53 protein-coding genes, 2 tRNA genes and 1 pseudogene are annotated in these 54,717 nt (G+C 66.8%); 19 read left to right on the top strand and 37 right to left on the bottom strand.

The window, feature by feature from the left end:
• The 5 genes from PMES_RS01215 to PMES_RS01195 all read right to left on the bottom strand — a co-directional run.
• The coding region (locus PMES_RS01215) for a hypothetical protein (RefSeq protein ID WP_159963708.1) at positions 1–855 on the bottom strand (855 nt) is incomplete at its 3' end.
• Positions 855–1,115: a spike base protein, RCAP_Rcc01079 family gene (locus tag PMES_RS01210; protein ID WP_159963707.1), complete on the bottom strand. Its 261-nt coding sequence runs from the start codon at positions 1,113–1,115 to the stop codon at positions 855–857. The genes PMES_RS01210 and PMES_RS01215, both read right to left, overlap by 1 nt.
• A 224-nt stretch (positions 1,116–1,339) precedes the next feature.
• Positions 1,340–1,415, bottom strand: a tRNA-Val gene (locus tag PMES_RS01205).
• 51 nt (positions 1,416–1,466) lie between these two features.
• A tRNA-Val gene (locus PMES_RS01200) sits at positions 1,467–1,541 on the bottom strand.
• Between the two features lie 189 nt (positions 1,542–1,730).
• On the bottom strand, positions 1,731–2,504 hold the full coding sequence (locus PMES_RS01195) for a helix-turn-helix domain-containing protein (RefSeq protein ID WP_236549653.1): 774 nt from the start codon (positions 2,502–2,504) through the stop codon (positions 1,731–1,733).
• Positions 2,505–2,685: 181 nt separating this feature from the next.
• Between PMES_RS01195 and PMES_RS01190 the strand changes: the two genes are divergently transcribed.
• Positions 2,686–3,546, top strand: coding sequence for a DMT family transporter (locus PMES_RS01190; RefSeq protein WP_159963705.1), 861 nt, complete (start codon positions 2,686–2,688; stop codon positions 3,544–3,546).
• A gap of 215 nt (positions 3,547–3,761) precedes the next feature.
• Here the strand turns inward: PMES_RS01190 and lon are convergent, their stop codons facing one another.
• Positions 3,762–6,170: an endopeptidase La gene (lon, locus tag PMES_RS01185; protein WP_159963704.1), complete on the bottom strand. Its 2,409-nt coding sequence runs from the start codon at positions 6,168–6,170 to the stop codon at positions 3,762–3,764.
• Positions 6,171–6,484: 314 nt separating this feature from the next.
• Between lon and PMES_RS01180 the strand changes: the two genes are divergently transcribed.
• Positions 6,485–7,126 (top strand): hypothetical protein, encoded by a 642-nt coding sequence (locus PMES_RS01180; protein WP_159963703.1) that lies wholly within the window; start codon positions 6,485–6,487, stop codon positions 7,124–7,126.
• Positions 7,127–7,221: 95 nt separating this feature from the next.
• Here the strand turns inward: PMES_RS01180 and PMES_RS01175 are convergent, their stop codons facing one another.
• Positions 7,222–8,325, bottom strand: coding sequence for an alkene reductase (locus tag PMES_RS01175; RefSeq protein ID WP_159963702.1), 1,104 nt, complete (start codon positions 8,323–8,325; stop codon positions 7,222–7,224).
• Positions 8,326–8,641: 316 nt separating this feature from the next.
• Between PMES_RS01175 and PMES_RS01170 the strand changes: the two genes are divergently transcribed.
• Positions 8,642–9,316, top strand: coding sequence for a hypothetical protein (locus PMES_RS01170; protein WP_159963701.1), 675 nt, complete (start codon positions 8,642–8,644; stop codon positions 9,314–9,316).
• A 42-nt stretch (positions 9,317–9,358) separates the two neighbouring features.
• Here the strand turns inward: PMES_RS01170 and tgt are convergent, their stop codons facing one another.
• Positions 9,359–10,486 (bottom strand): tRNA guanosine(34) transglycosylase Tgt, encoded by a 1,128-nt coding sequence (tgt, locus tag PMES_RS01165; protein WP_159963700.1) that lies wholly within the window; start codon positions 10,484–10,486, stop codon positions 9,359–9,361.
• Between the two features lie 273 nt (positions 10,487–10,759).
• Here tgt and rimK point away from each other — a divergent pair, with 273 nt between their 5' ends.
• The 4 genes from rimK (at position 10,760) to PMES_RS01145 (ending at position 14,954) form a co-directional block, all read left to right on the top strand.
• Positions 10,760–12,151, top strand: coding sequence for a 30S ribosomal protein S6--L-glutamate ligase (gene rimK, locus PMES_RS01160; protein WP_159963699.1), 1,392 nt, complete (start codon positions 10,760–10,762; stop codon positions 12,149–12,151).
• Between the two features lie 101 nt (positions 12,152–12,252).
• A complete protein-coding gene (locus PMES_RS01155; protein WP_159963698.1) occupies positions 12,253–13,974 on the top strand; it encodes a mechanosensitive ion channel family protein in 1,722 nt (573 codons plus the stop codon).
• Between the two features lie 87 nt (positions 13,975–14,061).
• Positions 14,062–14,442 carry an SUF system Fe-S cluster assembly protein gene (locus PMES_RS01150; RefSeq protein ID WP_201288934.1) on the top strand — a complete coding sequence of 127 codons (381 nt, stop codon included), beginning with the start codon at positions 14,062–14,064 and terminating at the stop codon, positions 14,440–14,442.
• Positions 14,443–14,576: 134 nt separating this feature from the next.
• Entirely contained in the window at positions 14,577–14,954 is a 378-nt protein-coding gene (locus PMES_RS01145) for a HesB/IscA family protein (RefSeq protein ID WP_159963697.1), read from the top strand.
• Positions 14,955–14,997: 43 nt separating this feature from the next.
• On the opposite strand, the gene ispG is transcribed toward PMES_RS01145, so the two are convergent.
• The 3 genes from ispG to hemA all read right to left on the bottom strand — a co-directional run bounded on the left by ispG (position 14,998) and on the right by hemA (position 19,004).
• Positions 14,998–16,131, bottom strand: coding sequence for a flavodoxin-dependent (E)-4-hydroxy-3-methylbut-2-enyl-diphosphate synthase (gene ispG, locus PMES_RS01140; RefSeq protein ID WP_159963696.1), 1,134 nt, complete (start codon positions 16,129–16,131; stop codon positions 14,998–15,000).
• Positions 16,132–16,280: 149 nt separating this feature from the next.
• Positions 16,281–17,615, bottom strand: a complete 1,335-nt coding sequence (locus PMES_RS01135) for a helix-turn-helix domain-containing protein (protein WP_159963695.1) — start codon at positions 17,613–17,615, stop codon at positions 16,281–16,283.
• A gap of 114 nt (positions 17,616–17,729) precedes the next feature.
• The gene (hemA, locus tag PMES_RS01130; RefSeq protein ID WP_159963694.1) at positions 17,730–19,004 is read right to left on the bottom strand and encodes a 5-aminolevulinate synthase; all 1,275 of its coding nucleotides are present in this window, start codon (positions 19,002–19,004) and stop codon (positions 17,730–17,732) included.
• Positions 19,005–19,215: 211 nt separating this feature from the next.
• Between hemA and PMES_RS01125 the strand changes: the two genes are divergently transcribed.
• The 4 genes from PMES_RS01125 (at position 19,216) to PMES_RS01110 (ending at position 23,888) form a co-directional block, all read left to right on the top strand.
• Positions 19,216–20,586: a M20/M25/M40 family metallo-hydrolase gene (locus PMES_RS01125; RefSeq protein ID WP_159963693.1), complete on the top strand. Its 1,371-nt coding sequence runs from the start codon at positions 19,216–19,218 to the stop codon at positions 20,584–20,586.
• A 212-nt stretch (positions 20,587–20,798) separates the two neighbouring features.
• A complete protein-coding gene (locus PMES_RS01120; protein WP_159963692.1) occupies positions 20,799–21,794 on the top strand; it encodes a nucleoside hydrolase in 996 nt (331 codons plus the stop codon).
• Positions 21,791–22,240: a GNAT family N-acetyltransferase gene (locus PMES_RS01115; protein ID WP_159963691.1), complete on the top strand. Its 450-nt coding sequence runs from the start codon at positions 21,791–21,793 to the stop codon at positions 22,238–22,240. The genes PMES_RS01120 and PMES_RS01115 overlap by 4 nt, the downstream gene beginning before the upstream one ends.
• Before the next feature lie 220 nt (positions 22,241–22,460).
• Positions 22,461–23,888, top strand: coding sequence for a protein adenylyltransferase SelO (locus PMES_RS01110; protein ID WP_159963690.1), 1,428 nt, complete (start codon positions 22,461–22,463; stop codon positions 23,886–23,888).
• Positions 23,889–23,992: 104 nt separating this feature from the next.
• Here the strand turns inward: PMES_RS01110 and PMES_RS01105 are convergent, their stop codons facing one another.
• From PMES_RS01105 to PMES_RS01095, 3 genes are all read right to left on the bottom strand, one after another.
• Positions 23,993–25,030 (bottom strand): DUF3179 domain-containing protein, encoded by a 1,038-nt coding sequence (locus tag PMES_RS01105; RefSeq protein WP_236549652.1) that lies wholly within the window; start codon positions 25,028–25,030, stop codon positions 23,993–23,995.
• Positions 25,031–25,176: 146 nt separating this feature from the next.
• The gene (locus tag PMES_RS01100; protein WP_159963689.1) at positions 25,177–25,737 is read right to left on the bottom strand and encodes a peptidylprolyl isomerase; all 561 of its coding nucleotides are present in this window, start codon (positions 25,735–25,737) and stop codon (positions 25,177–25,179) included.
• Positions 25,730–26,236 carry a peptidylprolyl isomerase gene (locus tag PMES_RS01095; RefSeq protein ID WP_159963688.1) on the bottom strand — a complete coding sequence of 169 codons (507 nt, stop codon included), beginning with the start codon at positions 26,234–26,236 and terminating at the stop codon, positions 25,730–25,732. The genes PMES_RS01100 and PMES_RS01095 overlap by 8 nt, the downstream gene beginning before the upstream one ends.
• A gap of 139 nt (positions 26,237–26,375) precedes the next feature.
• Here PMES_RS01095 and PMES_RS01090 point away from each other — a divergent pair, with 139 nt between their 5' ends.
• The 7 genes from PMES_RS01090 to PMES_RS01060 all read left to right on the top strand — a co-directional run bounded on the left by PMES_RS01090 (position 26,376) and on the right by PMES_RS01060 (position 33,513).
• Positions 26,376–27,566 (top strand): phosphoglycerate kinase, encoded by a 1,191-nt coding sequence (locus PMES_RS01090; RefSeq protein ID WP_159963687.1) that lies wholly within the window; start codon positions 26,376–26,378, stop codon positions 27,564–27,566.
• A 103-nt stretch (positions 27,567–27,669) separates the two neighbouring features.
• On the top strand, positions 27,670–28,452 hold the full coding sequence (locus tag PMES_RS01085; protein ID WP_159963686.1) for an SDR family NAD(P)-dependent oxidoreductase: 783 nt from the start codon (positions 27,670–27,672) through the stop codon (positions 28,450–28,452).
• Positions 28,453–28,661: 209 nt separating this feature from the next.
• Positions 28,662–29,591 carry a class I fructose-bisphosphate aldolase gene (locus PMES_RS01080; RefSeq protein WP_159963685.1) on the top strand — a complete coding sequence of 310 codons (930 nt, stop codon included), beginning with the start codon at positions 28,662–28,664 and terminating at the stop codon, positions 29,589–29,591.
• A 200-nt stretch (positions 29,592–29,791) separates the two neighbouring features.
• Positions 29,792–30,094: an FtsB family cell division protein gene (locus tag PMES_RS01075; protein WP_159963684.1), complete on the top strand. Its 303-nt coding sequence runs from the start codon at positions 29,792–29,794 to the stop codon at positions 30,092–30,094.
• A 153-nt stretch (positions 30,095–30,247) separates the two neighbouring features.
• Complete coding sequence (locus PMES_RS01070; protein ID WP_159963683.1) at positions 30,248–31,228, top strand: thiamine pyrophosphate-dependent enzyme; 981 nt, start codon at positions 30,248–30,250, stop codon at positions 31,226–31,228.
• Entirely contained in the window at positions 31,225–32,604 is a 1,380-nt protein-coding gene (locus PMES_RS01065; protein ID WP_159963682.1) for a pyruvate dehydrogenase complex E1 component subunit beta, read from the top strand. Before PMES_RS01070 ends, PMES_RS01065 begins: the two co-directional genes overlap by 4 nt.
• Positions 32,605–32,619: 15 nt before the next feature.
• Positions 32,620–33,513 (top strand): biotin/lipoyl-containing protein, encoded by an 894-nt coding sequence (locus PMES_RS01060; protein WP_159963681.1) that lies wholly within the window; start codon positions 32,620–32,622, stop codon positions 33,511–33,513.
• A 9-nt stretch (positions 33,514–33,522) separates the two neighbouring features.
• Here PMES_RS01060 and cysE read toward each other — a convergent pair whose 3' ends face one another.
• From cysE to fabD, 23 genes and pseudogenes are all read right to left on the bottom strand, one after another.
• Entirely contained in the window at positions 33,523–34,338 is an 816-nt protein-coding gene (gene cysE, locus PMES_RS01055; protein ID WP_159963710.1) for a serine O-acetyltransferase, read from the bottom strand.
• A 147-nt stretch (positions 34,339–34,485) separates the two neighbouring features.
• Positions 34,486–34,722 (bottom strand): annotated as a pseudogene (locus PMES_RS16975) (DUF7742 family protein); the annotation flags it as partial.
• An 11-nt stretch (positions 34,723–34,733) separates the two neighbouring features.
• Positions 34,734–38,636 (bottom strand): baseplate multidomain protein megatron, encoded by a 3,903-nt coding sequence (locus PMES_RS01050; RefSeq protein WP_159963680.1) that lies wholly within the window; start codon positions 38,634–38,636, stop codon positions 34,734–34,736.
• Positions 38,636–39,079, bottom strand: a complete 444-nt coding sequence (locus tag PMES_RS01045) for a C40 family peptidase (protein ID WP_159963679.1) — start codon at positions 39,077–39,079, stop codon at positions 38,636–38,638. The genes PMES_RS01050 and PMES_RS01045 overlap by 1 nt, the downstream gene beginning before the upstream one ends.
• Entirely contained in the window at positions 39,076–39,975 is a 900-nt protein-coding gene (locus PMES_RS01040; RefSeq protein WP_236549651.1) for a phage/gene transfer agent baseplate hub protein, read from the bottom strand. Before PMES_RS01040 ends, PMES_RS01045 begins: the two co-directional genes overlap by 4 nt.
• Positions 39,972–40,604, bottom strand: a complete 633-nt coding sequence (locus PMES_RS01035; RefSeq protein WP_159963678.1) for a DUF2460 domain-containing protein — start codon at positions 40,602–40,604, stop codon at positions 39,972–39,974. Before PMES_RS01035 ends, PMES_RS01040 begins: the two co-directional genes overlap by 4 nt.
• Before the next feature lie 15 nt (positions 40,605–40,619).
• Complete coding sequence (locus tag PMES_RS01030) at positions 40,620–41,273, bottom strand: RcGTA-type gene transfer agent tail tape measure protein (protein WP_159963677.1); 654 nt, start codon at positions 41,271–41,273, stop codon at positions 40,620–40,622.
• Positions 41,270–41,476, bottom strand: coding sequence for a phage tail assembly chaperone (locus PMES_RS01025; RefSeq protein ID WP_159963676.1), 207 nt, complete (start codon positions 41,474–41,476; stop codon positions 41,270–41,272). The genes PMES_RS01030 and PMES_RS01025 overlap by 4 nt, the downstream gene beginning before the upstream one ends.
• A gap of 3 nt (positions 41,477–41,479) precedes the next feature.
• Positions 41,480–41,797 (bottom strand): gene transfer agent family protein, encoded by a 318-nt coding sequence (locus PMES_RS01020; RefSeq protein ID WP_159963675.1) that lies wholly within the window; start codon positions 41,795–41,797, stop codon positions 41,480–41,482.
• Positions 41,797–42,210 carry a phage major tail protein, TP901-1 family gene (locus PMES_RS01015; protein ID WP_159963674.1) on the bottom strand — a complete coding sequence of 138 codons (414 nt, stop codon included), beginning with the start codon at positions 42,208–42,210 and terminating at the stop codon, positions 41,797–41,799. The genes PMES_RS01020 and PMES_RS01015 overlap by 1 nt, the downstream gene beginning before the upstream one ends.
• A 21-nt stretch (positions 42,211–42,231) precedes the next feature.
• Entirely contained in the window at positions 42,232–42,654 is a 423-nt protein-coding gene (locus PMES_RS01010; RefSeq protein ID WP_159963673.1) for a DUF3168 domain-containing protein, read from the bottom strand.
• Complete coding sequence (locus PMES_RS01005) at positions 42,651–42,989, bottom strand: head-tail adaptor protein (protein ID WP_159963672.1); 339 nt, start codon at positions 42,987–42,989, stop codon at positions 42,651–42,653. Before PMES_RS01005 ends, PMES_RS01010 begins: the two co-directional genes overlap by 4 nt.
• Positions 42,986–43,579: a head-tail connector protein gene (locus tag PMES_RS01000; RefSeq protein ID WP_159963671.1), complete on the bottom strand. Its 594-nt coding sequence runs from the start codon at positions 43,577–43,579 to the stop codon at positions 42,986–42,988. Before PMES_RS01000 ends, PMES_RS01005 begins: the two co-directional genes overlap by 4 nt.
• 76 nt (positions 43,580–43,655) lie before the next feature.
• Positions 43,656–44,828: a phage major capsid protein gene (locus PMES_RS00995; protein WP_159963670.1), complete on the bottom strand. Its 1,173-nt coding sequence runs from the start codon at positions 44,826–44,828 to the stop codon at positions 43,656–43,658.
• Entirely contained in the window at positions 44,825–45,406 is a 582-nt protein-coding gene (locus tag PMES_RS00990; RefSeq protein WP_159963669.1) for an HK97 family phage prohead protease, read from the bottom strand. Before PMES_RS00990 ends, PMES_RS00995 begins: the two co-directional genes overlap by 4 nt.
• Before the next feature lie 14 nt (positions 45,407–45,420).
• Positions 45,421–46,599 carry a phage portal protein gene (locus PMES_RS00985; RefSeq protein ID WP_159963668.1) on the bottom strand — a complete coding sequence of 393 codons (1,179 nt, stop codon included), beginning with the start codon at positions 46,597–46,599 and terminating at the stop codon, positions 45,421–45,423.
• A 123-nt stretch (positions 46,600–46,722) separates the two neighbouring features.
• A complete protein-coding gene (locus tag PMES_RS00980; protein ID WP_159963667.1) occupies positions 46,723–48,096 on the bottom strand; it encodes a DNA-packaging protein in 1,374 nt (457 codons plus the stop codon).
• Complete coding sequence (locus PMES_RS00975) at positions 48,005–48,346, bottom strand: hypothetical protein (protein ID WP_159963666.1); 342 nt, start codon at positions 48,344–48,346, stop codon at positions 48,005–48,007. The genes PMES_RS00980 and PMES_RS00975 overlap by 92 nt, the downstream gene beginning before the upstream one ends.
• A gap of 190 nt (positions 48,347–48,536) precedes the next feature.
• Positions 48,537–49,694, bottom strand: coding sequence for an endolytic transglycosylase MltG (mltG, locus tag PMES_RS00970; protein ID WP_159963665.1), 1,158 nt, complete (start codon positions 49,692–49,694; stop codon positions 48,537–48,539).
• Entirely contained in the window at positions 49,694–50,965 is a 1,272-nt protein-coding gene (fabF, locus tag PMES_RS00965) for a beta-ketoacyl-ACP synthase II (RefSeq protein ID WP_159963664.1), read from the bottom strand. The genes mltG and fabF overlap by 1 nt, the downstream gene beginning before the upstream one ends.
• A 181-nt stretch (positions 50,966–51,146) precedes the next feature.
• Positions 51,147–51,383 (bottom strand): acyl carrier protein, encoded by a 237-nt coding sequence (locus PMES_RS00960; RefSeq protein WP_159963663.1) that lies wholly within the window; start codon positions 51,381–51,383, stop codon positions 51,147–51,149.
• 171 nt (positions 51,384–51,554) lie between these two features.
• The gene (gene fabG, locus PMES_RS00955) at positions 51,555–52,292 is read right to left on the bottom strand and encodes a 3-oxoacyl-[acyl-carrier-protein] reductase (protein ID WP_159963662.1); all 738 of its coding nucleotides are present in this window, start codon (positions 52,290–52,292) and stop codon (positions 51,555–51,557) included.
• 134 nt (positions 52,293–52,426) lie between these two features.
• Positions 52,427–53,359: an ACP S-malonyltransferase gene (gene fabD, locus PMES_RS00950; protein ID WP_159963661.1), complete on the bottom strand. Its 933-nt coding sequence runs from the start codon at positions 53,357–53,359 to the stop codon at positions 52,427–52,429.
• A gap of 297 nt (positions 53,360–53,656) precedes the next feature.
• Between fabD and PMES_RS00945 the strand changes: the two genes are divergently transcribed.
• A complete protein-coding gene (locus PMES_RS00945; RefSeq protein WP_159963660.1) occupies positions 53,657–54,415 on the top strand; it encodes a hypothetical protein in 759 nt (252 codons plus the stop codon).
• The last annotated feature ends 302 nt before the right edge of the window (positions 54,416–54,717 follow it).

Genomic DNA, 54,717 nt, shown 5'->3' with positions numbered 1-54,717 from the left:
GGGGATGGCGCCGTCGAAGCTCATCACCCACGGCGCATCGTTGCGCTTGTAGGCCGCCCGCGCGGCGTTGGCGGTGCCTGTGTCGATCTCGAGGAGGATACCGACCCTGTCCCCCGCCGACAGGGCACCGGGCGGAACGACCGAGATGTTGTGGATGTTGCCCCCCTCGCGCGCGAGACGCTGAACGCTGACGCTGCCGTCGGTCTTGTAGATCACCCGCATGTCGCCGTTGAACAGGTCGATGAAGCTGGCGTTGGACGTCGGCAGGGTGGGGAGCGAAATGTTCGCGTGGTAGAGCAGGTTCGTCGACGTCGAGAATGGCCAGACCTTTTTCAAGAAGGTGCCGGCGGCGAGCGTGACCGCAGGCTGAACAGCCGCGACGACCTCTTGCTGCGCCACGATGCTTCGCTCTTCGGTCCCCGCAACATTCGCCGCGATCTCGACATAGCGCAGCTCGAGGCCGTCATCCTCCGGCGGCAGGGTGTAGGTGCTGCCGGAGGCGCGCGCGACCGTGTCGGTGCCCACGAACCATTGCCGGGTGATCTCGGGCGGGTCATCGGACGGCGCGATGACGAGCCCGGCATCGACGACATGGTCGGGTCCCGTGCCCCGGCTCACCGGCGCCCGCAGGAAGACCGGCCAACCTTCGGCAAGCGCGGCCTTCGCCACGAGGTAATCGCCGTCATACTGCGCGACGGGATGCCCGGTGAGCCTGAAGGAGAGATGGTCGGACTGCTCCTCGATCCGGGTGACGGTGCCGCCGCTGGCAGTGATGGCATAGGCCGGCGCCGCCTGTGCAAGAAGCTCGGCCACGGGCTGCGGCGCGCCGATGGCGATCGCGAGACCGACCTCCATCACGCCAGTCCCGTGATACCTGTCGCATCCGTGCCGGTCGCATGGATGCGGCGCGCGCGCACCGGGAACGCCATTCCCGCCGCGACATGGATCGTGCCCGTCGTCCCGTCGATGGTGGTCAGGGTGACCGCGCCGCCCTGTGCCACGTTGATGGCGCGTGTCGCCTGCGCCAGATCGGCCCCGTCATCGGGGACGATCGCGAAAATCTGGCTCGCTGGCCCGGTGAGGCCCGATGTGAATTCCGAAAAACGATCGCTCATCTGCGTGATTCCCCTCGTTGCCATCCGTCACGCCGCCGCCGGTGCGCCCGTCCGAGACGCCCCACGGCGAGCATGCCGCAATGGTATGTGATGAGAGGCGAACCCTGCCGGTCAGGTCTTGAGGAAAGCCGATCGTACCGGCCGCCCTGCCCGCACCTCACGCAACGCGATGAGGCAGACCGGTCGGTCCTGAAAGGCACGGCAGGGGATGAGGGATGCAAGGCTGGTGGGTGGTGAGGGGCTCGAACCCCCGACATTTTCGGTGTAAACGAAACGCTCTACCAACTGAGCTAACCACCCGGCCCGGCCGGCGCCATCATCGCGGCGAAAGACTGCCGCGTGACGGGAAAATGGTGGGTGATAAGGGATTTGAACCCCTGACATCTTCGATGTGAACGAAGCGCTCTACCACTGAGCTAATCACCCGTTGGCGCGCTCATTACCTTGGGCACATTCCGCGTGCAAGCCTTGATTGCCCCGCCCCGCCAGCGTGCGCCCTGCAGATGCCGCGCCCGAATGCGGCGGGGCCGGCCCCTTTCAAAGTCTCGGGATCGAGCCGGCCAGGATCGGCGCCATCCTGAAGAAAATCGACCCCGGGCGCGCGCCCGATGATGACTACGGCCCGCGCCGCACCGCACGATAGGCGCTGGGCGTCATGGATGTCTGCTCCTTGAAGACCCTCGAGAAATGGCTCTGGCTAGAAAAGCCGCAGGCATGCGCGATCTCGATGAGGGGGGATGATCCTTCGAGCATTTTCTTCGCCCGCGTGATCCGCCGGTTCGTCACCCAGCCATGCAACGCAATCCCGCGCGTCATCCGGAACATCCGATGCAGGTGGAACGGGGAGAGATCGGCCAGGTGCGCGATATCGGCAAGGCGGATCCGATCCTCGAGATGGGCATCGATCCATTCGTCGATCCGTCGCAACTGACGCACGGGAAGCCCGCCCTTCACGGCAATCGCGCGCTTGCCCAACCGCCCCACCAGGTCCGAGAGCGCGGCATCCGCCAGCAGGATGTCCTGGCACCGGGCCGCCTGCGACAACTGCACGAGGGGCAAGGCGAGTTCTCGCCCTTCGTCGAAGGTCAGCTCCGGCAGGTCCATCCGGCGTGCATCGCAATCATGCACCTGCGCGAATGCAGCTCTCAACCGGTTATCCGGTATGTAGAGGTGCACGAATCGGAAAGGTGTCGTGATTTCCCATTCCGAGGTCTGGCCCTCGGGCATGATGCAGACCACGCCGGGCCGCCCCGTTCTCGGGCTCACATCAAGCCGGCGCGTGCCCGTGCCGCCTTCGAGATAATAGCTGAAGGCGTGACCGCGCGGGGCGGTATAGCTGATCCGATCATGGCTGTTCTCCCATATCGCGGCACTGGTCTCCGCGCCCATGGCGAGTGAGGCCGTGGCCCGGGCAGCGGGAGAAGACCCGAGAAAGTCGCGAATGGTCCTAGTCATGCCATCCCGTAGCCTGCGCCGGGAAGCCGCGCCATGCCGCCGCACAATTTCACCGCAAGATCCTGCAATGGCCTTCATGGGACGTCGGCTACAAGGTCCCAGAGGGAGCTATCGCATGAATACGCCGTTCTTGTTCGTCGCCACCGTCCTGATCTGGGGAACGACCTGGATCGCCATTGCCGCACAGGTTGGAGAGGTGGCCGTTACCGTCTCGATCTTCTACCGCTTCGCTCTTGCCAGTGTTGTCATGCTGGCAGGATTGGCGGCTCTCGGCCGGCTGCGGTGGCCCGCCCGCTGGCGGTTCGTCGTCGTGCAGGCGCTATGCCTTTTCTGCTTCAACTTCATCGGCATCTACATGGCCACGTCGTTGATCCCGTCAGGCCTGGTCTCGGTCATCTTCTCCCTGGCCTCGATCTTGAACGCCATCAACGCACGGCTCTTCTTCGGCGATCCCGTCGATGGACGGACTATCCTGGCGGGGAGCCTGGGTGTCGGCGGCCTGGTCCTGCTCTTCTGGAACGATGTCGCGGTGGCGGTCGACCCTGCCACCCTGCGCGGCATCGCCTGGGCGTTTCTGGGGACCATGCTGTTCTCCCTTGGCAACATGGCATCGCGGCGCAACAGCATGCTGGGCGTTGCGCCCGTCACGGCCAATGCGTGGGGTATGGCGATCGGCGCGCTGTGCCTGCTGCTCATCGTCACGATGACAGGGCAGCCTCTCGGCTTGCCAATGCGGGAGAGCTACTGGATCGCGCTCGCATATCTTGGCGTGATCGGGTCGGTCATCGGCTTCACGACCTACCTGATGCTCATAAGCCGAATCGGATCGGCAAGGGCCGGCTATGCGACGGTCCTCTTCCCCATCGTCGCGCTTACCGCTTCGACCATGCTCGAGGATTACCAATGGACGGCGCCGGCGATCCTCGGCGTGGCGCTCGCCTGCGCCGGCAACGTCGTCATGTTCCGAAAGGGGTGACGCCCCCGATAGCAGAGCCGGCCCAGAGCGGACGCCGCCCTTGCTTCTCCCGGGCCCTAGGGACCGTGGATCGGTCTTCTCCGCAGACGGCAATCGAAATGCCAGCGCGGCAATGGCAATCCTCGCAATCCTGCGCCGGGCCCGCATCAAGGCCGCGCAAACGGCAAGGGGCCGGCCATGGCGGCCGGCCCCTTCGATCACATGCTCAAGAGGGCTCAGTGCGCGGTTGCGCCGGTGCCCGCCTCCGACGACTTGGCCGCCGCGGCCGCCGCGGCCTCTTCCGCCTCGGCATCCCACTCGATCGGCTCGGGCTTGCGCACCAGCGCATGCTCGAGAACCTCCGAGACGTGCTTGACCGGGATGATCGTCATGCCCTTCTTCACGTTGTCAGGAATGTCCGCGAGGTCCTTCTCGTTCTCCACCGGGATGAGCACCGTCTTGATGCCGCCCCTCAGGGCCGCGAGCAGCTTCTCCTTGAGGCCGCCGATCGGCATCGCATTGCCGCGCAAGCTGACCTCGCCCGTCATCGCGATATCCTTGCGAACCGGGATCTGCGTGAGCACCGAAACGATCGACGTCACCATGGCCAGACCGGCGCTGGGGCCGTCTTTCGGGGTTGCCCCGTCGGGAACGTGCACATGGATGTCGAGCTTGTCGAAGCGCGGCGGCTTAACCCCGATCTTGGGGCTGATCGAACGGACGTAGCTCGATGCCGCGTCGATCGATTCCTTCATCACGTCCCCGAGCTTGCCGGTCGTCTTCATCCGGCCCTTGCCCGGCAGCCTGAGCGCCTCGATGGACAGCAACTCGCCGCCAACGCTCGTATAGGCCAGCCCCGTGACGACACCGATCTGGTCCTCCTCCTCGGCAAGACCGTAGCGATGCTTGGGCACCCCGAGGAAGTCACCCAGGTTCTCGGGCGTCACCTCGACCTTGTCGGTCTGCTTGCGCACGATCTGCGTCACCGCCTTGCGGGCGATCTTCGCGATCTCGCGCTCGAGGTTCCGCACACCCGCCTCGCGCGTGTAGGTCCGGATCACTTCCTGAAGCGCCGTCTCGCTCAGCTCGAACTCGCCCTTCTTGAGGCCGTGGTTCTTGACCTGCTTTCCGATCAGGTGCTGCCTGGCGATCTCGCGCTTCTCGTCCTCGGTGTAGCCGGCGAGCGGGATGATCTCCATCCGGTCCAGAAGCGGGCCGGGCATATTGTAGGAGTTCGCCGTCGTCAGGAACATCACGTTCGACAGGTCGTATTCCACCTCGAGATAGTGATCGACGAAAGTGCCGTTCTGCTCGGGATCGAGCACCTCCAGCATCGCGGAAGCCGGATCACCGCGGAAGTCCTGCCCCATCTTGTCGATCTCGTCGAGCAGGATGAGCGGGTTGGTGGTCTTGGCCTTCTTCAGCGCCTGGATGATCTTGCCAGGCATCGAGCCGATATAGGTCCGGCGGTGCCCCCGGATCTCGCTCTCGTCGCGCACGCCGCCGAGCGAGATGCGGATGAACTCGCGCCCCGTGGACTTGGCTACCGACTTGCCCAGCGACGTCTTGCCGACACCCGGAGGTCCGACAAGGCACAGGATCGGCCCCTTGAGCTTCTTGCTGCGCTGCTGCACGGCGAGATACTCGACAATCCGCTCCTTGACCTTCTCAAGCCCGTAATGATCGTCATCGAGGATCTTCTCGGCCTTCGCCAGGTCCTTGCTGACGCGGGACTTCTCGCCCCACGGAATCCCGAGCAGCCAGTCGAGATAGTTGCGCACGACGGTGGCTTCGGCGCTCATCGGGCTCATGTTCTTGAGCTTCTTGAGCTCGGCCTCGGCCTTCTCGCGCGCCTCCTTTGAAAGCTTGGTCTCGGCGATGCGCTTCTCGAGCTCGGCGACTTCGCCGGCCCCCTCCTCGCCATCACCCAGCTCCTTCTGGATCGCCTTCATCTGTTCGTTGAGGTAGTATTCGCGCTGGGTGCGCTCCATCTGGCTCTTGACGCGGGTCTTGATCTTCTTCTCGACCTGCAGGACGCTCATCTCGCCCTGCATCAGGCCATAGACCTTCTCGAGCCGCTCGGCGACGGAAAGGGTCTCGAGCAGCTGTTGCTTCTGCTCGACCTCGACGCCAAGGTGCCCGGCCACCAGGTCGGCAAGCTTCGCCGGCTCGCGGGTCTCCCCGACGGCCGCGAGCGCCTCTTCGGGGATGTTCTTCTTGATCTTGGCGTAGCGCTCGAACTCGCCGGCCACCGAACGGACCAGCGCGTCGACGGTTTCCTGCTCGCCCGCTTCTTCATCAAGGCTCTCGGCACGGGCCTCGAAGTAGCTGTCATTCTCGATGAACTCGGCGATGCGTACACGCTCGCGCCCTTCCACGAGAACCTTCACGGTTCCGTCGGGAAGCTTGAGCAGCTGCAGGACGTTGGCCAGCACACCGGTGCGATAGATGCCATCGGCATCCGGGTCATCGACGCCCGCATCGATCTGGCTCGACAGCAGGATCTGCTTGTCGTCGGCCATGACCTCCTCAAGCGCGCGCACCGATTTCTCGCGGCCCACGAAAAGCGGAACGATCATGTGCGGAAACACCACGATGTCGCGCAAGGGCAGCACCGGATAGGAGGGTCGTGTTTGCTCGGTCATGTATTTTCCTTCTTGGCAAAAGGGCCCCGTCCCGATCACGGCGACCTGTGGCCCTTTCCGATATCTTGCTATTTGGGGGCGCGAAGCTGCCTGTTCAAGCATGTGCGACTGTGTTCGCGGCACCCTGCCCGTGCGTTCCGCGCGATACAATAGACGCCGCTCGATGCCCGGTTTGCCGGGGAGACAAACGCGCCTTCGCAATCGAAAATTCGGCGGGTTTGTGGTATTGTCGCATCATTGTGTACAGCCGCCCACCCCGTCGCGCGGCTTTTCAGAGTGATTCAACACAGCGCAATCCAACCAGGAGAAATGCCATGAGGGGTCTTCTCACTTTCGCCTCCGCACTGGTCATCGGTTTCACGACCGCCGCCGGGGCCGTCACATATACCGACCGCACCACCTTCCTGAACGCCATTACCCTGAGCTTCACGGAGGATTTCGAAACGCTGCCCGCTCCGCTCAATCCGCCCTTCACGTTGGGCACCGGACTGACCGTCTCGTCTGATGCAAATGATCTCTACACCGCGTCGCCGGGCCAATCGTCCAATCCCACCCAGGCCATCGGCAGCAACTTCCCACTGTCGGACTGGCTCGATTTCGATCTCGGCGGCACTTTCACTGCCTTCGGAACCGACATTTTTCAGAATCTCGGGGGCGGAGCGCAAGGCTCTGCACCGGTGGCATACAGCCTTCATGCCTATGCCGGAACGTCCCTGGTCGCCTCCGTGATGGGCGACATCGCACCGAACAGTGGGGGTTTCCTGGGCCTGACGGCCGCCGGCTTCGACCGGGTCCGCCTTATCGGCGAGCCGGTGGACGTGTACGAGGTCGCCGATAACGTCTCGGTCGGCTTTTCCGACAATGTCATTCCAGCCCCGATCCCGCTGCCAGCCGGATTCCCGCTGCTGATCGCCGGCGTGGCGATGCTCGGACTGCTGACCCGCAAACGCGCCTGAAACGGCGGCCGCCGCCACGAAAAAAGGGCGGCACGCCCGTTGCGTGCCGCCCCCTTGAAACCCCCGGTCGATCCAGGCTGGACCGGACGCCTGGGTCAGGCCGCGTCGCGGACGCTGCCATCCATGAACGGATAGTCGACATACCCTTCGGCGCCGCCACCGTAGAAGGTGCTCTGATCTCCCTCGTTGAGCTCGGCATTCTTCTCGAGCCGCTCGGCGAGATCGGGATTGGCGATGTAGGGACGCCCGAACGCCACCAGATCGGCCTCGCCGGCATCGACCGTGGCGATCGCATCCTCGCGACCGTAGCAGTTGTTTGCCATGTAGGCGCCGTTGAAGAGCTTGCGCATCGCCGCGACGCTCTGCCCGGTCTCGAGCGTGCGCCCGGCCCCGGTATCGCCCTCGATGACATGCAGATAGGCAAGCCCGAACCGATCCAACCCCTTCACCAGGTGCTCGAAGAGCGGCTGCGGGTCGCTGTCCTCGAGGTTGTTGAACCCGGAGAACGGCGAGATGCGGATGCCGACGCGATCGCCGCCCCAGACGGAGCAGACGGCCTCGGTCACTTCGAGCACCAGACGCGCGCGGTTCTCGATGCTGCCGCCATACTGGTCATCGCGCTTGTTCGCACCATCGCGCAGGAACTGGTCCAGAAGGTAGCCATTGCCCGCATGGATCTCGACGCCGTCGAACCCGGCGGCCTTCGCATTCTCGGCGGCCTTGCGGTAATCCTCGATGAGGCGCGGGATCTCGGAGGTTTCGAGCGCGCGCGGATCGGAGGTGTCGACGAAGCCATCCTGCGTCACCGTCTGGCCGCCGGCATTGATCGCCGAAGGGGCGACGGGGGCCTGGCCACCGGGTTGCAGGGAGACATGCGAGATGCGTCCGACGTGCCAAAGCTGCAGGATGATCTTGCCGCCCTTGGCATGGACCGCCTCGGTCACCTTCTTCCAACCGGCGATCTGCTCGTCCGTGTAGATGCCCGGCGTCTGGACGTAGCCCTTGCCCTCGGGGCTGATCTGCGTCGCCTCGGTGATGATGAGGCCGGCGCCGGCACGCTGCGTGTAATAGGTGACGTGCAGGTCATGGGGCGCATCGCCCTCGGCGCTGGCACGGTTGCGGGTGAGCGGGGCCATCACGATCCGGTTCTTGAGATCGAGCGCGCCGATCGTGACGGGGGTGAAGAGTTTCTCGGTCATGAAGTTAACCTTCCATTATGCTGAACTGTCGATCTAAAGGCTCGCCGCCCTCGATCAAGCCCCCGCCCGGCGCAGCCTCTGTGCGCCAGAGCGCGAAACGGCACTGCGGATATGCCTCCGAGTCCGGATCGCCCTCCGCCCGGGCCGAGCGCGGCGTCAGGGTCCGCCCGCACCGGTTGTCGGGGCAAGCCCGGACTCGCCCGTTAACCTTAACTTACCCCCTCAACCCATTAACCTTAAAGGTTATTACAAGTTGAAATGACACGGCGGCGCGTTAACGCTTCGGTAACCTTTACTCGAGAGGAGACTTTGCCGAATGTCCCGTATCGCCTTCCCCGCCCTACTCGCCGCGGCGCTCTTCGGGGCCTTCCCCCATGTCGCCGGGGCCGCCACCACGGATTATGCCGGCGATGCGCCCGAGCATGTGTGGAATTGCATTCCCTTCTCCTGCCCCGGACGGTTCGGCGATCACATGGGCTTCGTCTACTCCGATATCCTGCCGCTCGATCTGCGCGCCGGGGATGTGATCGCCTTCGACATGGCGCGGGTGAACGACATGCCGATCGACCTCATCCTGTCGCTGGGATCGGGCGACGACTTCGTCACCGTGGCCCGCACCGACAAGGGTATTCTCGGCGATACCGTGATCGGCAATTACGACGTCACATTCACCCTGACCGAATCCTTCTCCTTCGCGGGCGGTGAGCTCATCGTCGATTTCGCGACCACCGCCCTGAGCGCGACGGATACCAACTACGAGGCCGGCCTGGTCGGGTCCGCCTCCAATCCGCACGCCGTGCGCCGCTATTTCTCGGGAATGCGCCCCGGCGACATGACCCATAGCGACACGGCGGCCAACGCCAACATGCGCATCGATCAGGCCGCCCCCCTGGCCGGCATCGCGCCGGTTCCGCTGCCAGCCGGTCTCCCGTTGCTCGGCGGCGGGCTCTTCGCGCTTTCGTTTCTGCGCCGCCTCGCGCGCCGGGGCTGAAGGCCGGCGCGCGCCGCCCGGACCGCAGACGCGCGCGCCATGTCAGAGCCTCGGGATATCACCTTCGGCACGGGCAGTGTGGAAATCGGCCTCGAAGGCATCGAACTGCCCGACCGCGATCGCCCCGCGCAAGCCTTCCATCAGGTCCTGATAGTATCGCAGGTTGTGCCATGTCAGCAGCATGCCGGAGATCATCTCCTGCGCGCGGAAGACATGATGCAGGTAGGCGCGCGAGTAATTCCGGCAGGCGGGGCAGTCGCAGTTCTCGTCGAGCGGGCGCGGATCGTCCTGGTGGCGCGCGTTCTTGATATTCACCACCCCGTTGCGCGTGAATGCCTGTCCGGTGCGCCCCGAGCGCGACGGCAGGACACAATCCATCATGTCGATCCCACGCTTGACCGCCCCCACGATATCGTCGGGCTTGCCCACCCCCATGAGATAGCGCGGCTTGTCCTCGGGAAGCATGTCCGGCGCGTAGTCGAGCACGTCGAACATCGCCTCCTGGCCCTCGCCGACGGCGAGACCGCCCACCGCGTAGCCGTCGAAGCCGATCTTGCGCAGCGCCTCGGCGCTCTCCTCGCGCTGGCCTCGAAAGACGCTGCCCTGCTGGATGCCGAAAAGCGCATGACCCGGACGATCCCCGAACGCCTCCTTCGACCGCTGCGCCCAGCGCATCGACATGCGCATGCTCTCCAGCGACACCCCCTCCTCCGCCGGGAAGGGTGTGCATTCGTCGAAGCACATCACGATATCGGAGCCCAGCATCCTCTGGATCTCCATCGAACGCTCTGGCGTCAGCTCGTGCAGCGAGCCGTCGACATGGCTCTTGAAGGTCACGCCCTGCTCGCTCATCTTGCGCAGCCCCGACAGGCTCATTACCTGGAACCCCCCCGAATCGGTCAGGATGGGACGCTCCCAGTTCATGAAACGGTGCAGCCCGCCCCGTCGCTCGATCCGCTCCGCCGTCGGCCGCAGCATCAGGTGATAGGTGTTGCCGAGAAGGATATCGGCACCCGTCTCGCGTACGCTTTCCGGCAGCATCGCCTTCACCGTGGCAGCCGTGCCCACGGGCATGAAGGCGGGGGTTCGGATCTCGCCACGGGGCGTTGCGATGGTGCCGGTTCGGGCCCGCCCGTCGGTCGCTGAGAGGGAAAAGGAGATGCGTGTCATGGCGCTGCGATAGCCGCGCCGCGTCCGCGATGCAATCCGCATCAATCCGCCGCCACACGGCCCGCAGGCGGAAGCCTCTTGGACGCCCGCACCATCCCCGCTGCCCGAACCCGGACGGCCCCGCAGACAAGGCTCCAAGGAATGACTTGATCGCGGCGCCCCGCTCCCCCATCACACCGCGACGATCGGCGCGGCGGACCGGGGGCGCGCGGATCGCCGTCGGCCGGTGGAAAACGCGGCGGGCGTCGACGCGAACATGAACGGGGACATGAGATGGACCAGGAAATCAGGCTGGGATGGGAAGAGTGGATCGGCCTGCCCGATCTGGGGCTGCCGGCCCTGAAGGCGAAGGTGGATACGGGCGCCAGGACATCGGCCCTGCATGCCTATGACATTGAGCCCTTTGGCCCCTCCGCCAAGCCCAAGATCAGGTTCCAGATCCAACCGATCCCGGGGCGCTCCGATCTCGTCATCGCCTGCTCGGCGCCGATCCTCGACCGGCGCGACGTGACCTCCTCGAATGGCGAGACCGAGCTGCGCTACGTGATCGAAAGCCGGATGCATGTCGGCGGGCGCGACTGGCCGGTCGAGTTGACCCTGACCGATCGCGGCTCGATGGCCTACAGGATGCTGCTGGGACGGCAGGCATTCACCGAAGATGTCGTGATCGACCCCAACAGCCGGTTCTGCCAGCCCGAGCTGAGCTACGATGTCTACCACTCGGCCAAGGTGCGCGAGGTCGCCCCAGACCGTGCCCTGCGCATCGCCGTGCTCAGCCGCGAGAGCGACAGCTATTCGACCCGCCGGCTGGTGGCCGAGGGCGAAAAACGCGGCCATGTGATCGAGGTAATCGACACGGTGCGCTGCTACATGGTGCTCAACGCGCTGAACCCCGAGGTGCATTACGATGGCAAGCGTCTGCCGCGCTATGATGCGGTGATCCCGCGCATCGGCGCCTCGATTACCCCCTACGGCGCCGCCGTGATCCGCCAGTTCGAGACCATCGGCACCTATTGCGTGAACGGCTCGGAGGGCATCACGGCAAGCCGCGACAAGCTGCGCGCCCACCAGATTCTCGCCCGACACAGGATCGGAATGCCGACCACCGCCTTCGCCGCCTCGCCCAAGGATACCGGCAACCTGATCGGTCTCGTCGGGACCGCGCCGCTCATCGTCAAACTGCTCGAATCGACCCAGGGCAAGGGCGTGGTGCTGGCCGAGACGCGCAAGGCGGCCGAATCGGTGATCTCGGCTTTCAGGGGCCTGCGCGCCAATTTCCTGGTCCAGGATTTCGTGAAGGAGGCCGCCGGCGAGGACATTCGCTGCCTGGTACTGGGCGGCAAGGTCGTGGCCTCCATGAAGCGGACGGCGGCCACCGGAGAGTTCCGCTCGAACCTGCACCAGGGCGGCAAGAGCGCCAGCGTGCGCATCACCAAGGAGGAGCGCGAGACCGCGCTCAGGGCCGCGCGCGCTTTCAAGCTGGGCATGGCGGGTGTCGACCTGCTGCGTGCCTCGGACGGGCCGAAGGTTCTCGAGGTGAACTCTTCGCCGGGGCTCGAGGGGATCGAGAGGACGACCTCCAAGGATCTTGCCGCGTTACTCTATGAGGTGATCGAGAAGCGCGTGCGCCCCTCCCCTGTCAGAAAGCCGCGCAAGGGCAGGTAACCCGCCCTGCCTTGCGATTGCCGCGCCACCGCCTTGGGGGGGAACCCTGGTGCTGCTTTCCTGTTGAAACCGCAAGCACGACCCCCAGAAGGACGAAACAGATGCAGCCTGCCGCGTGCACAGATGCCATTCCGAAAGCTCCGGTCGGGATGGGGGGCACGATCACCGCGGCGGGATATCTGTGGCTTGCACTCTGGCTCGCCATGTCCGCCATGCTCTTGGCGCCTGCGGCCGCGATCGCGCAATCCTCTCCCTATTTCGAGATCGATCGCCTCAATCCCGGCCTTCCCGATCCGCCGCCCAGTGTCGACCGGCGCACCGCGCATGGCGCCATGGCCAGTTTCATCGACCTGACGGAGCTTGGCGATTACGAAGCAGCGCGACACCTTCTGAACCTCTCGGCCCTGCCCGAAGGGATGCAGGCGCAAAAGGGCGCGGAACTGGCGCGCGAGCTTGGGCTGGTCATCGACCGCAAGGTCATCGTGCCATGGGACAGCCTTCTCGACCGGCCCGACAACCTCGATGCGACGGGCAGCGATCGGCTCGCCTCGGCCGGGGAGCCGCGCTATTCGGTGCTGATCGGACGCATCGAGAACGGGCGGCGCGACGGGGCGATCCGCCTTAACCGCGTCAAACCGGGCAACGGCGATCCCGCTTGGGTCTTCTCGCGCGAGACGGTGGCGCAGATCGAGGCCTTCTACAGGCAGCACGGCCCGACAGCGCTGGAGCGCGCCCTCCCCGCGGGCCTCAAAATGGAAACATTCTTCGGCCTCGCGCTTTGGGAGCTGATTGCGCTTCCGGTGCTGATCGTGGTCGCGCTGGGGATCGGGCGCCTCAGCTATCTCGCCTTCCGCAGCGCCGGCGAGCAGGCGAACGGGACCATTGCCTCCGTCGTGTTCGACTCGATGCGCTGGCCTTCGGTGATCGCCATCGTCGCCTCCGTCCTGCTGATCAGCACGAGCTGGATCTTCGTCTTCTCGGGGCCGATCTCGACGATCGTGAACCCGTTGATTGCCATTGGCTTCATCGCCGCGATCTTGCTTTTCGGCCTGAAACTCATCGACACGCTGATGCGCCAGTTCGTCACCTTCGACATGGGCGAGCTGGCCGAGCATGACCAGGATGCCACGCGCTCGCTCGCCACTTCGATGGCTGCCGTCCGGCGGGCGCTGATCGTGGTGGCGGTGCTCGTCTCCGGCGGCGTCTTCCTCACGTCGGTGCAGCTTTTCGGCGCGCTTGGCCTGTCGATCCTCGCCTCTGCCGGCGCGATTACCCTGATCTTCGGTTTCGCCGCTCGCCGAGTGCTGGGCAATATCCTCGCCTCATTGCAGATCGCCCTCAACCGCTCGGCCCGGATCGGCGACCAGGTGCTCTTCGAGGATACCTGGTGCACCGTCGAGCGCATTCACTTCACCTTCGTGCAGCTCAAGATCTGGAACGAGGACAGGCTGATCGTGCCGGTCGAGCGCTTCGTCTCGGACAAGTTCATCAACTATACCCTTGCCACGTCGCAGCAGATCAGGACCGTCAAGCTCACCCTCGCCCAGACCGTCGACATGGAGGCGATGCGCGAGGCCTTCATGGACATGCTCGCCGAGCAGGATGGCGTGATCGCCCCGAAAGAGGCGATGATGCGTGTCTATGACCAGGATGCATTCGGCGTCGTGCTGCGCTTCCAGTTCCGCGCCGAGGACCCCAACAAGGGCTGGACCGCGGAATGCGAGCTGCGCGAAAAGCTGATGACCGCGGCGCAGAAACTCGAAAACGAAAGCGATGTCCCCACCCTTCCCTCGGGCGGAATGGACATGCCCGACGGTGGGTGATCACGCCGCGCCGCCGGGGCGGGGTCTGGACGTGGGCCCATGCAATCCTTATATCTTTCGTCAGGTAAAAGCAGGACAGTTCAGATCATGACCGCTCAATCATCGACGCCGCTCGCCGCCGACCAGATGGAAGGCGCCCCGCTGATCAAGCCATCGAGCACGGACCATCCCTTGCATGAAAGCATCGTCGAGGCCTGCCGCACGGTCTACGATCCCGAGATCCCGGTCAACATCTTCGACCTGGGCCTGATCTACACGATCGAGATTTCCGAGCAGAACGAGGTCGTCGTCACGATGTCGCTGACCGCGCCGGGCTGCCCGGTGGCCGGAGAGATGCCGGGCTGGGTCGCCGAGGCGATCGAACCCATTGCCGGGGTGAAGAGCGTCGACGTGCTCCTGACCTGGGAGCCGCCCTGGGGAATGGACATGATGTCCGACGAGGCCCGGCTGGAGCTCGGCTTCATGTGAGGCCGCGCCGGGGGTGCCCGCACCCCCGGACCCCCGGAGGTATTTCGGGCAAAGGTGAGGGGAAGGCCGCTTTTCCCCGCAGCCGCGACAGGCACCGCGAAGGCGGGCCGCAGAATGCGCTAGAGGAGACAAGCATGTTCGCCATTCCCGGCAAGCAGGCCGTGACGATCACCGACGCCGCCGTGAGGCAGATCGCGAAGCTGATGGACCGCGACGGACATCAGGGATTGCGGATCGGCATCAAGAAGGGTGGTTGCGCAGGCATGGAATATACCATGGATTACGTGACCGAAGTCGACAAGCACGACGAGGTCGTAGAGCAGGACGGCGCCAGGGTGATGATCGCGCCGATGGCGCAGATGTTCCTCTTCGGGACGGAGATCGACTACGAGACTACGCTGCTGGAATCGGGCTTCCGATTCCGCAACCCCAATGTCGCGGATGCCTGCGGCTGCGGTGAGTCGATCAAGTTCAAGGATATTGACGAGCTCAGCGCCGAACGCGAGGCCTGAACGCGGCGCATGGCGGCGGCGTTGTGTCGCCGCCATGCGCATGTCACTGCGCGGCCTGCTCGGCTGCCGCATTCTCGGCCTCGATCCGCGCGGCGCGTTCCTCGATCAGTTCGACGATGTGATCGACCATCTTCTCGTTCGACAATTTATGGCTTTGCTTGCCGGCCATGTAGATCATGCCGCTGCCGGCCCCGCCCCCGGTGAAGCCCAGATCGGTCATCAGCGCCTCGCCCGGACCGTTGACCACGCATCCGATTATGCTCAGGCTCATCGGGATGCGGATATGGGCGAGGCGCTCCTCGAGCGCCTCGACCGTCCGGATCACGTCGAAGCCCTGGCGGGCGCAGGACGGACAGGAGATGATGTTGACGCCGCGATGACGCAGGCCGAGGGATTTCAGGATCTCGAATCCGACGCGCACCTCTTCGACCGGATCGGCGGACAGGGAGACGCGAAGCGTATCACCAATTCCCATCCATAGAAGGTTGCCCAGCCCGATCGCCGATTTCACGGTCCCGGCATTGAGGCTCCCCGCCTCGGTGATCCCGAGATGGATCGGTGCATCCGTGGCCTCGGCAATGCCCTGATACGCGGCCGCCGAAAGGAAGACGTCAGACGCCTTCACGCTGATCTTGTAGTCGCGGAAATCGTTGTCCTCGAGCAGGCGGATGTGATCCATCGCGCTTTCGACCATCGCCTCCGGACAGGGTTCGGCGTATTTCTCCAGCAGATGCCGCTCGAGACTGCCGGCATTCACGCCGACCCGGATCGAGCAGCCGTGATCCTTGGCGGCGCGGATCACCTCCCTGACGCGGCTGTCGTCACCGATGTTGCCGGGGTTGATCCGCAGGCACGCGGCGCCCGCCTCGGCGGCCTCGATCGCGCGCTTGTAGTGAAAGTGGATGTCGGCCACGATCGGAACCGGGCTCTCGCGCACCACGTCGCGCAACGCCCGGCTGGCGGCCTGGTCCGGCACCGACACCCTGACGATATCCGCACCCGCCTCGGCGCAGGCCTGCACTTGCGCGATTGTCGCCGCGGTATCCGAGCTGTCGGTGTTGGTCATCGTCTGCACCGCGATCGGCGCATCGCCCCCCACGGGAACGGAGCCGACCATGATTTGCCGGGATTTTCGGCGTTCGATGCTGCGCCAGGGGCGCACGGGATTATGAGCCATGATCCAGATCCTTGCAGGCCGGGAATCCTTGCGGTCCCGGCAGGAATTGTCGCCGCCTAGATAGGCGTTCGGGGACGCGGGCACAATCGCATGGCCAAAAGCTCACGGGTCGGTGAGGCGGCGCACGGGAAACTGCCCGTCCCGGCGGCCTATTCGGTGGCCGCGCCGGGACGTTCGGGAGAGGAAAGGTCGAGCTCGGCCACCACGCGGGCGAGATCGCGGTCACGGCTCAGATCGGCCACCGCGTAGGAGGAGGCGAGCGCGCCGGGGGCCAAGGCCAGATTGCTCGTCACCGCGCCATCGCGTCCCGCCGGTCCGTAGCTTTGGCCGTTGATCGCGAAGTAGATGGCACCGGACTCGCCCGTGCGCAGCGTTGCGGGTTCTTCGGTCGCAGGCAAGACGAAGCGGTCCCCCTCGTTCATGATCTTCTCGAAGATCACGGTCCCGTCGGCGGCCTTCACGCGCACCCAGGATGGGCGCACGGCAAACATCACCAACTCGGGAGCGCCCTCGGCGACGACCTGTACCGTATCGGGATCGCTGCTCCCCGCCGCTTCCAGAACGGCGGCATCGACGGCTGCGGCAAGGCGCGGATCGACAGGGACATCTGCCTCGGCGATGGTCGCGCTGGCGGCCGCCGTGACCTCGGCGGGCGCATCGCTGCCGCTATGCGGCGAGACAGTGCGCTCGGACGCCACGAGCCGGTCGGTCGGGCCGCTGCGCTCGGGCATGGCCCCCATGACGCGCGGATCGAGGGTGGAGATCGGACCGTCGCGGGCCACGAGAACGGGTACGTCGAGAGCCTTGGGACGATAGAGCCGATCGAGACGGTCCGCATCGCGCGCAGCGACCCCCGCATCCGCCTCGTCATCCGTAACCGACAGGGCCGCGCCGTCGAGGGGATCGAGCTCGGCGAAGACATCCGGCGTCTGCTCGACGGGCACGAATTGCACCCTTTGCACCTCGCTCAGGACCGCGAAACCGCCATAGCCCAGAAGAGCGATCAGACCGGCGAGGACAGCGACGGAACCGACTGCCCCGGGCTCGATCCGCGAGAGCATGCTGTCGCGTGGGGGAGTGAAGCTGAGAGCGCTTTCGGCGAAGGGATCGCGCGGGGCGGCATCGCCGCGCGCCGGCTCCGCCCGCTTGACCGAGGCCGCCGAGGACATGCCGTGGGCCGTCTCGAAATTGCTCTCGGCGCAGAAGGCCCGCCAGGCCCATTCGGGATCGAGCTCGAGATAGCGCGCATAGGAGCGGACGTAGCCGGCGATGAAGCCGGGCGTCTCGAAGGCCGTGGGCTCGGCATTCTCGATCGCGGCGATATAGGTCGCCTTGATCTTCAATTCGCGCTGAACGTCGAGCAGCGACTTGCCGAGCGTAGCACGCTCGCCGCGCATCACGTCGCCAAGGCGCATGTCGAAATCATCGAAGCCACGCGGCTCCTCTACCGGCCCGAGGTCCGGCTGTTTGAAACGGCCGATCATGTCCTGTGCTTTCCGGTCACTGCCACCCCCGCGGAATCGATCCCGCCGGAACCGTACCGCTTGTTTGTTACCAAGCTACCACAAGCTCAGCGGGAATGCACAGGCTCAAAGCCCTCAAGCCGACAGTTCGGCGCGATTCAGCGCACAGTGCGACCAGAGCGCATCGAGCGATGTGACGAGCCTGTCCATCTCGTCAGGTCCGTGCACCGGGGAGGGCGTGAAGCGCAGACGCTCGGTGCCCCGCGGTACGGTGGGGAAATTGATCGGCTGCACGTAGATCCCGTAATCCTCCAGAAGCATGTCCGATAGCTGCTTGCAATGGACCGGATCGCCGACATGGACGGGAACGATATGGCTGCCATGATCGATCAGGGGCAGCCCGAGCCCCTTGAGGCGGGTCTTGAGGATACGCGCCTGCGTCTGCTGGCTGTCGCGCAATCCCTGGTCGGCCTTCAGGTGCGCGACGCTGGCGGCGGCGCCGGCGGCCACCGCGGGGGGCAGCGAGGTCGTGAAGATGAAGCCCGGCGCATAGGAGCGGATCGCGTCGCACATCTTGGCGCTCGCCGCGATGTAGCCGCCCATCACGCCGTAAGCCTTTGCCAGCGTGCCGTTGATGATGTCGAGCCGGCCCATCAACGCATCGCGCTCGGCCACGCCCGCTCCGCGCGGGCCATACATGCCAACCGCGTGGACCTCGTCGATATAGGTCAGCGCGCCGAACTCGTCGGCAAGGTCGCACAAGGCCTCGATCGGGCCGAAATCGCCATCCATCGAATAGATGCTCTCGAAGGCGATGAGCTTCGGCGCCGCCGGATCATCCGCCTCGAGGAGCGCCCGCAGGTGCTCCACGTCATTGTGACGGAAAATCCGCTTGGCTCCGCCATTGCGGCGCACACCTTCGATCATCGAGGCATGGTTCAGCGCATCGGAATAGATGATCAGACCGGGAAAGAGCTTGGGCAAGGTCGAGAGCGTCGCGTCATTGGCGATATAGGCCGAGGTGAAGAGCAGCGCCGCTTCCTTGGCATGCAGATCGGCAAGCTCCCTCTCCAAACGCTTGTGGTAGACGGTCGTGCCGGAAATGTTCCGCGTCCCGCCCGAACCTGCGCCCGTGGCCTCGATCGCCTCGTGCATCGCCGACAGCACGGCGGGATGCTGTCCCATGCCGAGATAGTCGTTGCCGCACCACACGGTCACCGGACGGGTGGTGCCGTCCTCCCGGCGCCACAGCGCATGCGGGTAGTTGCCGCGCTCGCGCTCGATGTCGATGAAGGTCCTGTAGCGTCCCTCGTCATGCAGCCGTTGCAGCGCCGCGTCGATCCCTGCCGAGTAATCCGTCAAACCGCCTGTCTCCCGCACTGCCTTCCGATCACATTCCCAAGGTTGCATATGCCTATCGACTTGGCAAATGCCGACCTTTCGGTTCCTTCACACTTTCGCGCGATGGACGGCAAGGTGCAATGCGACCATTCGCGCCCCCGGCCCCGGCGTGGACGGCCGCGGCGCGGCAGAACATGGCCCGATTGCGGCACGGTGGCGGCAACGGCTGGACAGGCGGCATGGGGCTGGTAGTGTCGCGCCGACCTTACCGGAGCCTTACATGACCCTTGCCGCCGTGCTCGACCGCATCGATTCCGATCTTCCGCATGCCACCGAACGCCTGTTCGAGCTGATGCGCATCCCGTCGATCTCGACCGATCCGGACCATGCCGGCGATTGCGCCCGTGCCGCCGAACATGTCGCGGCCGAGCTGCGCGCGCTCGGGATCGAGGCCGAAACCCGTATCACGCCGGGCCATCCCATGGTCGTGGGCCATGGCGGGAGCGGTGATCGGCACCTCCTCTTCTACGGCCATTACGATGTGCAGCCCGTCGATCCGCTGGAGCTGTGGGACCGCGACCCGTTCGACCCCGCGCTCGAGCAGACGCCCGCGGGCACGGTGATCCGGGGGCGCGGCGCGGCCGATGACAAGGGCCAGCTGATGACCTTCATCGAGGCCTGCCGGGCCTGGGTCGCGGTGCATGGCTCCCTGCCCTGCCGCATCACCTTTTTCCTGGAAGGTGAGGAGGAATCGGGCTCGCCCTCCCTCGTTCCCTTCATGGAGGAGAACCGCGAGGAACTGTCGGCCGATGTCGCGCTGATCTGCGATACCGGGATGTTCTCGGAGGGCACACCTGCGATCACCACGATGCTGCGCGGTCTCGTGGGCGAGGAGGTGACGATCACCGGCCCCTCCAAGGATCTGCATTCGGGACAGTTCGGTGGCCCCGCGATGAACCCGATCCGGGTGCTGGCCGGCGTTGTCGCCGGTCTGCACGACGCGGCCGGGCGCGTCACCGTGCCCGGCTTCTACGATGGCGTTCCCGAGATGCCCGAGGACATCCTCGAACAATGGGAGGCGCTGAACTTCGATGCGGGCGACTTCCTCGGCAAGGTCGGCCTGTCGCATCCGGCTGGCGAGGCGGGCCGCACTCCGCTCGAACAGCTCTGGGCGCGGCCGACCTGCGAGGTGAACGGGATCTGGGGCGGCTATACCGGCAAGGGGTTCAAGACCGTCCTGCCAGCCAAGGCGCATGCCAAGATCAGCTTCCGCCTCGTGGGCGATCAGGATCCCGCCGCGGTGCGCGAGAACTTCCGCCAGATGGTCCGCGACAAGATGCCCCCCGATTGCACGGCAAGCTTCCACGAGCACGGAGCCGCCCCCGCCAGCCAGATGGAGATCTCCGATCCCGCCTTTGCCGCGGCGCGCGCGGCCCTGTCGGATGAATGGCCCAACCCGGCCGCCTATGTGGGCGGCGGCGGGTCGATCCCGATCGCCGGGTATTTCAAGACGGTGCTGAACATGGATTCGATGCTGATCGGTTTCGGCCGGGACGACGACCAGATCCATTCCCCGAACGAGAAATACGACATGGAAAGCTTCCACCGGGGCACGCGCAGCTGGGCACGCATTCTCGACGCGCTGCGCTGACCTCCGAAGGCCGGGCGCGATCACGCCGCTCCCCGCGATGCCCCTGCCAACGCAGCACAAGATGCGGACATCCCGGACCCGGCGCGTTCGGGGCGCTCCACCCGGCGCCCGTTGGCCATGTCCCCGCACCCGCCCCATGGCGCGCAGGCATGCCGGCCCATTCCCGCCCCATAACCACGCCCGCGCCTCCGACGGGCAATGCGAGAGGCTTCATGACTGATCCCGCCGCCCCTCTTGCCGCAAGCGCGGCCGACCCCCTGCCCATCATCATCGACACCGATCCGGGGCAGGATGATGCCGTCGCCATCCTGCTCGCCCTCGCCTCGCCCGAGATCGAGGTGCTGGGCCTGTCCGTGGTGGCTGGCAATGTCCCGCTGGAGTTGACCGCGCGCAATGCCCGCATCGTGTGCGAGCTGGCGGGCCGCACCGATCTGCCCGTTCACGCGGGCTGCGCCCTGCCCCTGCGCCGCCCCCTCGTCACCGCCGAGCAAGTGCATGGCAAGACCGGGCTCGACGGGCCGGTTCTGCCCGAGCCCGCCATGCCGCTGGCGCAGGGGCATGCGGTCGATTTCATCATCGACACGCTGCGCGGGCGCGCCGCGCGAAGCGTCACGCTCTGCGCGCTGGGGCCGCTCACCAACATCGCCACCGCGCTTGAGCGGGCGCCCGACATCGCCGAGCGTATCGGGCGCATCGTGCTGATGGGCGGGGCCTATTTCGAGGTGGGCAACATCACCCCCGCCGCCGAGTTCAACATCCATGTGGACCCCCATGCCGCCGCGTCCGTCTTCGCCTGCGGGGCGCCGATCACGGTCCTTCCGCTCGACGTGACGCACAAGGCCCTCGTCACCCGCGCCCGCAACGACGCCTTTCGCGCGCTGGGCACCCCGGCGGGACGGGCGGTGGCCGAGATGACCGACTTCTTCGAGCGGTTCGATCTGCGGAAATACGGAAGCGAAGGCGCCCCCTTGCACGATCCTTGCGTCATCGCCTGGCTGCTCGCGCCGCAGATCTTTTCCGGCCGCGAGGTCAATGTCGAGATCGAGACCACCTCCGAGCTTACCATGGGCATGACCGTCGCCGACTGGTGGGGCGTGACCGATCGTCCGGTGAACGCGCTCTTCATCGGCGATCTGGACGCCGATGCCTTCTTTTCGCTCCTGACCGAACGCTTGGGGCGCATCGCGCCCGCGGTGCCGGCGGCATGAGCGTGACGTTGCGCATCGCCGGGACGGGGGATGCGGACCGTCACGTGCAGATGATCGAGACGGCGCGCGAGGAGGCCGGTGCGCCGTTCGACGCGGAGACACTCCGCCCGGCCCTCTTGCCACTGCTCGACGGCACCATGCCTTTCGGAACGGTCTATCTCGTCGGTCCTCCACGCAGTCCGGTCGGGTTCATCCTGCTCGGTTTCGGCTACGAACTCGCGGCGGGGGGAATCACCGCGCGGATCGAGGAGATCTACATAAGAGCGGCGGTTCGCGGACGGGGAATGGGCGGCGAGGCGATCTCGGCCCTGATGCGCGGCCTCGACGGGCACGGGGTCGTCGAGCTGCGCGTGATGACCCAAGGGGCAGGTACCCCGATCGGACGCATCTGCACGCGGCTGCGCTTCGTCGAAGCCTCCCGCCCCTATCTGTCCCGCGCGATCTAGCGCCTGAAACGCGGCGCACGGTGCCGGCCGGAGCGCCGCCACCACCCCTGAACTCCTGAAACGCAGCGCACGATGCCATCTCGCGCTTTGCCCGGCCCGGCGTTGCTGCTTTCGCCGTCCTCCCCGGCCCGTCGATCCTGCCTGCCCCCATTCGCGAAGGCGCCTTCGGGGCTGGCAGGGAGCGGATGCAGTTCCTACCTGATGGGAAAGGGAGATCGTCATGAGCCTGCAATTCGCCTTCGACAACAGCTACGCCAGACTGCCCGGGCACTTCTATAGCCGCATCGACCCCACACCGGTGCGCGCGCCGGTGCTGCTTGCCCTGAACCACGCGCTTTGCGGCACGCTCGGCCTCGATGCGCAGGCCCTGTCGGGCAGCGAGGGGCTCGCGGTCCTGTCCGGCAATGCCGTGCCGCCCGGCGCCGAGCCGCTTGCCCAGGTCTATGCCGGGCATCAGTTCGGCGGCTGGGTGCCGCGTCTCGGCGACGGGCGCGCCGTCCTCCTGGGCGAGCTGACCGGCAGCGACGGGCAGCGGTGGGACCTGCAGCTCAAGGGCGCCGGCCCGACACCCTACAGCCGGAATGGCGACGGCCGCGCCTGGATGGGCCCGGTGCTTCGCGAATATCTCGTCTCGGAGGCGATGCATGCGTTGGGCATACCGACGACCCGGGCGCTGGCGGCTGTTGCGACGGGCGAGGCCGTCCTGCGCGAGATGCCCCTTCCCGGCGCCGTCCTGACCCGCGTGGCGCGCAGCCATATCCGCGTCGGTACCTTCCAGTATTTCGCCGCGCGCGAGGATCACGATGCCTTGCAGCGCCTCACGAGCCATGTCATCGCCCGCCACTATCCCGAGGCGGACGGTGCGCTCGGCCTTCTCGAGGCGGTCGTCGAGGCGCAGGCCAGGCTCATCGCCAAATGGATGGGCGTGGGCTTCATCCACGGGGTCATGAACACCGACAACATGAGCGTTGCCGGCGAGACGATCGACTATGGCCCTTGCGCGTTCATGGATGCCTATGATCCGATGCAGGTCTTCTCCTCCATCGATCACATGGGCCGCTATGCCTACGGGCGGCAGCCCGATGTCGCGGTGTGGAACCTTGCGCAGCTGGCGACCGCCCTGCTGCCCCTGATGGGCGAGCGGGACGCGGCGGTGAGCCGGGCGACGGAGGCGGTGCACCGCTTTCCCGAGGTTTTCGGGGCGGCATGGCTGTCGGAGTTCAGGGGCAAGCTCGGGCTGGAACGCGCCGAGGAAGAGGATGGCGCGCTCATCTCGGCGCTGCTCGACAGGATGGCCTCGCAAGGGGCCGATTTCACCAACACGTTCCGCGCCCTCGGGCATGGGACCGCCCGCGCGCAATTCGCCGATCCCGCGGCCTTCGACGGCTGGGCCGAGGCCTGGCAGGCACGTCTGGCACGCGAGGGAGGCACAGCCGAGACACGCGTCGCCGCGATACTGTCGCGCAATCCCGGGGTGATCCCCCGCACCCACAGGATCGAGGCGGCGATCGACGCGGCCGTCGGCGGCGACATGTCACCCTTCGAAACCCTCCATGCCGCGCTCGCACGGCCTTTCGAGGACGACGCCGATCTCTCCCGTCCGCCCAGCGAAGCCGAGGCCGTCACCCAGACCTTCTGCGGGACGTGAACGCGCGGGGCGCGTGCCTCCGGCGGAGGTATTTGGCGCGAAGATGAAGCAGCGGCGCGCGTCCTCTCCGGGCGGAATGGACGCGCGCCGGTAGGTAGCCGGGCTCAGCCGCCGAGCATCCACTGGCCCTCGGGGTAGAAGGCATGGAAGGCGAAGGCGAACATCACGTCATGGACCACGTCTTCCCCGCCCGGGCCGCGGACCCGGATCATGCCGACATCGCGTCCCCGCGCAATCACGGCGTCGTCGAGGGCCGAGGCCTGTCCCGCGCTCCATTCGATGGTGATCCCCGCCTCGCGTAGCGGTGTTTGCCCGCGCAGTCGATCCAGCGGCCAAGCCTTGTCGCCCACGCGCAGGACCCGCGCAAGGGGCTTGATGCCATGCGGGGGCGGCGCGCCGGAATACAGGAACGGCTGTCTTGAGCGGTCATAACCGGCATAGGGGTTCGTTCCATAGGCCCGCGGCAGGGCCGGCTCCGCCATGACCATCGCGCCCTCGCGTTCCTTGAAGCGCTCCCAGCTTTCCATCCAGGTCGGGATCGGGCGCAGGGTCGCCCCGGTCAGCTCGCCCACGATCGCCGCGCCGATCACCTGTTGCCACCAGCTCTCGGTTTCCCGGTCGAACATCACCATGTCCGAATTGCGCAGCTTTCCCGTGACCCCGAACCGCAGGACCCTCCCGTCCACCCGGCGATCGAAGGTCATGGCAGAATTGCACAAGGGACAGAAGGTGACCGCCACGGGAATGCCGGCGACGGTATCGTTCACGATCTCGTGCCAGGTGAGGTAGCGCAGCGGGTAGGCGCGCGGAGCGGCGCCGTCGATGACGACCGCGACCACTGGCTCGAGGGGCGGAAGATCGACATCCTTCGCCGGCAGGAAGTCCGGATCGTCCAGGGCGGGAATGCCGTCGCGTCCCGGACCGCCCGAGACAATTTCGGTCCAGCTCTCGATATCGCGTTTCGTGAAATCGGTCCGCGGCCATTCGGAGCGCCAGAAGGTCGGCGGCTCCGGGATCGCCTGCTCCGCACCTTGGCCGGGAGGCGGCGTCGATGTCTGCGCCCCGGCGGGGACGGTCATCCCGCCGGCGGCGAGGATTGCGGCGGTCAGGCCGGCAAGCAGCCGGCGCGTTGCTCTGGTCATGGATGCCCCCCATCGGCGGGGCCATGATTGGCCCCAGCAAGAAGCATGACAGCCGGGGCGATTGGCTGCCAAGGGGGCTCAAGCGATAGTGAGCGGCCCGTGATCGGCGCCGGTCCCGCAAGGATACGGGAACGGCGCCGCCGGTTTCATTCGGTGACGGTGACGCTCTTCATCAGATCGGGCTTGTCGCGCACCGCTCCGCCGCGTCCTTCGCCGCGCTTGATCGCGTCGATCACCTCCATGCCTTCCGTCACTTCGCCAACGACCGTGTATTCACCTTCGAGGTGAGGCGCGGGGGCGAACATGATGAAGAACTGGCTGTTGCCGCTATCGGGATCGGCCGCGCGGGCCATGCCGACGGTGCCGCGCTCGAAGGGACGGTCGGAGAATTCGGCCTTCAGGTCGGGAAGATCGGAATCCCCCGAGCCCGCGCGGAAGAAATCGGCATCGGCGCGCCCGTACTGGACATCGCCGGTCTGCGCCATGAAGCCCTCGATCACCCGGTGAAAGAAGACATCATCGTAGCTTCCGCGCTCGGCAAGGGTGGTGATGCGCTCGACATGCCCGGGCGCCACATCCTCGAAAAGGTCGATCTTCACGGTGCCGTTCGCTTCGCCCGCAACCTCGATCTGGAGCCCCGTGGCATGCGCGCCGGTGGTCGCCGCGAGGGCGAGAAGCAGGCTGCAGGCTGTCAGTGTCTTACGCATCGGCCGCCACCTTCATGCTGACGATACGGTCCGGATTCGCCGGCGGCTCGCCGCGGGTGATCGCATCGACATGCTCCATGCCGGAGATCACGCGCCCGTAGACGGTGTATTGGCCGTTGAGGAAGCTGTTATCGGAGAAGTTGATGAAGAATTGCGAGTTGGCGCTGTTGGGATTGGCCGAACGTGCCGCGCCGATGGTGCCCCGCTCATGCGGCAGCTTGGAGAACTCGGCAGGAAGGTCGGGCATGTCCGAGCCGCCGGTGCCGGCGAGACGGATGTTGAAGTCCTTCTCGGCATTGCCGTTGGCCACGTCGCCGGTCTGCGCCATGAAGCCGTCGATCACCCGGTGGAAGACGACGTTGTCATAGGCACCGCTGCGCGCCAGCTCCTTCATCCGCGCCACATGCTGCGGCGCGACGTCCGGCAGCAGCTCGATGACGACCTGACCGTCCTTCAGCTCCAGAAGGATGGTGTTCTCGGGATCCTTGATGTCGGCCATTGCAGCCTCCTTGTATTTGCGATCGCGGCGGAGCCTAGACTTTGGGCCCCGGGAGGAAAAGGGTAAAGCCCCGCACAACCGGTTGAACTTGCCGGCGACATGCGGTGTTTGTAGAGCAGCCCGCCACGAGGAGACATCAATGGCCTGGAAGACACTCGACGACATGACCCTTTCGGGAAAGGTGGTTCTCACCCGCGTGGACATCAATGTTCCAATCGAGAATGGCACGGTCACCGACGCCACCCGCATCGAGCGGATCGTGCCCACGGTGAAGGATATCCTCAAGGCCGGCGGGCGCCCCGTGCTGATGGCGCATTTCGGCCGCCCCAAGGGCCAGCGCGATCCGTCGATGTCGCTCGCGCCGCTGGTGCCGGCGCTCGAAAGCGCGCTCGGGGCCACGGTCCGTTTCGCCGAGGATTGCATTGGCGGGCCGGCCAAGACGGCGCTGACAGCGCTTGGCGAGGGCGAGGTGCTGCTCCTGGAGAACACCCGCTTCCATCCCGGCGAGGAAGCCAATGATCGCCAGTTCGCCGCCTCCCTCGCCGCGCTGGGCGATATCTACTGCAATGACGCGTTCTCGGCGGCGCACCGTGCCCACGGCTCGACCGAAGGCATCGCGCAGCTCCTGCCCTCCTGCGCCGGCCGCCTGATGGCCGAGGAGCTTGGCGCACTCGAAAAGGCGCTTGGCGATCCCAGGCGCCCCGTGGCCGCCGTGGTGGGCGGGGCCAAGGTCTCGACCAAGCTCGACCTGCTGGGCAACCTCGTGCGCAAGGTCGATCACCTGATCATCGGCGGCGGCATGGCCAACACCTTCCTTTCCGCGCGCGGCGTCGATGTCGGCAAGTCCCTCGCCGAGCACGAGATGGCCGAAACCGCGAAGGATATCCTCGAGAAGGCGAAATCCGCGGGCTGCACCATCTTGCTGCCGGAGGACGTGGTGGTGGCGCGCGAGTTCAAGGCCCATGCCGAGACCGAAACCGTCGCCGCGCAGGACTGTCCGCAGGACGCGATGATCCTCGATGCCGGCCCGCGCAGCGTCGCGGCGATCGAGAAGGTCTTCGAGAATTGCCGGACCCTGATCTGGAACGGGCCGCTCGGCGCCTTCGAGATCGAGCCCTTCGACGCGGCGACGAATGCCGCCGCGCGCCGCGCCGCCGAACTGACCGCGCAAGGCGCCCTTGTCTCGGTCGCGGGGGGCGGTGATACGGTCTCCGCGCTGAACCGGGCAGGCGCGGCGGACGGTTTCACCTATATCTCCACCGCGGGAGGCGCTTTCCTCGAATGGATGGAGGGCAAGACCCTGCCAGGCGTCGCGGCGCTCGACCGCTGAGCCGCTTCCAGCCCCGGCTCCCGGCACGCGCCGCGGGGCACTGATCCGCGCGGGCCGCCCTTCTGTCGGGGGGCAGTTCGCGCCCCTAGCCAAGGATTCTCACATGCTTCAGCACACGCTCATCACCGGCGCTTCCGAAGGGATCGGCAAGGCCCTCGCGCGCCATGCCGCCGAACGCGGCCGCAACCTGATCCTCTCGGCACGTTCCGAGGAGAAACTCGAGGCGCTGGCCGAAGATCTGCGCCGTACCTACGGGCGCGACGTCGTCATCATCCCCGCCGACCTGTCGAAGGATGGCGAGGCCGAGCGGCTCTGGAAGGAGGCCTCGCAAGGGCGCCGGATCGACATCCTCGTCAACAATGCCGGGATCGGGCGCAACGGCCCCTTCGAGGACCTCGAGGGCTGGGAGCGCGAGCGGGACACGATCGAGATCAACATGACCTCGCTCACCCGCCTGATGAAGCTGGCGCTGCCCGGGATGCTCGAGACGGGCGCCGGCCGCATCCTCAACATCGCATCCATGGCCGGGATGATGCCGGGGCCGAACATGGCGGTCTATCATGCCAGCAAGGCCTATGTGATCAGCCTGTCGCGCGGCGTGGCCGAGGAGGTCCGCGAGCGCGGCGTGACCGTCACCGCGTTCTGCCCCGGCGCGACCCGCAGCAAGTTCTTCGAAAGTGCCGACATGCAATCCACCCGCCTTGCCAGCAGCACGAACCTGCCCGACGCGCAGGAGGTGGCCGAGGCCGGCTGGGCGGCGATGATGGAGGGGCGGCAGGTCTCGGTTCCGGGTGCCGCGAACAAGCTGGCCGCGCTGGGCGCCAAGCTGCTGCCGCATGCTGCGCTGAGCCCGGTGGTGCGCCGGGTCATGTCCCGCCAGAAGTGAGCCTCGCCGCATCGCGGGCACGGATCGCGGCGCGCCGAGCTCTGATGTTCGAAAAGAGCATGGCGCGCCGCGACCGTGACGGGTCATGCGGCCGCCGCACTCGCCGGGATTGTGAACTCATCACAGGGTGTTAGCGCCAAACCGTTTGCCAGCGGCCCTTCGCGCTCGTAAGCCATTTGACAAATGGTCTGACAATTTCGGAGACGCAGATGAAAGCCTCGAACACGGTTAAGAAGATCCTCGCCAACTACGAGGGCGAGACGCCCGGCGTGAAAGCCAAGCTGTGCCAGATGCTGATGAGCGGACGGCTCAAGGGCACCGGCAAGATGATCATCCTGCCCGTCGACCAGGGCTTCGAGCACGGGCCGGCGCGCACCTATGCGCCCAACCCCGCCGCTTATGATCCGCATTACCACTACCAGCTGGCCATCGATGCCGGGCTCAATGCCTTCGCCGCCCCGCTGGGCTTGCTCGAGGCGGGCGCCGACACCTTCGCGGGGCAGATCCCGACGATCCTCAAGCTCAACTCGGCCAACTCGCTGATGAGCGACACCGCCGGCAAGAACCAGGCGATCACCGGCTCGGTCGAGGATGCACTGCGGCTCGGCTGCTCGGCCATCGGCTTCACCATCTACCCCGGCTCGGACATGGCGCTCGACATGTTCGAGGAGATCACCGAGATGCGCCGCGAGGCGGCCGCCCTCGGCATCGCCACCGTGATCTGGTCCTACCCGCGCGGCGAGGCGATCTCCAAGGATGGCGAGACGGCCGTCGACATCGCCGCCTATGCCGCGCAGATCGCCGCCCTGCTGGGCGCGCATATCATCAAGATCAAGCTCTCCACCGATCATCTGGAGCTGAAAGAGGCCAAGAAGGTCTTCCAGGAGCAGAAGATCGACGTCTCGACCCAGGCCGCGCGCGTTGCCGAATGCATGCGCTCATCCTTTGCCGGCCGCCGCCTCGTGGTATTCTCGGGCGGTGCCAAGAAGGGCGAGGATTCGATCTATGACGACGCCCGCGCCATCCGCGATGGCGGCGGCAACGGCTCGATCATCGGGCGCAATTCCTTCCAGCGCGAGCGCGGCGAGGCGCTGGCGATGTTCGACAAGCTCGTGGACATCTACAAGGGACGCGACTGACGCCCGGCCCGCCGGCGCCCTACTGATCCGCAAACCGGCCGCCGTCACGCGCGGCGGCCGGGCTCCCGGCCGCCTTGGCCGGTTCTTTTCGCCACAGCCGGCTCCCTTGCCGGTCCGGGGGGATGTTCGTGCCGGCAAAGGCATGGCATGCTGCTCCCGACGGCCTCCAACGCGGGAGGCGATCTGCACGGAATGCCGCAATGACCTCGTCACGCAACGCACCCCCGATCGGCGACATCGCCTACTTCTCGATCATCGCCATCCTCGGCATCTATTTCACCTATGCCAGCGTGCAGGGTGATTACGGTCTTTTCCGCCGGGTTCAGGTCGAGGCGGAGGCGCGCGTGCTCGAAGCCGAACTTGCCCTCATCGAGGCCGAGGTCGCCGATCTCGACAACAAGACCAGGCGCCTGTCGGATGCTTATCTCGATCTCGACCTTCTCGACGAGCGGGTGCGTGATATCCTGGGCTATGTACGCGCCGACGAGATCGTCCTGCGCTAGGTTCGGCGCGCTCCTCGGTTCGGATCATAGCCCGGCCGGCCTGCGCGTCCCCTCTCCATTCCCACGCCTTGGCCGCGGAGCCGAGGCGCACGCGCCCTTGCCAGCGGGGCCGCCGCGCGCTTTAGTGGATCCAAGGAGCACCGGGAGGATGCGATGCCCTCAGACACGGCGGCGGACGCGCCCGTCACGACCGAGGAACTGACCGGATTTCTGCGCGACATGCTGTTGATCCGGCGGTTCGAGGAGAAGGCCGGACAACTCTACGGCATGGGGCTGATCGGCGGATTCTGTCATCTCTATATCGGCCAGGAAGCGGTGGTGACCGGGCTGAGCGCGGCGGCCCGCCCGCTCGATCGCAGCATCACCTCCTACCGCTCGCATGGACATCTGCTGGCCTGCGGCGTGCCGCCGGCCGCGATCATGGCGGAACTGACGGGCCGGGCAAGCGGGCTGTCCGGCGGCAAGGGCGGATCGATGCACATGGCCGCGCCCGAGCGCGGCTTCTTCGGCGGCCATGCCATCGTCGGTGCCCAGGTGCCGATCGGCGCCGGACTGGCCTTTGCCGACCGCTACGCCGGCGAGGACCGGGTGAGCTTCGTCTATTACGGTGACGGTGCCGCGCAGCAGGGACAGATCGCCGAAACCTATGCCCTGGCGCAGATGTGGAACCTGCCGATGGTCTTCGTGATCGAGAACAACCGGACCGCGTCCCCCGGCAGCCCGAAACAGGTGGAACTCACCGCGCTCGCGGCCGCCCATGGCATCGCGTCGGAGGTGGTGGACGGGATGGATGTCCTCGCGGTGCGCCAGGCGGGACGACGCGCGGCGCAGCGTTGCCGCGCGGGGCGTGGGCCCGCGCTTCTGGAGATGCGCACGCATCGCTACCGCGGGCATTCGCTCGCCGATCCCGCCGGTCAGCACAGCCGGGACGACACGCGGCGCATCCGCGCCGAACGCGATCCGGTCGAACATGTGCGCCGCCGCCTTCGGGATCGCGGCACCGGGGAAGACACGCTCAAGCGGATCGATGACGCGGTGAGAGAGGAGATTGCCGAGGCGGCGCGGCTCGCCCGCGATGCGCCGGAACCCCGCGACGACAGCTTGTTCGACCATCTCGCGATGGTGCAGGAATGAGCGTCGCGGCCAAGACCGGCGCGGGCCTCGTGCAGATCACGGTGCCGGATTTGCCGGGCGGCGCGGCGGAGGCTGTCCTCGAGCGATGGCATGTGGGTCCGGGCGATCAGGTGACGCCCGAAGATGTCGTCGCCGAGGTCACCGTCGGCCGCATCCGCATCGAGATCGAAGCGGGACATTCCGGTCTGGTCGAGCATCTCCTGGCGCAGGCGAAAGGCGCCGTCATCGCACCCGGCGCACCGATCGCGGTCATCGCCGCGCGAGGCGAGCCGGATGCACGCCGCGAGATGTCGCCCCTTCGCGCGGCGGCGGCGCCCTGCCCCGATCTCGCAGAGCCGCCCCGGCCCTTCCGTTCGCCCGCAGCAGGCGCGGCGCCGCCGCCCGAGCCCGACGAGACCGCGCGCGTCAGCATGCGCGATGCCCTGCGCGGCGCTCTCGTGGCCGAGATGCGCGCCGATGACAGTGTTCTCGTCCTGGGCGAGAACGCCGCCGAGCAAGGCGGCGCCTACAAGGTGCTCCAGGGATTGGCGGACATGTTCGGCCCACGCCGCGTCGTTGATACGCCCCGGCTGCTGCAGGGGGTCGCGGGGCTCGCGATCGGCGCCGCCTTCGCCGGGCTGCGCCCGGTGGTCGAGCTGCGAAGTTTCTCGCTGGCCCTGCAGATGATCGAACAGATCGTCCATTCGGCCGCCAAGACGCATTACGTGACCGCCGGCGCGCTGCACTGTCCCGTCGTGTTCCGGGGGCCCACCGGACTGGCCGCCCGCAGCGGGGCGCAGCATTCGCAGGATGTCGCCGCCCTTTTCGCGCGCATTCCCGGACTGAGCGTTGTCCAGCCCTCCGATGCCGGGGACGCTGGCGGCCTGCTGCGCGCGGCCATCCGCGCGCCGGGTCCGGTTATCTTCCTCGAGCATGAACTGCTTTACGGCAGCGACGCCCCCGCGCCGGCGCAGGACGCACCCCTTCCCAGGATCGGGGCAGCCCGTCTTCTGCGCGAGGGAAAGGATGTCACGATCGCGGCGATCGGCCTGGGTGTGCGTCACGCGCTGGATGCCGCCCACGCACTCGAGGCCGACGGTATCAGCGCCGAGGTGATCGACCTGCGAAGCCTGCGACCGCTCGACAGCGCGTCGGTGATCCAAAGCGTGCGCAAGACCGGGCGATGCGTCACCGTCGAGGAGGGAAATCCCGTGGGCTCGATCGGCGATCACCTCGCCGGGATCCTCATGCGCGAAGCCTTCGACTGGCTCGATGCCCCCGTGATCTCCTGCACCAACGCCGATGTGCCGATGCCCTATGCCGCCAATCTCGAGCAGCTCGCGCAGGTGGGCGTCACCGATGTCATCGCCGCGGCGCGCGCCGTCGCCTATCGCTGAGGCCGCCCGGAAGCCATGGGAGAGCTGATCACGATGCCGGCCCTCTCGCCCATGACGGCCAGTGCCACGCTTGGACGCTGGCTCGTGCGCGAGGGTGACACCGTGGAACCCGGCGATCCCCTGGCCGAGATCGAGACCGAGAAGGCAGCCGTGGAATACGAGGCGGTGCGCGCAGGCCGGATCGCCCGGCTCCTCGTTCCCGAGGGCAGCGTCGATGTCGCGGTGGGAACGCCGATCGCATGGCTGCTCTATCCCGGCGAGGCCGATCCCGAAGACCATCCGCAACCGCTTGCTCGCGACACGAGCCGTGGTGCGCATGATGCTTCCAGGTCGGAAATGCGGGACAAGGCAAGGGATGCGCCGGGCGAGGGGCGCGTCAAGGCCTCACCCCGTGCACGCCGCGAGGCGGCAAGGGCCGGGCTGAATCTCCGCGAGATCGCGGGCAGCGGGCCGAACAACCGGATCATCGCCGCCGACATCGCGGGCGCATGCCGCCCGGCGCCAGCGCAGCCCTTCGCGCTGATCGGCCATGTAAGCCTGCAGAGGCTCGAGGCGTGGCGGCGGCGCGCTGCGGAGTGCCCCGAAGACGCAGTCGGGACACTCGCTCATCTGGCCAGGCATGTCGCCTCCTGCCTTTCCGGCTCGCCGGACCCGGCATCGCTGCCGATCTCGGTGCGCGGGCAGGAAGCGGCAAGTGACGGGGTGGCCGGGGGTCAGCAGTCCGGCGCCCCGGAGGCGGCGTTCGTCCTGCCCCTCGCGCCGTTAGCGGACCGGATCACCCTTCATCTCGGCACGCCACTGAGCGACATCGCGGCGCTCGCCCTCATCGCGGACCCGGCACGCATGGACCCGGCCGCGCAGATGGCTTTCATGGCCGCCCTTCTGCGAATTGCCGGACCCAAGACATAAGTGGGCCGGTCAGCCACCCATGCTGCGGCTGATCAGGTGATCCATCGATACGGAGGGCTGCGAGCATCCCGCCTCGCCGACGATCCGCGCCGGAACGCCAGCTACCGTCTTCATCGGCGGAACATCCTCCAGCACGACCGATCCGGCGGCAATGCGCGAGCAATGGCCCACCTTGATATTGCCCAGCACCTTGGCTCCCGCCCCGATCAGCACGCCGTCGCCGATCTTGGGATGGCGGTCATCGTCTTCCTTGCCCGTGCCCCCGAGCGTTACCGAATGAAGCATCGAGACATTGTCGCCAACCACGGCCGTCTCGCCGATAACGATCGAATGGGCGTGGTCGATCATGATCCCCCGGCCGATCCTGGCCGCTGGATGGATATCGATCCCGAAGATCTCGCTGACCCGCATCTGGAAGAAATAGGCAAGGTCGTGCCGTCCCTCGCTCCAGAGCCAGTGGCCGAGCCGATAGGCCTGCACCGCTTGGTATCCCTTGAAGAAAAGCAGCGGCTGCAGGAGCCTGTGACAGGCGGGATCGCGCTCGAAGACCGCAACGAGATCGGCACGCGCCGAGATCGTCAGTTCGGGATCGGCGCCATAGGCCTCGTCGATGATCTCGCGCAGGATCTGCTCGGACATCTCGCCCGAAGACAGTTTCAGCGCCAAGCGGAAACTGAGCGCCCTTGCGAAGCTGTCATGGTGGAGAATGGATACGTGGAACATGCCGCCGAGCAGGGGCTCGGCACTGACCGCGGCACGTGCTTCCTCGCCGATCCGGTCCCAGACGGGATCGATCGACGCCAGCTTCTTGTTTTGATGGGCCATGGCGGGGCTCCTGTGTTCATCATCGGCACAGTCTACCACATAGGTGCGGGGCACGGGTTTGGAAATGTATAATTCCCCGTAGCCGGCCTGTCCGCTGCCTGCCGGCACCCTTGCCGCATGCTCGCTCGAGCCGCCCAGCGCCTCCAGCGCGGCCGCAAGGCAGGCCCGCCATTCGGGATCATCCAGCCGCGGCTCGGGGCCTGGGCCGCGGCGGAGCGCGGCCGTCATCAAGCTGCCGTCGCCCCAGCGCGGATGCGGCCGTCCGGTGGCGGCAAGATGCGCCGCCGCGAGCCGTGCCTCGCGCATCATCTGCCGCAGCAGCGCGCCACGCCGCGCCGGCATGGCCGACAGGCAGACGCGTGCCGCCGCGATCAGATCACCCATTCCCGCAGGCTTCATGGCAACGGTGCCGCCAGATGCGGACCCGGTCCGAACCGCGCCGAGATCTGGGATATCTCGACATGCGTTCCGGGTCCGTCCTGCGCGCGCATCGCCGACGCGTAGTGCCACTGGTCCGTCTCGGGCCAAGCCTCACGCAGAACCTCATCGCCCCGGCAGATGCGCAGCAGGTAGGCCTCGCGCTCCTCCCCGAGGGGCACTTCGGGGCGCTCCCAGACATCGGCATCGATACGGCCGCGCCGGATCCACTGCAGATCCAGACCGCCCCCGGCCGTCTCACGCGTTCGTAAATGGACAGGCGCATAGGGACGCAGACCGACCCCGCGCACCGCCCAGGTCAGTTCGCGATAGGCCGGATCGGACAGGGGCAGCGCCGCCGGGCCGATGCGATAATGCCGAAGCAGGCCGCGCTCGGCGGATGGAAGCGGAAGCTCCGCGAGAGCGCCATCGACGAGCACCGCGCGTGTTCCTTCGGGCCAGGCCGCCGGCATCAGGGCATCGGTACCCAGTTGCCCCCGCAACAGCATCCGCAGCACGTAGCGCCCCGGCGCCACGATCTCGGCATCGCGGAACTGCAAGAGCTCCCAGTCGCCCTCGCCCCCCGCCCCGTTGCCCAAGGCCAGCAGGTTCGCCCCCGACAAAAGCGCCGCCTCGTCGACGGAGCCCAGCGCCCCTGTCAGAAGCTCGAGCGCGATGCCCGGGCCGCGATCGTAGAGCCCGGGCGCGGCTGCCGGGAGCGACGCCGTGAGCCGGCCCGTCACGGCGGCCTGTTCGAGCACGAGCTCTGTCCTGTAGCCATCCGGCCCCGGCGCCGAATGCACCGCGACCTGTCCGGGCCAGCGCCGCGCGCTTGCCCCGATACGTGCCCCGTGCGGCGCCTCGTCTCCGCTGATCAGCGGCAGGTCGAGCAACAGGGGAAGGACGGGCCCCGGCGCTTCGAAAGGGGTCACGCGCGGCGCGCCATCGCGTTCCTGCGGCATGCGGTGAAGACCGCCATCGCTGCGAACCGCCGCGATCATCCTGTGCCCCGCCAGGGTCACGTGGTCGATCCGGTAGCGGATGCCCTCGTGGCGCACCAGATCCCCTGCCCCCAACTTGCGCGCCGATAGCGGCAGGGCAAAGCTCACCCGGTCGCGCGCCGCGTGCATCTCTCCAAGCCAGCGCTCGGTGATGCCCCGCGCCTCGCCCTCCGTCAGAAGGAGCGGCATCTCCGAATGGGAAACGGCGAAGCCTTCGGTGCCGGGCATCACCGCCTCATGGGTACGCGTGCGGTAATCGCTCTGCGCATCTACATGCGACAGGCGCACCCTGCCGATCCGCTCCGCCTCCTGCGCCCGGATGCGCGACATGCCCTCCGGCAGCTCCTCGGTGATGGCAAGGCGGTGCGTATCGAGCGTGGGTGCAGGCCGGGCGGCCGATCGGCTGACGAAGTGCAGACGGCCCTCGCGCTCGGCCGCATCGAAGCCGTATGCCGTCATCAAGGGCTGCAATGCCGCGCGCGCGCTGGCCGGCTCCGCAGAGCCGTAGCCCCGCAGCGCACCGTGCAGCCGGGAAACATCGACATTCCCGACCCCCGAAGCCGCGCAGATTTCCGCCACGACGCCGCCCAGATCGCGATTGCCGGCCCGCCCCGTAAGCCAATGCCCCCGCGCATGGTTTTCTCCATCCGACCAGAGTGTTCGATTGGCGGGGAAGAAGGGAAAGGGCCGCGCATCCCAGGCCCAGACATGGATACGCGCCGGGTCGACCATCGGGCGACCGTAGATCTCGGAGACCGGGTTGTTCTCCGGCCGGTTCCAATGCGCATGGACGGCCCGCAGATACTGCATCTGCATCAGATCGTCCCGCCCTCCGTCGGAATGGTGCGGCAGTCCCGACTCGGACGACTTCGGATCGACGAACTTGTTGGGTTGGTTGGCGCCCTTGTCGATCGCGGCGCAACCGATCTCGGTGAACCAGATCGGCTTGGATTGCGGCGTCCAGGCGGTTGGTGCGGCCTGCCGCTCTCCCCCGATCCGCTCGTGATGGGCACGCCCCCACCACGAGATGAGATCCTTGTAGCGGAACACCCAGGGCTCGCCATGCGCTCCGTCGGTGATCGGGCTGCGAAGCTGGTGTTTGCGAGCCTCCGGCGAGGCATAGTACCAGTCGAACCCCTCGCCGCCCGCGATATTGTCCATCAGGTAATCGATCGAATGGATCGCACCCCTGGACGCGTCGGCATGATCCGCGCCATCGCGCCAATCGGCCAGGGGCATGTAATTGTCGATCCCGATGAAATCGATCTCGGGATCGGCCCAGAGCGGATCGAGATGGAAATGCACGTCACCGCTGCCATCGGCGGGGTGATAGCCGAAATATTCAGACCAGTCGGCGGCATAGCCGAGCTGCGTCCGCGGCCCCAGGATCGCCCGGACATCGCGCGCCAGCATGCGCAGCGCCGCGACGGCCGGAAAGCTGTCCCCCTCCCCTCGGATCGCGGTCAGACCCCGCAATTCCGAGCCGATGCAGAAGGACGACACGCCGCCCGCCATGACACACAGATGGGCGTAATGCAGGATGAACCGCCTGTAGGACCACTCGTCGGGCCCATGATAGCGCAGCTCCCCGCCGACCCGCTCGAAATCGTCGACGGAGGCAGTCCCGAAAAAGGCCTCGACCTCCCGCTCGGCCTCTCGCGTGCGGTCCGTGCTGCCCTCCTGCCCCGGCGCACGGGACGTCGTGATGCGTCCGCGCCAGGGCAGAGCGGCCTGCTCGCCGCCCCCGTAGGGATCGGGGCGCGCATTGCCCGGCAGCTGCTCCATCAGCACGAACGGATAGAACATCACCTCCATCCGGGCCTCGCGCATGGCGGTGATCGCCTCGATGACCGCCGTGTCGGCGGGCGTGCCGCCATAGACCGGACGCCCTTCCTTCATCGGCACGCGGCGCGCCTGCGAGCGGCCGATCCCGCCCGATCGCCAAGGCATCTCCGCGGGCTCGAGCGCCGTCTGCTCGACCCGGGGGCCGATCTCGCACAGTCCGCATCTCAGATCGGTCCCGAACCAGGACACCACGAGGCTCACCGCCGCGCATTTGGGCAACTCGCCCTGCAGTGTTTCGAGCGACGCGGTGAAATCCGTCCCCCCAAGCGGCGTGTTCACGTTCACCGCCCTGGCATCCCCTGGCTCGACCTCGACATGCAGGGGGGTCGTTGCAAGCGTGTATTCACCGGTTCCGGGGATCATCGCGACAGCCCGAACGGCATCGGCGATCTCCGGGATCTCGGACTGGCCGGCCGGCGCCGGACGCTGCACCTCGAAGGAGAATTGCGGCACCCGGTTCCCGAATGGCCCCAGGTCGAGATCCTCGATGACCACATAGGCGATGCCGCGATAGGCCGGCACTGCGCCGGGCCCCTCGACCGCCTCGATCTTGGGATCGGGCGTCTGGGTCAGCGTACCGCGATGGACCCGCATGTCGATGCTGTCCCGCGCGATCTCCCGGCCATCGGCCCAGACGCGGCCCACCCGGCTGATCTCTCCCTCGCAAAGCGCGAGGGCGAGACTGACACCGTAGCTGTAGCTGAGGGTCTTGGGACGGGACGGGGCGCCCTTTCCTCCACCGCTTTCCGAGACGCTCTCGGTGAAACGCGACGCCCAGATCACCTGCCCGCCAAGCCTGTTGCGCCCGTAGAGCCGCGGGATGGGAGTGCCCTCGCCCGCACCGCTGAGCCTGAAGCGGTCCACGCGCCCGGTCTCCACCGCATCGCCCCCCAGCCCCAGAAGGCTCTGGTCGAGAACTCTGCCCAAGCTGGCGCCCGCCGCCCGCCCGATGGCCGCCGCTCCGATGCCAAGCACGCTGCCACCGATCGACGCCCCTGCCGCGGCGCCAACTGCCGAAAGTACGATCGTCGCCATCATGGGCTCCTTTGCGGGAATGTGAAACGCGCGGCAATGCGTCCGCGCCAGGAGGGGCAGAGCGTGCTTTCGACGACGCCGTGGCGTGCATAGGCGTGGATGACGCACCGCCCGCCGCGCGACGCGATCCCCAGATGCTTGGCCACCGCGCCGCGCCGCATCCGGAACAGCAGCAGCTCACCGCTGCGCGGCCCCGCCGAAACCGCCGGCACCATGTGGCGCAGCGCGGCCTGCCACAGGCGCTCTTCCCCGCGTGGCTCGGACCAATCGGCGGTATAGGGGCCGCTGGCCTCCGGCTCGACGCCGTAGAGCCCGCGCCATACACCGCGCACGAGGCCCAAGCAGTCCGCCCCGGCCCCACGGCACGACGCCTGATGGAGGTAGGGCGTGCCGATCCAGAGCCGGGCCTCGGTCTCGACCGCATGTTCGGGCGAGCCGCTCATCGAACGAGGCTCCCGCCGTCGTTTCGCGCGCCCCGATCCGGCACCGCCATCAGCCAGTCGTCGCCTGGCAGATGCGGAAAGCCCTGGAAGTTCTCGATATTGCCGAACTTGTGCGCGCAGGTCTGTGCATCCTTGTCGCACCCTGCCAGCAACCGCACCCGGTCGCCCGGCCGCAAATCACCGCAGGGCGATTGCCAGAGCTCGATCCGTCGCTCCTCCCCCGCCTGGCGGTCCCGCCTGATCGGCACCGTCTGACCGGCGCAGGCGCCATCGAGGAAGACGGCGCGCCCGCCCGCGAACCAGCCTGGCTCGTGATCCTCAAGGGGCCCCGGGACCAACTCGCCATCGGCCCCGCCGCGCACCAGTGCCACCTCGGCGCAAAAGGCGCCGGGGGAGAGTTCGACACCGCATCGCGCATCGCCCAGCACCGCCCCGCAAGGCGCCTGGTAAACCCGTCCCGTGGGCGCCGCCAATGCGTCCGACAGGCCGCGCAGTTCCGCGGCGAAGCTGTTGCCGTTGCGCGTGATCTCTCCCAGCGTTCCGCGAAACTCCATTGCGCGCTGCGCCGGATCGGCCCAGTTCACCGACCAGGCGGTAAGAGCAGCCCCGTCGAACCGTCCCGAAAGGATGTCTCGCTCCTCCAGTGCCGCGCCGCTCAGGATCCCGACTACCTCGCCATTGTCCACCGACAGGCCGCTCGTCTGCTCGATCGCGCGGCCGCTGAGCCCGTCATGCGGACGGAACTCCATTCCCTCGAAGCGCAGGGCGGCGTCGTGATCGGTGAACCCCATGCGAAACCCGTCGCGCCGCTCGAGAAACCAGCAGCGGCACACCGTCGTCACCCCGCCCGCCAGATGCGCATCGAGCGTCCCGCCTGCCGGCATCCCCGCCGTCATGTCCGCACCTCGATCACCGGCACGTCCGGAACTTCTCCGGCCTGGAAATTCGCGACCGAGGTCCTGATGATGTCGGTATCGAAGCGGGCCGGCACATCGAACTCGAACCCGGCGGTAAGCTGAACACCCAGGGGCGGCGGCACCTCGAGCGTGACAGTCCCCCGCGCGGGATCGAGCGTGTAGTGCACACCCTCGCGCAGCGGATCATCCGCCAGGGCCAGCCTGACCGACCCGGCCACCGGCTTGGTGATCGGGCGGCTGTATTGCGCAGGTCCCGAGCGGTAGGTCTTGCACAGCGCGAAGACCCGCTGCGCACCGTCACCAATGCCGATCTGCTGATCGCCATGCGCCGGCGCGGATCCCGCCGCACAGGACTTGAAATCCGCCCAGTCCTTCCAGCGGAACCCGATCAACGGTCCTTGCCGCGCCTCGAAGAAGGCGATGAGCGTCTCGACATCCTCGAGCGAACGCAAGCCGAGCCCGGCGTCATAGCGCCGGCGCGAATGGGCCCATGGCGTGTTGCGCTCCTCGAAACCGTTGGCGAGGGTCACGATCTGCGTGCGCCGTTCCGGACCGCCCAGCGCGCCGAAGCTCAGGCTGGCGGGAAATCGTATCTCGTGGAAACTCATATGAAACTCCCTGTCCTACCGGTTTCTCTGGCCGCTCGCGATCGCGCGGCTCATCCTTGCGGCGATCTGACTGCGCGAGCGGGCAAACCCTTCGGCATCGGGGGTCGTGATGTTCATCACCACCGTCACCGGACGCGCGCCCGCGCCGCCCCGTACCCCAAGGCGGTAATCGGGACCGCGCGCCAGCGGCATGATCGCCTCCGGTCCCGCTTCGCCCATCAAGCCCGTGCCACCCTGCATCGGGAAGGCCACGGGTCCGCTGACCACGCCGCCCTTGGCGAATGGCATCACCCTGCCTTGGGCGAAGCCGCCCGCGCCGCCCCCCGGCAGAAGGCTTGCCACCACGTTCTCGATCCCCCCCGAGATCAGGCCGCCCGCCCCGCGCGCCACCGGGGCAACCGCCGCGGAATAGGCCGTGTCGGCGATCGAACGCGCGATGCCGGACAGCGCATCACCCAGCTTGTCGCCTTCGAGGATCAGCCCGTCGAACGCGCGCCGCAGCCCGCGACCGATGCCCGCCGAGAGCGCGCCCGCATCGCGCTGCGCGCCGCCGAGACTGCCTTGCAGATCGCGCAGCTGCGCATCGAAGGCCGCGGCCACGTTGCGCCCGGCGCCGAATGTCTCCTCGAGTTCCTCGAGCCCGTCGCGGAACGTGTCGAAATCGCTCATTCGTCGATATCCTTCTCGGGGGTCGTTTCGGGGGTCGCGTCGGGAAAGGCCTCAAGTAGCGACGCCAATCCCGCACGTCCCATCGGCAGGCTCTTCGTCCTGCCGAGCATCATCGAAAGCTCGGCGGGGCTCAGCGACCAGAAGAGCGCCGGCGAGATACCGCGCTCCGCGATGGCCGCCCGCATCAGGCCGTTCCAATCCATGCGTCAATCCTCCGGCGGCGCGAAGGCCAGGGCCAGCAACCGCCCCGCGCTTTGCGCCGCGCGCAGCGGGCCGCCCTCGATATCGACCTGCAACAGATCGCGCGTCTCCCCCTGCCAGCCGCCACCGCGCAGCCCCGCGGCCAGCAGCGCCAGCACGTCGCGCCCCGAGCAGGTTCCGCCCTCGAACCGCTCGGCAAGGGCGACAAGGGAGTCCGTCCCCAGTTCCGCCTCGAGCTCGGCCAGAGCGCCGAGGGTGAGCTTCGCACGGTATTGCACCCCGTCGAGGCGCAGGCTCACTTCGGATGCCCACGGATTACCCATCACAGCGCCGAGAAATCGAGGACACCGGCAGAAGCCAGGGACAGCTCATAGGCCGCCTCGCCGTTATAGCTGCCGGAATAATCGATCGCCGTGATCTGGAACGCGCCCTGCACGATCCCGAAGCCCGGGATCACGACCTGGAAATCGGGCGTCTCGCCGGCAAAGAAGATCTGACGGGCCCGCTCGTCCGTGGCCGCGTCCCGGAACACGCCCGACCCCGAGATCGCCGCGCTCTTCACCCCGGCCCCGCCGAGCAATTCGCGCCAGCCGCCCTGGCTCTCCAGGTTGGTCACGTCGACCGTCTCGGCATTGAAGCCGATCCGCGTGGCCCGCAGGCCCGCAATGGTCTCGAACTGTCCTGCTCCGGTCAGGTCGAGCTTGATGAGTAGGTCCTTGCCGTTCTGAACGGTCATGTCGTTTCTCCCTTGATGTCGTCAAACAGGCAGCGCGTCGTCTTGCGTGCGGATGCGGAACCGAAGATCGATGCGCCGGCGCGTGCCCGCATCGATGCGTCTCGCACGGGCCCGGTCGAACCAGAGCCCGGCGATCCGGCCGCGCGGCAAGGCCGGCGGCGGCTCGCGCAGCGCGTCGCAGATGGCCGCTGCTGCCCGCTTCGCCTCACCAAAGCCGCTCGCATCAGAGATCACCGCGACCGTCACCGCGTGGAGCGCCCCCGCACCCGTGACGTCCGAGCTGTCGCGTGCTTCCTCCTCGCCGATCACCACGTAGGTTCCGGCGATCGGCCCCTCGGGCAGCGCGTCGTAGACCGCGCTGCCGATGAGACCTGTCAGCCCTTGCCAGCCGTTCAGCCGGGCATAGAGGGCAGCCTGCAATCCGGCGGCCAATGCATAGCTCATGCAGCGATCTCCTCTTCTGCGATGCACAGCAGGTAGCGTCCGTCGGCATCCGCCTCGGTGACCGAGAGCAGCGCGAAGATCCGCGCCCCGTCGCGCAGGCGCTGTCCGGCCACCGGCCGCGACGGCGCACCCTGGGGTGCGGCACGCAGCGTGATCTTGTAGACGACACGCGACAGCGCTCCGCCGATCCCGGCCACCTCGCGCCCCCGCCCCGGCTCGACGGCACCCCAAAGCGTGCCGAGCACGCGCCATTCCCTGACATGCCCGCCAGCGCCATCCGGCGTGGCACCGGCCGCTTCGAGCACCAGGGGGCGGTTCAGACGCGGCACCTTCATCCCTGCCTCCCGGCGACAAGCCGCAGGTTGCGATAGGGCGCCAGCAGGCGGATGACCCCGGCGGGCAGCGGAACGGTTTCCTCCTCGCCGCCGCGGCGTTCATAGAAGCGGACCGCGAGTTGCAGGACAGCCAGACCCAGATCATCGGGAACATCGGCCCAGCTCGGCCCGAAACCCGCCGTGAACCGCAGCCTCAGTCCCCCGGCGGCGCCGTGCCCCGGCAGAACCCCGCCGCGTGCACGCAGCTCGGGCCGGTGCAGATCCTCCACCAGGCGGTAACGTTCCGGCGCGGCGGTCCGCATCCGGCCGTCGGATCCGCCATGCACCAGCTCGACGATGCGGCTGACCGGCGCACGTGGAAACGGATGGGCCTCGGGAAGGCGCCAATGCTCGATCCGCAGCTCGAAATCCCGTTCGATCAGGACCTTCGCGCAATGCGTCTCGATCAATGCCACGGCCGCCCTGAGCGCCCCGATCAACAGCTCGTCCTGCAGATCGTCATCGGAAAAGCCGCTGCCCAACCGTAACTGACCGCGCAGCTGGGCAAGCGGCAGGGCCGTGTCCGGCACCTTTTCTAGTTCTTTCAACACCTGGTGATCCTTCCCTCGCCGTCGTCCGCCTCGTGCTCGGCGCGGCCGGGCCCGAAGGACCCGGCCGCAAGCGGCATCAGAGGCCGAACCTGAGAAGCTTGATGGCCGCGAAATCGCTCACGTCGCCGCCCACCCGCTTGGTCGCATAGAAGAGGACATGCGGCTTGGCGCTGAACGGATCGCGCAGGATCCGCAGGTCGGGACGCTCGGCGATCGTGTAGCCGGCCGCGAAGTCTCCGAAGGCGATTGCCGTCGCGTCCACCGCGATGTCGGGCATGTCCTCGCAGATGCTCACCGGATACCCCAGCAGGCGCGCCGGCTCCTGCGCCGCGAGGCCGTCGGACCACAGGAAACGTCCGTCGGCATCCTTGAGCTTGCGCACGGCGCCGGCCGTCTTCGAGTTCATCACGAAGGACGCTCCGGCACGGTATTGCGCGCCCAGCGCATAGACCAGATCGACGATCGCATCCGGGCCGTCGAAGGCGCCCGCCTTACCGGTGCCCACCATCCCGATGCTGCCCCAGCTCCAGTTCGCCTCGTCGATGGCGGGATGGTCGAGGAAACCGCGCGGCTTGTCGATCCCGTCGCCCGTCACGAAGGCCGCCGCCTCGGCACGGGCGAAACGCTCGGCGATCCGGCCGGCAAGCCAGCTTTCTATGTCGAAGGCCGCGTCGTCCAGAAGCCGTTGGCTCGCCTTGGGAAGCGCGCTCAGCTCGTGCAGCGCGATGGTGATCCTGTCGATCACGGGGGTGCCGGTCTCGGGGGGACTGCCGGTCTCGTTCGACCAGCCGCTGCCCATCTCCGTATGGTCCACGAGCAAATCGTAGGAGGTCGCATCGACGGTCACGATATTGGCGATCTGGCGCAGCGATGCCGCGGAGCGCAACACACCGCGCACCGTCTCGGCGGTCTGCGGATCGACGAGGTAGCCCCCATCGGCGGCCACCGCCGTGCTCATCGCCTTCTCCTCGACCGCGATACCGCGCAGCGCGTCGTCATCACCCGAGCGCAGATAGGCGGCAAAGGCTTTCTGATGCGGCAGCTCGGGAGCGGCGGCTTGTGCGAGAAGAGGGCGCATCGTGGCCCGTGATTTACGATCAAGCATGGTCATTCGCTCTTCCTGTTGTTGAAGCCTGTTATCCACGTCGTCCTTGAACTCACTGACATGGCGAACGAATTCGTCGATCGCCCCGTCGATACCAAGATCGCCGTCACCCGCGGCGCGTGCTGCGCCGTTCACTTCGTTCATGTGCTTTCGCTCCTCTTTGATGTCTTCGTTCCCGACAGCAGGCGACCGGCCCTACGCAATCCGGCGCCCAGCTTGCGCAGCTCCGCCGCCTCCCCCACGGCCTTGCCCGCCACCCGTGCCGATGGCAGCATCGGAAAGGTCACAAGCGACACTTCCCACAGCTCGATCCGTGTCAGCAGACGCTGTCCGGCATCGTCACGCGTGGCTTTTTGCACCCTGTATCCAATGGACAGGCCGTCGATCGCGCCCGCCGCCAGCAGCGAAGCGGCCTCGCGGCCACGCGCCACATCGGTCAGGAGCCGGCCCTCGACGAAAAGGCCGCGCGCATCCTCGCGTACCTCATCCCACACGCCGATCGGCTCGCCCGGATCGTGCTGCCAGAGCATCCTGACCTTGCCATTATCGGCGGCAAGCGCCGCGAGACTGGCGGCGAAAGCCCCCGGCCCGACCACGTCGCCGCCGCTGTCACGCGCACCGAAGAGCGAGGCATACCCGCTGATCCGCGCGTCCTGACCCAGGGTCAGTCCACTACCGCCGCCGCAGAACTTGCGTTCCAGGCTGGGATTGTCTTCGGTCATGCTATGCGATCTCCTCACGCTCGTTCATCCTCGTCGGCGGGCCGCGCCGGCAGCCCCAGAAGGAGCCGCTTCTCGCCCGGGCTCAGGAAATCGGCCTGCGACACGCGCTTCCATTGGGCCTCGCGCTCGGCGGCCAGTGCCGGCACCTTGTCGAGATCGGGACGCAGCTCGACTTCCTCCCCGGTGAACCCTTCGAGCCAATGCGCCAGGGAGGCCGCGACCTTCGACGCCAATGGAAGGACGGTCAGCCGGTAGAAGGCGCGATGGGCCTCCTGGTAGTTGGAATAGGTCGCCTCGCCGGGGATCCCGAGCAGCATGGGCGGCACTCCGTAGGCGAGCGCGATCTCCCGCGCCGCGGCGAGCTTGGTCTCATGGAACTCCATGTCGGACGGGCTGAACCCCATCGGCTTCCAATCGAGCCCGCCTTCGAGGAGCATCGGGCGACCGGCATTGCGCGCGCCCTGGTGATGCTGCTCCATCTCGCTGACGAGCCGGTCATATTGATCGGCCGAGAGCTGTCCGTCCTCGCCGCGATAGACGATCGCTCCCGAGGGGCGCGCGGCGTTGTCGAGCAGCGCCTTGGACCAGCGTGACGCGGCGCTGTGCACGTCCACCGCAACGGCGGCCGCCTGCATGGGCGCAAGCCCGTAATGATCGTCGAGCGGATGGAAATTGCGGATATGGCAGATCGGCGGGGGACCTTCCCCCAGCGCGAAGCGGTGCTTGCGGCCGCCGACCGTGTAATCGTATGCGACCGGCCAGCCGTCGGCCCCCGGCACGAGCGACATCCGCTCCGAGCGCAGCACATGCAGCTCGGCAGGCAGCGAAGGCCCCCCGACCGCCTCGACATAGCCGTTGCCGCTGAGCAGCATCTGGCCATAGAGCGCCTCGAAGAACTCCGCCTGGCCCTGCCCCTGGTTCGGTCTGTCGATCACGGCGAGGACGGGATGCCGTTCGTATCGCCGCTCGCGGTCCTGAACGACCAGGGGGATCGCGGCAGCGGCCTCGATGATCATCTTGACCGCCCTGAACCCGACCGGATTGCCGATGAAGCCATTGCGTATCAACGAGGCGGTATCGCGCGGCGTCCAGGCCACGCGCCCGCTGCTGGTGCTGATCACCCGGCCCGTCGCCGACGCCTTGACCTGCGGCGGCGCTTTCGCCTCGGCCGCCCTTTTCATGAATTCGAACATCGTGCATCGCTCCTTCGGTCCGCCCGTGGAGGGCCAGAAACGCAAAGGGGCATGCACCGGATATACCGGTCATGCCCCTCGCAATGTCATTTGTCGTTCCTGCCTGAACGGCCGCGCTGCGCGTCAGCCCAGCTCCCTCAGTCGCGGTGTCCCCGCCGCCCGCCGCGGCGCGAGGATCAACTCATGCAACGCCCAGACGAGCGCATCCGCACGGTCCGGGCTGCCGCCACCGGTGAACCCGGACAGGGTCATCTGGCACAGCTGCTCCTCGAGGCACTCCATCCCCGGCAGATGCGTCACACGCCCCTGCTCATAGAGGGCGGCCACGGGCTCGGCCCTGGCGATCTTGCCCCGCGCAGCGCGCACCGCGCGGTAGCTGACGGCCGGATCGACCTGCCGGATGACGCTCTCGACGAGATCGCCGCCCTGGTTCACCTCCGCCACCATCCGGTCGGCGCCATGCCTGTGATACGCCGCGCAGGCCGCCGCCGCCCAGGCCGCCGGCGATGCCGCCGCGACGCTGGCATCCTCGAGGACGACCGCGCGCCAGCTCTCCGGCCGGCCGGTGGTCTGCGCGCCGACGACCATGATGCCGCAGGCGTCGGACTTGGCGCCGCCAGTGACCGGCGGATCGACCGCTACGATCACCCGGTCTGGCACGAAGGCCAGGTCGCTCCGCGCCCGCTCCAGCATTGCCTGCGTCCAGAGCGCCCCTTCGGCATCCTCGAGCAGCACCCCGTCAAGCTCCTGGCGGGCAAGCCGCGTCCCGGCGTAGCGTGTCCTGATCTCCGTCAGGAAACTCTTCGCGAGGTTGGCCCTGTTCGCCTCGGTCGGCGCATGGGTCACCACCGTGGACGAAGCGCCAAGGATACGCTTGAGCACCGCCACGTCGCGCGGGGTTGTCGTCACGCATTGCCGCGGCTCCGGCCCCAATCTGAGGCAGAATTGCAGCATGTCCCAGGCCTCCTGCGCCTTCTTCCACTTGGCCAGCTCGTCGACCCATGCAGCGTCGAATTGCGGACCGCGCAGCGTCTCCGGATCATGCGCCGAGCAGGCCGTGGCGACGGCGCCGTTGGGCCACAGAAGCCTGTGCCGTCCCGCCTGCCAGACCGGACGCCGGTCGGGCGGGGTGCAGGCGAGGATCCCGCTCTCGCCGAAGATCATCACCTCGCGCACCTGGTCGAGCGTCTCGCCGACCAGCGCCACGCGTCGCGCCCTGCCCTGATCGAGCGGCCGGGGGCCCTCGACCTGGGCGCGGACCCATTCGGCACCGGCGCGCGTCTTGCCAGCGCCCCGCCCCCCGAGGATCACCCAGCTGCGCCAACTCCCCTCAGGGGGAAGCTGATGCGAATGGGCCCAGAAATCGAACAGGTAGGGAAGGCCCGCCAGCGCGCCTTCGCTCAACTCATCCAGGAAATGTGCCTGCTGCTCCGGCGTCGCGGAGGCGATCAAGTCGGCTCCCGATCTCACCGCGCAGGGCGTCGAAATCGAGGGCATAATCGTGAACGATGCCGCAGCGGCGTTTGCGGAGTTCCTCAAGTCTTTTCCTCTCGTCGAATACGGTCTGAGCCACGCGCCTGAACTCGGTCAGGACGCGCCTGATCTCGCCTTCGGCCAGGTCCGAGCGATCCCTCAGAGCCATCCTGACGCTCTTCAGATCCTCTAGGACCTCCCGATATTGCTCCTCGGCCTGTTCGAGTATCTCGCTTGCGCGTCGCTCCCCCTCGGGACGTGTGATTACCGTCATGCCGGACCCTTGTTCGAGCGGACCTTCCTTCTGGAAGGGCCGAACAAAAAAGCGGCCGCGGATCTGCTGATCCCGGCCGCTCTCGAATGTCGTCTGATGAGAAATCTCTACCCCAAGGCGAGCGGGAAGTCAAGCTTTCCCGCTATCGAGATTCGACAGAACTACGCTATAACCATCTGTTTACGAAGGTTCACTGCCCCGACGCACCCTGTTGTTCGATGGCTCGCCAGCGCGCGACATTGGCATTGTGCTCGGCAAGCGTCTCGGCGAAGGCATGCCCCCCCGTTCCATCCGCCACGAAATAGAGCAGCGGTGTGCTGGCGGGGTTCAGCGCGGCCTGAAGGCTCGCAAGGCCCGGATTGGCGATCGGTCCGGGGGGCAGCCCGTCGATCTGGTAAGTGTTGTAGGGCGTCACACGGTCCAGCTCGCTGCGCCGCAAGCCGCGTCCCAGCACCCCCTTGCCCTCGGTCACCCCGTAGATCACCGTCGGGTCGGTCTGCAGCCGCATGCCCTTGCGCAGCCGGTTGACGAAGACGCTGGCCACCTGGTCGCGCTCTTCGGGCTGACCGGTTTCCTTCTCGACGATCGATGCGAGGATCAGCGCCTCCTCCGGCGTATCGATCGGCAGGTCGTCGGCACGGTTGGCCCAGGCCTGCGCGAGCCGCGCCTCCTGCCGCTCGATCATCCGGTCGACGAGCTCCTGCCGGTCTGCACCAGCCGCGACCTCGTAGCTGTCGGGAGCCAACATCCCCTCGGGTGGGACATCCGCGATCTCGCCGCTGAGGAATTCCGCCGCCTCGAGCGCCTGCGCGATCTGCCAACTGGTCGCACCTTCGGCGAGCGCCACGCGGAAACGCGTATCACTCTGCTCGCGCACCTCGGCATAGCTTTCGGGGTATTCCCCTTCTACCGGATCGAAATCGGCGCGATCCTCGAAACGTCCACTGGCCGGATCGAGCTCGCGAACCTCGATCTGCTGCCGGTTCACCCCGATGCGGTAGACGATCTCGGTGCCACAGGTCGAGCCGCCGCCTTGCGTGACGATCGTGATGATCTCGTCCATCGACGCCCTCTCGGGCACGAGGAAGCTGCCTGCCTTCAGGCTGCCAGCACGTTCGGTATATTGTGCGCCGATCCGAAAGAGGCGGTCACTCTCGATCGCCTCCATGTCGGCGAGCTTGCCGGAGACGCGGCGCATGTTGGAGCCGGGCTCGACACGCAGGCAGATGGCCTGCGCGAGCGGTCCCGGTTGCTCGAAGCTGCGCTTGCCCCAGACGACGAGCCCCCCGAGCATCACGACGATCACGATCAGAAGCGACAGGGCGTTGGAGGCGATATGCCGCCACATCAATCTGTCAGCCGCTGCATCACGAGCGCCGCGTTGGTGCCCCCGAAGCCGAAGGAATTCGACAGGACCGTATCGATCCGGCGCGGCACCTTCGCCCCGGCTGCAAGATCGAGCTTCGTCTCGCAGGCGGGCGTGTCGAGATTGATCGTCGGCGGCGCGACCTGGTCACGGATCGCGAGCAGGCAGAAGATCGCCTCGACCGACCCCGCGGCCCCAAGCAGGTGCCCGATGGAGGATTTCGTCGAGGACATGGTGACGTTCTGCGCGTGATCACCGAGCACCCGCTCCACCGCGCCAAGCTCGATCGTGTCGGCCATGGTGCTGGTGCCATGCGCATTGACGTAATCGATCCGCGTGGGCTCGATCGCGGCTCGCGCAAGGGCCGCACGCATCGCCCGCTCGGCGCCTTCGTGATCCTCGGGCGGCGCGGTGATGTGATGCGCATCGCCCGACAGGCCATAGCCGATGATTTCGCCATAGATCGTCGCACCGCGTGCCTTGGCCCGCTCGTAATCCTCGAGCACGACCACGCCGGCGCCCTCGCCCATCACGAACCCGTCGCGGTCGGCGTCCCACGGCCGGCTTGCGCGCTTGGGATCGTCGGCGCGCTTCGTCGAGAGCGCCTTGCAGGCATTGAACCCGGCAATGCCGATCTCGCTGATGGGGCTCTCGGTTCCGCCCGCGACCATCACGTCCGCATCGCCCCACTGGATCAGCCGGGCCGCGTCGCCGATGGCATGGGCGCCGGTCGAGCAGGCGGTCACTGGCGCGTGGTTCGGCCCCTTGAAGCCGTAGCGGATGCTGATCTGTCCGGAGACGAGATTGATCAGGGCGCCCGGAATGAAGAAGGGCGAGACACGGCGCGGCCCGCGTTCCTTCAACAGCACGGCCGTCTCGGCGATCGACTGGAGCCCGCCAATCCCGGAGCCGACCATCACGCCGATCCGCAGCTTCTCCTCGGCACTGCACTCGGCAAGACCGGCCTCGCGGATCGCCTGGTCGGCGGCCGCCATCCCGTAAAGGATGAAATCGTCGACCTTGCGCTGCTCCTTGGGCTCCATCCATTCATCGGGATCGAAGGCATCTTCGGCCGCGCCCTCGGCGCCGGCACGCGGCACTTCGCAGGCATAGGTCGTGGCCAGGTGGCCCGCGTCGAACCGCGTGATCGGACCCGCCCCGGACTGTCCGTCCAGAAGCCTCTTCCACGTCTGATCGACACCACAAGCCAGCGGACTGACCATGCCCATTCCGGTAACCACAACACGCCGCATCCGACTGCCCTCGCTCTCGTTCCGCGCAATTGGGGCGGGTGATACACGCCAAGCGCAAGGGAGGAAAGGGTCCGCCGGGGGCAAGCGGCGCATTCGGCCCGCATCCGCGCATGAAAAAGGGCGCCCCGCGGATCATGCGGTGCGCCCCTCGCTACGAAGCCCGAAGGCCCGGGTGCCAGGATCAGGCCTGGGCTTCCTTGATGAACTTGACGGCGTCGCCGAAGGTCTGGATCGTCTCGGCGGCATCGTCGGGGATCTCGATCCCGAACTCTTCCTCGAAGGCCATGACCAGCTCGACCGTATCAAGGCTGTCAGCGCCCAGATCGTCGATGAAGGAGGCGTTCTCGGTCACCTTCTCTTCTTCGACGCCAAGGTGCTCGACGACGATCTTCTTCACGCGGTCTGCGATGTCGCTCATATCAGTTCCTTCAGGTTCCTTGGGATCCAGTGCCCGTTGCGATCTTGGCCCTCGGGCCGTGCCATTACCGAAGACATAGGCTCCGGAAGACAGGGCGCCATGGCGGGCGCCCCGGAAATTGTGCGCCGCCTATAGCACATCGCCGCCCCGGCGCAAACGGTTTCAGCCGCCTCAGATCATCGCCATGCCGCCGTTCACATGCAGCGTCGCGCCGGTGACGTAACCGGCTTCGGACGAGGCGAGATAGAGTGCCGCCGCGGCAATATCGCCGGGCGTGCCGAGCTTGCCAGCGGGCACCCGCACCAGCGTCGCCTCCCGCTGCGCTTCGGTCAGCTTGTCGGTCATCGCGGTCTCGATAAAGCCCGGCGCGATGCAATTCACCGTGATGCCCCGGCTCGCGACTTCCGCAGCGAGCGACTTGGAGAAACCCACCATCCCCGCCTTGGCCGCGGCATAGTTCGTCTGCCCGCCATTGCCGGTCGTCCCGACGATGGACGAGATGTTGACGATGCGGCCCCAGCGCGCCTTCATCATGCCGCGCATCACAGCCCGCGACAGTTTCATCACCGCCGTCAGGTTCACGTCGAGCACCCTGTCCCAATCCTCGTCCGACATCCGCATCAGCAGCCCGTCACGGGTGATCCCGGCATTGTTCACGAGGATGTCGAGCCCGCCCATCGCACCCGCAGCCTCGCCGGGAAGCGCCTTGAGCGCCGCGTCGTCGCTCAGATCGCAAGGCAGGACATGCGCCTTGCTTCCCAGCTCGCGCGCCAGTGCGTCGAGTGGCTCCTGCCGCGTTCCCGTCAGGGCGACATCTGCGCCGGCAGCGTGCAGCGCCCTAGCGATCTCGGCGCCGATGCCGCCAGATGCGCCCGTCACGAGCGCCGATTTCCCAGTCAGGTCGAACATCGCCTGTCTCCTTTGCCTGCAGGCGTCCGTGCTGGCCGGCCTGCGTTTACCGTCATTCGAATGGCGGGCCCAAAGCCTGCGTCTCCGGCCCCTTTCCGCCCTTTGCGGTCATCGCGGACCGCGCCCGCAATGGCTCAGGGCGCGAGGGCCGCGCTGACATCGGCGGATGTGCCGACGGTCCTGAGCCCGGCGGATTTCTCGATCCGCCGGATCATGCCGGACAGGGCCTTGCCGGCACCGATCTCCCAGAAGGTGTCGACGCCCTCCGAGACCATGAACGCCACGCTTTCGCGCCAGCGCACCGATCCGGTAACCTGCTCGACCAGAAGCGCGCGAATGCGCTCGGGGGCCGTCACGGGCGCGGCCGTCACGTTGGCCACGAGCGGCACGGACGGCGCCTTAAGCGCGACATCGGCGAGCGCTGCATTCATCGCCTCGGCCGCGGGCGCCATCAGCGAGCAGTGGAAGGGGGCAGAGACCGGCAGGAGCATCGCCCGCTTGGCGCCGCGTTCCTTGGCGATCAGCACCGCGCGCTCGACGGCCTCCTTGTGGCCGGAGACGACCACCTGCCCCGGATCGTTGTCATTGGCCGCCTGGCAGACCTGGCCCTGCGCGGCGGCGTCCGCCACCTGCCGGGCCGTGTCGAAGTCGAGGCCCAGGAGGGCGGCCATCGCGCCCTCGCCCACGGCGACTGCATCCTGCATCGCGGCGCCCCTCAGGCGCAGCAGGCGCGCGGTATCGCCAAGCTCGAGGGCGCCGGCCGCGGCGAGCGCGGAATATTCACCGAGTGAATGACCGGCCACGAACGCCGCGCGACCAAGCTCGAACCCTTCCGCCTCGAGCGCCCGAAGCGCCGCGATGGAGGTTGCCATGAGCGCGGGCTGCGCGTTGGCCGTCAAGGTGAGCGTCTCGATGTCGCCGGACCAGATCAGTGCGGAAAGCGGCTCGCCAAGGGCGTCATCGACTTCCTCGAAGACGGCACGCGCGGCGGGATAGGCCCGGGCCAGGTCCTGCCCCATTCCGATACTCTGTGCACCCTGTCCGGGAAAAACCAATGCAAGGCTCATACCGCCCTCCTCTGTGCGCCGACGTTCCAGCGGCCATAACGCGCCGGCGCGCGCCGTGCAACATTCGCGGCACGAGGAGGACATCCGGCGGATGCCCAGCGGTCGGCTTATCACGAGAGGGGGAAGAAGTGGCAGCCCGTAGGCGAGCCTCCTCGGGCTGATTTTAGGGTAGAGACTTACGCTGACCCCGTAACAAATACCGTGCTAAGGAATTTTTAAGACGGTAACTTTGGCGACAGAATTAAAGTTGAAAGCTGCCCATTGCCCTGAGCGAGAGGGGCGAAAAAGGTAGACGGGATGACACGAACTGAACCCAAGTGGTATACACTCACCGACGAAGCAACTGCCAAGATCATGGGGCGAGTGGCCGAAGCGCTGCAACAAAATGGGCTTTCGATTGGAAAGAAGCACCTTCCCCTAATGGCGCACTACTTTTTCTTGGATTCATTGTATTACGCCAACACTGCCAACAGGGATGGGGCGCATGCGAACGCACTGGCAATCACGCGACAATGTTTGGAATCCATGTCGGTAATTGAATTGGGAATGTGTCGCCACCCCGACCGCGAAGGCATGCTCGGCAAGTGGTGGAGTGGTGACGTTACGCCAGGGCAGATGCGAAAATGGCTAGCTGAGAACGTCTGGCCGAAATACGGTAGTGGATTGTGGTTAGAAAGCTGGGATGACTTCATGGCGGGGTTATCTAGGGCAGTACAGCCATATGCGCACTACACGGGGCAACTCTCTCAATGGCAGATGGGCTCCAAGGTCATTCATCCCGAGACAAATACCGCTATCGTTGACCTTGGGCCTCGCGCCTACGATGGTCAGAAGGCTACGCGGATCACCCTTGTCCATGCGATCCTGACTTTTTGCCTAGGCAGGATCGTAGTTGCCTCAACCACCAAACCCGACCCCGAGTTCGACGCATTGGTGCGTCAGTTCGGAAAGGCGCTCTCTGAATCAAAATACTTGGACGGGCACTCAACTGATTGGGATCAGCAATTCTGGTCGATGGTTTGGTTGCAAGGAAGCGGCGACGCGATCCTTGAGTAGAAATATGCGCTCTTGACACTTATTGGATACGGTATCGTCGCGGATTAGAATACCGTAGTTCCACACCGTATCAGGTGAACAAGCAAGCGCACCCTTAAATTTGGGCGCCCGCAAGCCATAGATTTGAAGAAACTTTCTTTTGGGGGGAGCAATTGCCGTCAAACCGCAATGTGGCAGCCCGTAGGGGGCTGCCACTATATATACTTTTCAAGTGCATAGGGGCGTTGTTGCAGAACTCTGATTGTCGAGGATTCACATTGTGAATCCATGCGGTTAGACGGTCCGCATGAGCAAGCCATCAC

It is taken from the genome of Profundibacterium mesophilum KAUST100406-0324, assembly GCF_009835145.1.
GTDB lineage: Bacteria > Pseudomonadota > Alphaproteobacteria > Rhodobacterales > Rhodobacteraceae > Profundibacterium > Profundibacterium mesophilum.
The sequence above is the reverse complement of the archived record's forward strand: the minus strand, read 5'-3'. Positions and strand labels throughout refer to the sequence as shown.

Coding starts and splice junctions, on each gene's coding strand:
- PMES_RS01210 (WP_159963707.1), bottom strand. CDS start 1,115: ATGAGCGATCGTTTTTCGGAATTCACATCGGGCCTCACCGGGCCAGCG.
- PMES_RS01195 (WP_236549653.1), bottom strand. CDS start 2,504: ATGGGCGCGGAGACCAGTGCCGCGATATGGGAGAACAGCCATGATCGG.
- PMES_RS01190 (WP_159963705.1), top strand. CDS start 2,686: ATGAATACGCCGTTCTTGTTCGTCGCCACCGTCCTGATCTGGGGAACG.
- lon (WP_159963704.1), bottom strand. CDS start 6,170: ATGACCGAGCAAACACGACCCTCCTATCCGGTGCTGCCCTTGCGCGAC.
- PMES_RS01180 (WP_159963703.1), top strand. CDS start 6,485: ATGAGGGGTCTTCTCACTTTCGCCTCCGCACTGGTCATCGGTTTCACG.
- PMES_RS01175 (WP_159963702.1), bottom strand. CDS start 8,325: ATGACCGAGAAACTCTTCACCCCCGTCACGATCGGCGCGCTCGATCTC.
- PMES_RS01170 (WP_159963701.1), top strand. CDS start 8,642: ATGTCCCGTATCGCCTTCCCCGCCCTACTCGCCGCGGCGCTCTTCGGG.
- tgt (WP_159963700.1), bottom strand. CDS start 10,486: ATGACACGCATCTCCTTTTCCCTCTCAGCGACCGACGGGCGGGCCCGA.
- rimK (WP_159963699.1), top strand. CDS start 10,760: ATGGACCAGGAAATCAGGCTGGGATGGGAAGAGTGGATCGGCCTGCCC.
- PMES_RS01155 (WP_159963698.1), top strand. CDS start 12,253: ATGCAGCCTGCCGCGTGCACAGATGCCATTCCGAAAGCTCCGGTCGGG.
- PMES_RS01150 (WP_201288934.1), top strand. CDS start 14,062: ATGACCGCTCAATCATCGACGCCGCTCGCCGCCGACCAGATGGAAGGC.
- PMES_RS01145 (WP_159963697.1), top strand. CDS start 14,577: ATGTTCGCCATTCCCGGCAAGCAGGCCGTGACGATCACCGACGCCGCC.
- ispG (WP_159963696.1), bottom strand. CDS start 16,131: ATGGCTCATAATCCCGTGCGCCCCTGGCGCAGCATCGAACGCCGAAAA.
- PMES_RS01135 (WP_159963695.1), bottom strand. CDS start 17,615: ATGATCGGCCGTTTCAAACAGCCGGACCTCGGGCCGGTAGAGGAGCCG.
- hemA (WP_159963694.1), bottom strand. CDS start 19,004: ATGCAACCTTGGGAATGTGATCGGAAGGCAGTGCGGGAGACAGGCGGT.
- PMES_RS01125 (WP_159963693.1), top strand. CDS start 19,216: ATGACCCTTGCCGCCGTGCTCGACCGCATCGATTCCGATCTTCCGCAT.
- PMES_RS01120 (WP_159963692.1), top strand. CDS start 20,799: ATGACTGATCCCGCCGCCCCTCTTGCCGCAAGCGCGGCCGACCCCCTG.
- PMES_RS01115 (WP_159963691.1), top strand. CDS start 21,791: ATGAGCGTGACGTTGCGCATCGCCGGGACGGGGGATGCGGACCGTCAC.
- PMES_RS01110 (WP_159963690.1), top strand. CDS start 22,461: ATGAGCCTGCAATTCGCCTTCGACAACAGCTACGCCAGACTGCCCGGG.
- PMES_RS01105 (WP_236549652.1), bottom strand. CDS start 25,030: ATGACCAGAGCAACGCGCCGGCTGCTTGCCGGCCTGACCGCCGCAATC.
- PMES_RS01100 (WP_159963689.1), bottom strand. CDS start 25,737: ATGCGTAAGACACTGACAGCCTGCAGCCTGCTTCTCGCCCTCGCGGCG.
- PMES_RS01095 (WP_159963688.1), bottom strand. CDS start 26,236: ATGGCCGACATCAAGGATCCCGAGAACACCATCCTTCTGGAGCTGAAG.
- PMES_RS01090 (WP_159963687.1), top strand. CDS start 26,376: ATGGCCTGGAAGACACTCGACGACATGACCCTTTCGGGAAAGGTGGTT.
- PMES_RS01085 (WP_159963686.1), top strand. CDS start 27,670: ATGCTTCAGCACACGCTCATCACCGGCGCTTCCGAAGGGATCGGCAAG.
- PMES_RS01080 (WP_159963685.1), top strand. CDS start 28,662: ATGAAAGCCTCGAACACGGTTAAGAAGATCCTCGCCAACTACGAGGGC.
- PMES_RS01075 (WP_159963684.1), top strand. CDS start 29,792: ATGACCTCGTCACGCAACGCACCCCCGATCGGCGACATCGCCTACTTC.
- PMES_RS01070 (WP_159963683.1), top strand. CDS start 30,248: ATGCCCTCAGACACGGCGGCGGACGCGCCCGTCACGACCGAGGAACTG.
- PMES_RS01065 (WP_159963682.1), top strand. CDS start 31,225: ATGAGCGTCGCGGCCAAGACCGGCGCGGGCCTCGTGCAGATCACGGTG.
- PMES_RS01060 (WP_159963681.1), top strand. CDS start 32,620: ATGGGAGAGCTGATCACGATGCCGGCCCTCTCGCCCATGACGGCCAGT.
- cysE (WP_159963710.1), bottom strand. CDS start 34,338: ATGGCCCATCAAAACAAGAAGCTGGCGTCGATCGATCCCGTCTGGGAC.
- PMES_RS01050 (WP_159963680.1), bottom strand. CDS start 38,636: ATGGCGACGATCGTACTTTCGGCAGTTGGCGCCGCGGCAGGGGCGTCG.
- PMES_RS01045 (WP_159963679.1), bottom strand. CDS start 39,079: ATGAGCGGCTCGCCCGAACATGCGGTCGAGACCGAGGCCCGGCTCTGG.
- PMES_RS01040 (WP_236549651.1), bottom strand. CDS start 39,975: ATGACGGCGGGGATGCCGGCAGGCGGGACGCTCGATGCGCATCTGGCG.
- PMES_RS01035 (WP_159963678.1), bottom strand. CDS start 40,604: ATGAGTTTCCACGAGATACGATTTCCCGCCAGCCTGAGCTTCGGCGCG.
- PMES_RS01030 (WP_159963677.1), bottom strand. CDS start 41,273: ATGAGCGATTTCGACACGTTCCGCGACGGGCTCGAGGAACTCGAGGAG.
- PMES_RS01025 (WP_159963676.1), bottom strand. CDS start 41,476: ATGGATTGGAACGGCCTGATGCGGGCGGCCATCGCGGAGCGCGGTATC.
- PMES_RS01020 (WP_159963675.1), bottom strand. CDS start 41,797: ATGGGTAATCCGTGGGCATCCGAAGTGAGCCTGCGCCTCGACGGGGTG.
- PMES_RS01015 (WP_159963674.1), bottom strand. CDS start 42,210: ATGACCGTTCAGAACGGCAAGGACCTACTCATCAAGCTCGACCTGACC.
- PMES_RS01010 (WP_159963673.1), bottom strand. CDS start 42,654: ATGAGCTATGCATTGGCCGCCGGATTGCAGGCTGCCCTCTATGCCCGG.
- PMES_RS01005 (WP_159963672.1), bottom strand. CDS start 42,989: ATGAAGGTGCCGCGTCTGAACCGCCCCCTGGTGCTCGAAGCGGCCGGT.
- PMES_RS00995 (WP_159963670.1), bottom strand. CDS start 44,828: ATGAACGAAGTGAACGGCGCAGCACGCGCCGCGGGTGACGGCGATCTT.
- PMES_RS00990 (WP_159963669.1), bottom strand. CDS start 45,406: ATGACCGAAGACAATCCCAGCCTGGAACGCAAGTTCTGCGGCGGCGGT.
- PMES_RS00985 (WP_159963668.1), bottom strand. CDS start 46,599: ATGTTCGAATTCATGAAAAGGGCGGCCGAGGCGAAAGCGCCGCCGCAG.
- PMES_RS00980 (WP_159963667.1), bottom strand. CDS start 48,096: ATGCCCTCGATTTCGACGCCCTGCGCGGTGAGATCGGGAGCCGACTTG.
- PMES_RS00975 (WP_159963666.1), bottom strand. CDS start 48,346: ATGACGGTAATCACACGTCCCGAGGGGGAGCGACGCGCAAGCGAGATA.
- mltG (WP_159963665.1), bottom strand. CDS start 49,694: ATGTGGCGGCATATCGCCTCCAACGCCCTGTCGCTTCTGATCGTGATC.
- fabF (WP_159963664.1), bottom strand. CDS start 50,965: ATGCGGCGTGTTGTGGTTACCGGAATGGGCATGGTCAGTCCGCTGGCT.
- PMES_RS00960 (WP_159963663.1), bottom strand. CDS start 51,383: ATGAGCGACATCGCAGACCGCGTGAAGAAGATCGTCGTCGAGCACCTT.
- fabG (WP_159963662.1), bottom strand. CDS start 52,292: ATGTTCGACCTGACTGGGAAATCGGCGCTCGTGACGGGCGCATCTGGC.
- fabD (WP_159963661.1), bottom strand. CDS start 53,359: ATGAGCCTTGCATTGGTTTTTCCCGGACAGGGTGCACAGAGTATCGGA.
- PMES_RS00945 (WP_159963660.1), top strand. CDS start 53,657: ATGACACGAACTGAACCCAAGTGGTATACACTCACCGACGAAGCAACT.